The organism is Olleya aquimaris (assembly GCF_003259525.1).
Taxonomy (GTDB): domain Bacteria; phylum Bacteroidota; class Bacteroidia; order Flavobacteriales; family Flavobacteriaceae; genus Olleya; species Olleya aquimaris.
Genome location: NZ_QLLO01000004.1, coordinates 173,015 through 230,685 on the forward strand (window position 1 = coordinate 173,015; position 57,671 = coordinate 230,685).

A 57,671-nucleotide genomic window follows, 5' to 3' on the forward strand; every position below is an offset into this window, starting at 1 on the left:
GCCTCCAGGAATCGAACCAGGGACACAAGGATTTTCAGTCCTTTGCTCTACCAACTGAGCTAAGGCACCAGTCGCATAATTGCGGATGCAAATATATATTCATTTTTAGAACTAGCAAAACAAAAATTACAAAATTTATTGAGTATTTCTAGTATAATGGTTTTAAATCGTTTACTTGGCTCAATTTCAATATTATAAAATTATTAAGACTTATATTATATTGGTTTTGTAAATTTAGCGTTTTTAGAATCTGTATGAATTTAATAATTGATGTTGGAAATACCAGAACTAAACTTGCTGTTTTTAAGGAAAACAGTATTGTTGAAAGGGAAGTTGTCAATACATCTAGCATTTTAAAAAGCCTAAAAACACTAAAAAAATCATATACTAAAATTAATAATGCCATAGTATCTTCTGTTGGTCATGTGGACGATAAATCTATACAGTATTTAAAAAAGAAATTTAATTTTTTAGAGTTATCTCATGAAACACCAGTTCCGTTTACAAACTTATATGCTACACCAACTACCCTTGGATTAGATAGAATAGCTTTAGTTTGTGCTTCTGTACAACAATTTTCGGATAAAAATGTTTTAATAATAGATGCTGGCACCTGTGTAACTTATGATTTTATTAATTCTAAAAACGAATATTTAGGAGGCGCTATATCGCCAGGAATAAGAATGCGATACCAAGCGTTACATAATCAAACAGCAAAGTTACCATTGCTGGAAACCAAGATTCCAGAGCATTTTATAGGTAACTCTACAATGACCTCAATAAACAGTGGAGTTGTTAATGGAATTTTAAACGAAATAGACGGAGTAATCAATCAATATAAGACTGAATATCCAGATTTAACAATAATTTTAACAGGAGGAGATGCTAATTTTTTGTCTAAACAATTAAAAAGTAGCATATTTGCCAACTCAAATTTCCTACTAGAGGGTTTGAATTTTATATTACAATATAACATAGTCTAATGATAAAAAAACTTGTATTAGTTTTTATTGCATTATTTGCAATTCAAAGTTACGGTCAGGATGGTACCGCTTCACCTTATTCTTTTTACGGGATAGGAAGTTTAAAATTTAAAGGGTCTGTAGAAAACCGTAGTATGGGAGGTTTGGGTGTATACAAAGATAGTATCCACATCAATTTTTTAAACCCAGCAACTTTTACAGGTAACAATTTGACCACTTTTAATAACGAGTCTAGACCTGTAAAATTTACAGTTGGAGGAAGTTTTACAAGTACAAGTTTAAAAACTGAAAGTAGTGAAGATAAAGCACAAAGCACAACATTTAACTATTTAGCATTATCTATTCCCGTTGGTAAATTTGGATTTGGATTTGGTTTATTACCATACACTTCTGTAGGGTACGAGCTTGAAACTTTAGACAGTGAGGGTAGAGTAGATTTTAGATACTTTGGTGATGGAGGAGTCAACAAAGCCTTTTTTAGTCTAGGATATCAAATTAGTAATTCATTAAGCATTGGTGTAGAAATGGATTACGATTTCGGAAATATAAGAAATAACACTATTAATATTTTGTTTAACGATTCCGGAGAGCCTTTAGATTATTATTCTGTAGAGAATAGCAGATCAGATATTAGTGGACTTAATTTTAATCTAGGACTGCATTACCAAAAAATGATAAATTCTAAATTGGAATTCCAAGGATCTGTTACTTACACTCCTGAAGCTGAGTTAACCTCTAAAAATCAAAGAACTATTTTTACCGATAATGGTACAAATGAAAGCAATATAGAAGTAGATTTGGAAGCATCTAACCTAGCAGAAACCAAATTAACATTACCTACTAAATATAGTGTTGGAGCAGGATTAGGTGAGCCAAGAAAATGGTTTGCAGGTGTGGAGTATACATCACAAAATACAAGCGAGTTTTTTAACCCTTTTTATGGTAATGTTGGCGCTACATTTGAAGATGCTTCAAAATTATCTGTTGGTGGATTTTATATCCCTGAATACAATTCGTTCTCTAAATACTGGAAAAGAGCTACTTACAGGGCTGGATTACGATTTGAAAACACAGGATTAAATATAAATAATCAATCCATAAAAGAGTTTGGCATGTCTTTTGGAGTAGGTTTACCAGTTGGAAATGTATTCTCTAATGCCAACTTAGGATTAGAGTTAGGACAAAGAGGAACAACAAATGCCAATTTGGTAAAAGAGAATTTTATAAGTTTCCAAATTAGTCTATCGTTAAATGATAGATGGTTTCAAAAAAGAAAATATGACTAACAGCATAAAATTTAAGATTATGAAAACTAAAATTACTTTATTAATTGCCTTAATGTTTGGACTAAATGTTGGGTTTGCACAAAGCAATGAAGAGTGTATGACTAAATTGTCTTTAATGACAGAGTCTGCCAAAGCAAAAAATTATGAAGCTGCTTACCAGCCATTTATGGACTTAAGAAAAGACTGTCCTAAATACAACAAGGCAATTTATGTATATGGTGAAAAAATATTAAATCACTACATAGATAAATCTTCAGGAGCAGAAAAAGTGGCTTACATCAACGATTTAATTAAAATGTTTGATGAAAGAATGGCAAATTTTGCTAGCGAGTCTCCAGCAGGAGAATACCTTACAGAACAGTGTCAATTAAAATATGACAACAAAGCTGCATTAGGGTTATCTGATCAAGATTTATACAATTGTTTTGATGCTGCCTATAATACAGATAAAGAAAACTTTAAAAATGCTAAAAGTCTTTATGTATACTTTAAGCTAATGGTTAGCCTTTATGATTCTGGCAACAAAACAGCACAAAACTTATTTGATAAGTATGATGATGTTTCAGAAAAAATTGAAGCAGAAACTGCATACAACTCTAAAAAGTTAAACGAGTTAATTACAAAAGAAGATGCTGGAACAGCTTTAACTAAAAAAGAAGGTAAGTACAAAAAGTACTATGGTCAAATGATTGAAGCTTTTGAAAAAGTTCAGGATGGTGTAGATGCAGATTTAGGAGATAGAGCTAATTGTGAAAACTTAATCCCATTATACAAAAAGGATTACGAAGCAAATAAAAACAATGCAGTATGGTTACAACGTGCTATGAACAAGTTATACTCTAAAGGGTGTAAAGACGATCCAATGTTTGTAACAATTGTTAAGCAAAAAAATACTTTACAGCCTGATGCTAGTACAGCATATTATCTATATGTAATTACTGGAGAGCAAAAGTATTTAGACCAAACTATGGATTTAGAAACAGATCCGTTTAAAAAGGCTAAATTATATTACAGAGCTGCATTAGACTTTAAAAATAGTGGAAGCTATGGTAAAGCAAGACAATATTTCCAAGAAGCGTTAAGTTTAAATCCATCTAACAAAAAGCCTTACGAGCATATTGCAAGAATGTATGCTGCAAGTGCAAACAGTTGTGGAGATGATAACTTTAACAAACGTGCAGTGTTCTGGTTAGCTGCAATAGAAGCAGATAAATCTGGAAACAGTAGTCTTGCATCAAGTTACAGAGCAAAAGCACCTACTAAATCTGAAATTTTCACTAAAGGAAATGCTGGACAAAGCATTAGAATTGGATGTTGGATTGGTAGAAGTGTAACTGTACCAAACTTATAATGCCAAAACATAAATTACATATTATAAAAAACTCAGTCATAGCAATTGCTATGACTTTGTTTTTTTCGTGTAATGACCATTTAAAAGACGTTAATAAAATGAGTATGTCTGCTAACGATCCAGTAGGTATCTCAGATAGTATTAATGTTAAATACACAGACTCTGGACGGTTATCTGCAAACTTAATTAGTCCAAAAATGTATGATTTTAGTAACAGAAATTTTTCATATTCAGAGTTTCCTGAAGGTGTAATTTTACATCTATATGATGCAAACAATGCACAAACTACAGTTATATCAGACTATGCTATTGTTTACAATAACACAGATTTAATAGACCTTAGAGGTAATGTTATAGCAGCGACACCTACAAAAGATACATTGTATGCAGAGCAATTGTATTACGACCAGAAAAAAGAATGGTTGTTTACTAATCAACCTGCTACCTACAGGTCTAAAGGATATGTCACTAGTGGTTTAGGTTTTGACTCTGATAAAGATTTTAAAAAAGCTGAGGTTTTAGGTGTTACTGGTCAATTTGCTGTGCAAGAATAATTTTAAAATATCTCCAAGACTACTTTTTTAGTATCTTTACTTAACAACATTATATCTAAATGAAAATCTTTAAATTTTTTCAATACGCTTATTTAGTTTTTGCAGCCCTATTTTTATACGATGCCATTTTTAGTTGGGAAGAACGAGGGATTATGTCATTACTTTTAGGTTTGACCGCAATTTTTATGTTCTTTTTCAGAAAAAGATTCAATAAAAAATTTGATAACCAAGACCGTCAATAAATGGTGTCTTCAATTGTTATTATAGTTGCTTGTTTAATTTTATCTGCTTTCTTTTCAGGTATGGAGATAGCTTACGTGTCTTCTAACAAAATTCATATAGAAATTGAAAAAAAACAAGACGGATTTTTAGCAAATATTCTATCAAAAATCACAGCAAAACCATCCAAGTTTATAGCAACCATGCTAATTGGAAACAATATAGCATTAGTTATTTACGGGTTTTTTATGGGTGATTTGTTAATGGATTGGTTTCAGAGTATGCTTCCAAGCAATAATGCTTTAGTCACTTATTTGCTTACAGATTTCAGTTTACTTTCTCAGACTATTTTATCGACATTACTTATATTATTTACTGCAGAGTTTTTGCCTAAAGTTTTTTTCCAAATTTATTCAAATACCTTACTAAAAGTGTTAGCTTTTCCAGCCTACATGTTTTATGTGCTATTTAGTTGGGTGTCGGATTTTGTCATTTGGATAAGTGACGTGGTATTAAAAAAGTTTTTTAAAACCGAAGGAGACCAAGTACAACTGGCTTTTACTAAAGTAGAACTTGGGCATTACATTAGCGAGCAAATGGAAAGTGTAGAGGAGCATGAAGATATAGATTCCGAAATACAAATTTTTCAAAATGCGTTAGAATTTTCTGAAGTCAAAGCAAGAGAGGTAATGGTACCTCGTACAGAAATTATTGCAATAGAGTTGCAAGATTCAATTCAAAATTTAAGTGCTTTATTTACAGAAACAGGTTGCTCTAAAATTTTAGTGTACAAAGAAACTATAGATGATATTTTGGGTTATGTACACTCGTTTGAGTTGTTTAAAAAACCAAAAAATATTGGTTCTATGATTATGCCAATAGAGCTGGTTCCGGAAACAATGCTAATTAAAGACATTTTAAATGTGTTAATTAAAAAAAGAAAAAGTATTGCAGTAGTTGTTGATGAATACGGAGGGACTTCTGGAATTATGACTGTAGAAGATATTGTTGAAGAACTTTTTGGAGAAATTGAAGATGAACACGACACAATAGATTTAATTGAAGAACAAATTAATGAAACCACGTATGTGTTTTCTGCTAGAGCAGAAGTGGATTATTTAAACGAAACCTATAAACTAAATTTACCTGAAGGTGAAAACTACGAAACTTTAGGTGGATTAATAGTAGACCATACAGAAGAAATTCCGCAACAAAACGAAGTGGTTTCTACAGAAAATTTTGACTTTAAAATTATTGAAGTTTCCAATACTAAAATAGACTTGGTAGAGCTTAAGATAAAAGAGGAAGACTAGGCTATAACTGTAAATCTAGACCCTTTTTTCTACTATAATATTCTTTTCATCTATTTATTATAAAAAGTGCTTTTATTATTGAATAGAAAATGGTATTTTCGCCCACTATATTTCACAAAATTCATAACATAAAATGGCAATTTTAAATAAAATTAGACAAAAAACATTCGTATTAATCTTAGTTATTGCATTAGCATTATTTGCTTTTATTTTATCAAGTTTATTTGATAATAAAGATGCATTATTTTCTAAGTCTCCAGACGTTGTAGCCACAATAAATGGAGAAGACATTTCTAGAGAAGAGTTTTCAAACATGGTCGAGTTTCAACAACAACAAAGACCAGGTTCTTCTATTAGTCAAGTCATGAATAGTGTGTTTGAGGCTAAGGTTAGAGAAATTATAATGGATGGTCAGATTGAAAAATTAGGGATGACTGTAGAAGCAGACCAGATGAGAGACCTAATTAAAACTACCTATGCAAATGATCCTACGTTTTTAAATGAAGCAGGTCTTTTTGACGAGTCTAAATTAAAATTGTTTCTAGATAATTTAAAAAGCTCATCTCAAGAAGCTTACCAAAATTGGGTAGCTAGAGAGCAATCTTTAGCAGCTAATGCTTTACAAGCAAATTATTTTAACATGGTTAAAGCTGGTACTACTGCAACTTTAGCAGAAGGACAGTTAGAGCATAAATTAGAAAGCGAAAAAGTAGATATCAAATACGTACAAGTACCATACACATCAATTGCAGATAGCACGATTAAAGTATCGACTTCAGAAATTAAAGACTACATTACTAAAAATGCTAATGCGTATCAAGCAGATGCAAGTAGAACATTTCAATATGTATTTTTTAAAGAAGAAGCGTCTTTAGAAGACGAAACAAATATCCAAAACGATTTAAAAGCGTTGCTAAAGGATCAGGAAGTTTATAACGAGACTTCAAAAGAAACTGAAACAAGAGTTGGATTTTTAAACACTAAAGACCCAGAAACATTTGTAAATGGTAATTCTGACGACTTAAAATTTGTAGATAAGTACCAGTATAAATCTAGCTTTCCACAAGCAATTGGAGATAGCATTTTTAAATTAGATGCAGGTCAAGTTTATGGACCATATAAAGATGCTGGTTACTATAAAATAACTAAGGTTTTAGATTATAAGAAGTTAGCGGATTCCATCGAGTCTAGCCATATTGTTATTCCTTTTGTTGGAACAACTAGAGCAGCTGCAGATGTAACTAGAACCAAAGAAGAAGCTAAAGCAATGATAGACAGTATCTTTCCTTTAGTAAAAAATAATAAAACAAAATTTGCTGAAGTCGCTAACGAAATCAATTCTGACGGAACAAAAGGAAAAGACGGAAGTATAGGTTGGACAAGATTAACAACTTACAATCCTGCTAGTTTTGATCCAGATTTTGCAAACTTTTTATTTTTTAATGATAAAGGAAGCATCGATGTGGTGTTAACTAAATTTGGTTACCATATTATTAGAGTTGACGATAAGAAAAATGTAGATACTGCAGTAAAAGTAGCAACCGTTGCTAGAAAAATTGAACCATCTACTGCAACAGAAGATAAAGTTTTTGAAAACGCGTCTAACTTTGAACTAGCAATTGCTAACGGTAGCTTTGCAGAAGTGGCTAAAAAAGAAAATTACGAAGTACGTCCAATGACTGCTAAAGAGTTGGATGAAAATATTCCTGGTTTAGGAAATCAGCGTCAAATTGTACGTTGGGCTTTTGAAGACGAAACAGAAATAGGAGACTACAAACGTTTTGATAATGTACCAGGTGGTATTGTAATTGCACAATTAACAGCAAAACAAGAAAAAGGGTTAATGAGTGTGGAAGATGCATCTGTAACTGCATTACCAGCTGTAAGAAAAGAAAAGAAAGCAAAATTAATTATGGATCGTGTTAGTGCAACAACTCTTGAAGATTTTGCTGCAGCAGAAAACCAAACGGTTAAATCATCTTCTGCAATAAACATGAAAAATCCAACCATCGCTGGAGCTGGACAAGAGCCTTTAGTGGTAGGAACAGCTTTTGGGTTAAAAGAAGGAGCAACTTCTAAATTAATTAAAGGTAACTCTGGCGTATTTATGGTACAAGTGACTAAAAAGACACCAGCAGTAGAGTTAGATAACTACTTACCATTTGCTAATCAAGTAAGCTCTCAAAAATTAAGTGCAGTACAAGCAAGATTGTATAATGCGCTTAAAGTTGCAGCAGAGATTGAAGATTACAGAGCAAAAACAGTACAGTAAAACTCGATTTTAAATATAAAAAAAGCCTCTTGAGATAATCAAGAGGCTTTTTCTTTTTGAAAATAATTTATTTGTTTAAAACCATTGAGTCATACTTTAGTATCGTGTCAAATCCTTTGGATTTAAAATAATCTGTAGGATTGGTTTTAGAGGCAACTAAAATAAAATCACCTCCCCAAGCACCTAAACTTTTAACACTACCCTTAAACTCTTTAAAAAGCTCCTCTTTTACAGGTCTTTGATTAGTGATTTTGCCAATTATAGATTCGTGTTGATCTATCAATTCTTGAAATTGGTTTAAAGTGTCACAGGTCGCAAATGCATCAGTCAAAGCATTAATATCTTGGATAGTTTCAGCTAAATGATTTTTATTAGCTTTATAATGTGCAATCCCCTCGCGACTATTTTGCTTTTTATTTAAATGAACAAAATAGAGATGCTCTGAAAATGAAGGATTAAAAGATATAGTGTCAACTTGAGGTTGCTTGTTTTCTAGCTGGTATATTAAAGCTGAATGATGTTGCGCACAAGCAATATCATAACCACTTCCACCAAAAGTTAAATCCAATAATGAATAGGCATCTACCTCTGCCCATTGGGCTATATTATTAATTAATGTAGACGAGGTGCCCAATCCCCAATTTTTAGGAAATTCTAATGACGTACTGACTCTAAAACCAGTGTTGCCACTCAGGAAATTTGGATTTAATTGCTGTGCAGCATTTAAAATCTGAATAAGTCTATTAAAGACATCGTTATTAGAAGTAAAGGACGAAGTAATCTGCTTAATAGTAAACTCCTCCTCAAACCAAACCGTATTGTCTTTATTAAAACTGGTCCAAATAATTTTAGTTTGGTCAATGGGTTCCACCTTTAAATGTTGCCCAAAAACAGTAGGTACAGCTAATGCTTTTGCACCATCTAGTACTACATATTCTGCAGTTAATAATAATTTTCCTGGACTGTAAAAGGTTTGCATATTTAAAATAGATTGTTCTTGTTTCTTGGTGGCTGAGCGTAGTCGAAGCCACTTTTTATAGTGACTTTCGTTTTGGCACTCTGCTAATTTAGGAAGCAATTCTAAATGATTCTTTATTAATGCTATTTTTTTATTCCTGTTCCATCCCTGAATTTGTTTTTCTCTATAAAATGCATCATCAATTCTATTAAACTCTTCCACAAAAACTAAAGTTACTGGAAGTCGTTTACGTGTATGGTTAGCACCTTGTCCACTGTTATGTTGTGAAATTCTTTTTTCTAAATCAATAGTACTTCCAGTGTAAAAAGAACCATCAGAACATTCTAAAATATATACAAATCCTTTAGGCATTATCATTATTTGTAGCTTCGACTTCGCTCAGCTACCACGAATTATTGTCTCAATTTTTCAATAGCTTCAACAACAGCACTATGGGTTACCACATGAGTTTTAAAATGGTTGACTATCTGTTTTTTTTCAACGTTAGTAGCTTCAAACTGATTTAGAATATTCATCAAATGCATTTTCATGTGTCCTTCTTGTATTCCTGTTGTCGTCAAACTGCGTAAAGCTGCAAAATTCTGAGCCAAACCAGCAACAGCTACAATCTGCATTAAGTCTTTTGCGGTAGGTTTTCCTAATATATCTAATGCTAATTTTACAAGAGGATGTAAACTAGTCAATCCGCCAACAGTACCTAAAGCTAATGGTATTTCCATCCAAAAAGTAAAAATTCCGTTTTCTATCTTAGCATGTGTCAAACTGCTGTATTGCCCATCTTTTGAGGCGTACGCATGGATGCCAGCTTCTACTGCTCTAAAATCGTTACCAGTAGCAAGTACTACAGCATCAATACCATTCATAATACCTTTATTGTGTGTCACAGCTCTGTAAGGCTCGACTTCTGCAATATTAACAGCTTGCACAAATTTTTCAGCAAATTGTTCTGGGTTAATATCTTTTTCGGCTAAATCTTCTACAGGACAACTCACTTCTGCTCTAACTAGACACTCAGGCACGTAATTAGATAAAATGCTCATCACTATATCTATTGGTTGTGCTAAGTGTTTTTCAGCTTCAGCTATAAACGTTTTAGCAAACTGTTCTAAACAAGAATTAATAAAATTTGCTCCCATTGCATCTAGGGTTTCAAACGTAGCGTGCAATTGGTAGTAATGGTCTAATGCGGTAGTTTTATCTATTAATTTGATGTCTAAAATACCACCACCACGTTTTTCCATGTTAGTGGTAATGGGTTTTGCATCACTTATTAATTGTGGTTTAACAGAGTTGAAAAAATCTTGTAGCGCTTGTAATTGACCCTTGTAAGTAAAATGTACCTGACCAATTTTGGTGGTAGATAACACTTTAGTTTTAAATCCACCACGTGATTGCCAGAATTTAGCAGCTTTACTAGCTGCAGCAACCACAGAGCTTTCCTCAATGGTCATTGGTATGGTGTAAATTTTGTCATTAATCACAAAATTAGGCGCCACACCAAACGGTAAATAGTAATTGGTTACAGTGTTTTCTATAAACTCGTCATGTAATTGTTGTAGCTTTTCATCGCTATTCCAATATTGTTTAAGGATGTGCTCTGCGTCTTTATGTGTTGATAAATGGTTTTTTATCAGCCAATCAATCTTTTCGGTTTTAGATAATTTAGAAAATCCGGAAACTAATGCACTCATACAATTTATTTTGAATTGCAAAGATACTATTTACCCATTTAATTTTTACTTGCCATTAGATTATTGCTGATTTATCTGTTAATATTTAGGGTTTTTTGGGTATTTTTTAGTAAACTTGACATCCTATTATTAAATTATTATAATTAAATGAAGATTTTAAGAATTCTATCCCTTTTCTGCTTTATAGCAACAACGGTTTTAACCGCTCAAAATAAGCAAATTACACTAGAAGACATATGGAGTGGCACCTTTAGAACTGAAGGTTTAGACGCTTTACACTCGATGAAAAACGGACAACAATATTCCGTGTTAAATTTTGATCGTGCCAATGGTGCAACTACAATCGATATTTATGATTATAAGACTTTGGAAAAGGTAAATACCTTAGTGAGTTCTTCTTCATTAAACGATATTAAATACTTTACAGATTATACCTTTAGTGATGACGAGAGCCAAATACTATTAGCTACTGAAGAAGAATCTATTTTTAGACGCTCATCGTTAGGAAAATACTACGTATACAATACCAAAACAAAGCAAACTACCTTGGTTGCTGAAGAAAAAATTCAAGAACCGACTTTTTCTCCAGACGGAAATAAAATAGCCTATGGATTAAATAATAACTTATATGTTAAGGATTTAATTACAGGTAATACCAAGCAATTTACCTTTGATGGCGAAAAAAATAAAATTATAAACGGAATTACAGACTGGGTTTACGAAGAAGAATTTGCTTTTGTACGTGCTTTTGATTGGAATGCCGATAGTAATAAAATTGCCTTTATTAGGTTTGATGAAACTGACGTACCTGAGTTTTCTATGGATGTATACGGAAAAGAGTTGTACCAAACTCAAACTGTTTTTAAGTACCCTAAAGCAGGAGAAAAAAATGCAGAGGTGTCATTGCATATATACGATTTAAACAAAGACAAGCTGCAAGAGGTTAAGGTTGAAAAAACGTATTCAGACTTTTATATTCCAAGAATAAAATGGTCAAAAGCAGGTAACATGCTTAGTGCTATTTACATGAATCGTCACCAAAACGAATTAGATTTATGGATGATAGATGCTGAGGAAAACAAGTCCTACTTAACTATAGAAGAAAAAGACAAAGCTTATATTGATATTACAGATAACTTAACGTTTTTAAAAGATAAAACCTTTATTTGGACTAGTGAAAAAGATGGCTATAATCATGTGTATCACTACGATAAAAAAGGAAAACTTATTAACCAGGTTACAAAAGGAAATTGGGAAGTAACAGATTATTATGGTTATGACGATAAAACAGATCGAATTTTTTATCAGTCGGTAGAAAATGGAAGTATTAACAGAGATGTGTATTCTATTAAATTAAACGGAACAGATAAACGCAGATTATCTCAAAAAGAAGGGACTAATAACGCGGATTTTAGTGCAGACTTTTCTTTGTATATCAATACATTTTCTAATGCAACAACGCCTTATCTATACACTTTAAATGATGCTAAAACTGGACAAGTTTTAAAAGAAATAAAAGATAATAGCGATTTAAAGGAAACCTTATCAAACTATCAATTATCTAAAAAGGAGTTTTCGACCATCAAGGTTAATGGAAATGACTTAAATATGTGGATCATAAAACCAGCTAATTTTGATGCCACTAAACAATATCCATTGTTTATGTATCAATATTCGGGTCCAGGTTCTCAACAAGTGGCAAACAGATGGAACAGTGCTAACGATTATTGGTACCAAATGCTAGCACAACAAGAGTATATTGTAGCATGTGTTGATGGTCGTGGTACTGGATTAAAAGGTGCTGACTTTAAAAAAGTAACCCAAAACGAGTTAGGTAAATATGAAGTCGAAGACCAAATCGACGCTGCAAAATTATTAGGTGCAAGACCATATATTGATTCTAGCCGAATTGGAATTTGGGGATGGTCCTATGGTGGTTTTATGTCAAGTAATGCTTTATTTAAGGGTAATGATGTGTTTAAAATGGCAATTGCAGTTGCACCAGTAACTAGCTGGAGGTTTTACGATTCTATTTACACAGAACGTTACATGACCACACCACAAGAAAACCCAAGTGGATATGATGAAAATTCACCAATAAATCACGTGGATAAATTAAAAGGAGACTTTTTATTAATCCATGGAACAGGAGATGATAACGTACACGTACAAAATACCATGCGTATGGTAGAAGCTTTAGTACAGGCTAATAAACAGTTTGAATGGATGATTTATCCAGACAAAAACCATGGTATTTATGGTGGTAATACACGATTACATTTATATACAAAAATGACAAACTTTATAAATCGTACTTTAGGCGATAAACTTTAAAATAAACTAACTAATATTTTACAATTATGGAATTTAAATTTGGAGGTTCAGAAACCAATCAAAAAACCGTATTAGGTCATCCGTCAGGATTATTTGTACTCTTTTTTACTGAAATGTGGGAACGATTTTCTTACTATGGGATGCGTGCACTTTTAGTGCTATTTTTAGTATCGTCAGTTTTAGATGAAGGTTGGGGCTGGGAACGAGCTGATGCTTTAGTTTTATATGCATGGTACACTGGTTTAGTTTATTTAACACCAATTATTGGAGGGTATTTAGCAGATAAATTTTTAGGGTATAGAAAGGCAGTAGTAATTGGTGCTTTTATTATGACTTTAGGACATGCCTCTATGGCTTTAGAAGGTATGGCTTCTGCATTCTTCTTTTTTGGATTAACATGTTTAATCATAGGAAATGGTTTATTTAAACCAAATATTTCATCTATGGTTGGGCAACTATACAAAAACCAAGGAAAAGAAAAAGATGCAGGATATACCATTTTTTATATGGGAATTAACGCAGGAGCCTTTTTAGGTATTTTACTTTGCGGATATATTGGAGAGTCTCCAGATTGGGGTTGGCATTATGGATTTGGATTAGCAGGAATATTCATGTTTTTAGGAATGTTACAATTTTATTTTGCTCAAGGTATTTTTGGAAACATAGGAAACACACCTAAAGCACAATTAAAAATTGATGATGCAATAGAAAACTCTTTAGAGTCTGTTGAAGATGATATTGAAGATGTGGTTGATGAAGCTAAAAAATCTAAAGTAACTAGAGACCGATTAACTGTAATTGGGATTTTTGCATTATTTACTGTTTTCTTTTGGTGGGCTTTTGAACAAGCTGGGGGATCGATGACCATCTTTGCAAAAGACTATACAGATAGAGCTTTAGCAGGTGATGCAGCCATGACATTTAAAATTGTTAATACCATTATAACCTTAGTGCCAATGGTGGTTATAACTTGGGTATTAGCATTGTTGTTTAAACAGACTTTTGGTAAATATGCACTATCAAACGTCTGGTTAGCACTTAGTTTTGTAATTATTTGGATAATAGTAATATACATGTTAAATAAACAATTTAATGATCCTACAGCAGAAGTGCCAGCCTCTTGGTTCTCTGTACTAAACTCATTATTTATTATACTATTTGCACCAGTATTCTCTAAAATATGGGAAAGCAAATACAATCCATCAGGACCAGTAAAATTTGCATTAGGATTATTATTAGTTGGGTTAGGATTTGGAGTGTTAGCTTACGGATCTGCAGCTATTCCAGATGGTGCAAAAACTGCTTCTGTAAGTTTAATGTTTTTAGTGTTTGCTTATTTATTGCACACTTTAGGAGAGTTATGCGTGTCTCCAGTAGGATTATCTTATGTTAGTAAATTAGCACCTGCAAAACTAGTAGGTATGATGTTTGGTATATGGTTTGTATCTAACTTTTTAGCAAATCTTTTAGGAGGTTTAACAGGAAGTTATATGGATCCAATCATGGAAGAACACGGACTTTCAACTTTCTTTTTAATCTTTACAATTATTCCAATAGTAGCAGCAGTAATTATGCTTGTGCTTAATGGAACTATTAAAAAGAAAATGCACGGAGTTAAATAAAAAAATCTTAAATAGATCTAAAACGCCTCAATTTATGAGGCGTTTTTATTTTTTTGTAACTTTGGAATGCTATTTGCAACTGCACAATAAAACACATAAATAATGAAACATATACTTTTAGTCTTAACTATGCTATTTACATATAGTGGTATAGCACAAGATCAAATTAATTGGATAACGCTTGAAGAAGCAGTCGAGCTTCAAAAAACAGAACCTAGAAAAATAATAATGGATGCCTACACCACTTGGTGTGGACCTTGTAAGTTATTAGATGCACGTACATTTACAAACAAAGATTTAATAGCCTACATTAATAAAAATTACTATGCAGTAAAGTTTAATGCTCAGGGTAATGACACAGTGACTTTTAAAGGTAAAACCTATACTAATCCAAAGTATAATCCTGCAAAAGCCAAAACTAGAAACTCGTCACACGAGCTAGCTATTGCTTTAGGGATTAGATCGTATCCTACTTTATTATTTTTTGACGAAGACGCCAATTTAATTACTCCTGTTATAGGTTATAAAACACCACAACAACTAGAGTTATATTTAAAAATGTTTACGTCTAACAAGCATAAAGACATGAAAACACAAGCAGACTTTGATAAGTATTACAAAGAGTTTAAAGCCACGTTTAAGGACAACGCTTAGTCTACTTAATAATGTATAATAAAAGCTCCTGTTTTACCAGTTTGGTAATATGGGAGTTTTTGTTTTATGCAAGTGTTATTCCAACGATTAATATAAGATTTGTAATTATTACCATCTGCAATAATGGCTTTAGGTTGCAAGCTATCTATTAATCTGTTTAGATTTAATTTTGGTGATTGAGTCAATAAAACATAGTCTATTGTAACATTTTTTACATTAAAAACGCCTAAACTATCCACTACCAAAAGATGCTTATCGTTTATTTTATAGATTGGATTTAATGGTGTTGATGGTAATGTGTTTAACGAATTTTTGACACTATAACTTCTTATAATTGTATTGCTTTCTGCATTTTCTAAATCCGAATAAACCGCCAATTGGTCATTGTGTTTTAGACCTAATAAAGTAGATCTGTTTTTATGAAATACTATAAAAGAATCTCCTTTAGTTTTATAATAATTTAATATAAAAGTAGCTTGAAAAACTATTAAGGCAATTAAAGAAAATTGCATCCATTTATAATTTTTTTGATAGTAAAGTTTATAGATAGAAAATATCAAAACATAAGACACAACAACTTGTAAAATAGTAAAAGGTATGTCTAAAATTAAAAAGTCCTCTTGATTAGATATCCAGCCAAAAAACTGATTCATCCAATTAATAACTAGACCAAATGCATCAGACAAAATGGTTTGTGGAGTACCAAATAACGACAAGGTAATTACTAGTAAACCCAAACCTAAAATTACTCCTAAAAAAGGAATGACTACTAAATTTGATAGCCAAAATAAACTAGGAAATTGATGAAAGTAATATAAACTTATTGGAATAATACCAAATTGTGCAGAAACTGTTACTGTTAGAGTTTTCCATAATAAATTAACTAATTTGTGTTTTGGTGACCACAATCGTTCTAAAATTGGTTGAAAACTTACAATAGCAATTACTGCAGCATAACTTAACTGAAATCCAACATCAAATAAAAAATTAGGTTTAATTAATAGTAATATAAAAACCGAAATAGCTAAAGTGTTATAGATATTAGTAGAACGCTTTAAATTCATACCAATAGCTACAATACTAAACATAGTAGTCGCTCTAATGATAGAAGCCGAGCCTCCTGCAATTAAAGCATAGATCCATAATAAAATCAAAAGAATACCTGTTTTAATAATGTGACCGTTTTTAAAACGCTCTACTGGTTTAAACACAACATTTAGAATCAACAAGATAATACCAACATGTAATCCAGAAACAGCTAATATATGGATGGCTCCTGCATTAGTGTAATTGTCATAAACTTCCTTAGTAATATTCTGTCTTTGACCCAATATTAGAGCGTTAATAATAGATAGTTGGTCATTAGTATAATTATAACCGCTTAATCTTTCATTTATATAATTTCTAAATTTAGCTGCATACCCAAATAAAGTTTGTGAGTCGTTTTTTAATGGTAAAATTTGTTTTGAATTAACATACAATTGGTGGTGTACTTGCTGTTTTTCTAAATAATTTTTATAGCTAAATTGATCTGGATTTAAAGGTGCTTTAATGTCAACTAAATCAGAATTAGTGATGTAAATAGCATCAATTGGAAGATTGGATTGTAAACTATCTTTTTCAACATTTATCAAAGCTTTACCTGTAACTTTAGTTGAATTTACTTTTAAAACATCTACATAATATCGTTCACTAAAAGCGTTAGGCTTTAGTAATTCTCTAACTTTAAACGTAATTGTGTTATCAGACGAGTTTTCAGTTAAATAATGTGAGAAATGATTTAAATTCTGAATGTCTTCATTACAATTAGTAATAAACACACCAAATGCTATAAAGGTCAAATAAGTAGATATGCCAAAGAGATAAATATGGCTTTTTTTCTTTTTTACAATGAAATAAAGCCCAACAGAAATTAAAGTAAAACCAATAGAAAAAAGGAAACTATTAAGTATGCTTATACTAAATAGCTTGGATAGCATGATACCAATAATCAAGCATAATGTAAATTTTATTATTGAAAATTTAAGAAGCTTCACTTCTCTAATATATAAAATTTCTTACAAAACCCGACGTGCTTGTACAAATGCAAAATACCAGTAGCGCTCAGACAATAAAGACGTCATCACACCTTTACTAGTACTAGCGTGTACAAACTCGATACGTTCTGGTCTTACCGAAGTGACCAATCCAACATGGTTAACACTTCTGCTATTTTTTCGGGTGGCAAAAAATAGTAAATCGCCTTTTTGGACTTCTTTTAAATCTACCCAATCGCCATGTTTAGAAAGCGCACTAGTGGTTCTGGGCATTTTAATGTTTTCTTGGATAAATGCAGTGTGTATTAAACCAGAGCAGTCCATCCCTTTAGAGGTGGTTCCGCCATATTTATACTTAACACCTTCATAGGCTAACGCATTTTTAACCACATTATCTGTGGTGCTGTTAGAGGTAGTACTAGTACTTGTATTTGGTTTGGTAGATACTTTAGTAGTTTTAGTTTTTTTTGTGGTAACTACGCGTTTGCTTTTTGAAGCACCACAAGAAAACACAATTATTAGTAGTAGGAATAGGGCAATTTTTTTCATGTATTAGTCATTGTCTTTTATAGCATCAAAAATTAACTGTGCAGTATTTTGGCTGGCACCTTTTCCGCCTAATTTTTTTTCTAACTCGTAATAATTTATAAAAAATTTAGTACGCTCGTAGTCGTCTAAAATAATATCTAATTCTTTTTTAAGTCGCTTCTTATTAAAGTCGTTTTGAATCAATTCGGTCACCGCTTCTTTATCCAAAATTAAGTTAACTAAGCTAATGTAGTCTAGGTTTACTACACGTTTTCCAATTTGGTAAGACACCCAACTCCCTTTATAACAAACCACTTGTGGTACTTTAAATAAAGCGGTTTCAAGCGTTGCAGTACCTGAAGTAACTAAAGCTGCAGTCGATAAGCTTAATAAGTCGTAGGTTTTATTACTTATAAAATGCACGTTAGATTGTTTAATGAATGTTTGGTAAAAACTAAAGTCTTGGCTTGGTGCACCAGCAATCACGAACTGGTAGTTTGGGTAGTCATCCACTACACTTAACATAACCGATAGCATTTTAGTAATTTCTTGCTTTCTGCTTCCTGGTAATAAGGCTATTATTGGTTTTTCGCTTAAGCCATGCGTGGCTCTAAACTCAAACTCATCTACTTGCGTACGACTAGAAATAGCATCAATTAAAGGGTGTCCAACAAAGTGTACAGGATAGTTGTGTTTGTCTTCGTAAAACGCTTTTTCAAACGGAAGTATCACATACATCGCATCAACATCTCGCTTTATGGCTTTAATGCGTCCTTCTTTCCAAGCCCAAATCTGAGGAGAAATGTAATAATGCGTCTTAAACTGTTTGTGTTTTGCCCATTTAGCAATGCGTAAATTAAATCCTGGATAGTCTATAAAAATAATCACATCTGGATTATAATTGGCAATATCAGACTTACAAAAAGATAGATTTTTGGCAATAGTTCTTAAATTCATAATAACTTCAGAAAAACCCATAAAAGCTAATGCTTTATAGTGTTTTACTAAAGTCCCTCCAACACTCTGCATTAAATCTCCGCCCCAAAATCTAAACTCTGCATTAACATCTTGTTTTTGCAGTGCCTTCATGAGGTTAGAGCCATGTAAGTCTCCAGAAGCTTCGCCAGAAATAATATAATATTTCAATCTAAAATCTATTTATTATAAAAATTAATCCAATTATTAGTGTGGCTATTAACACACCTTTGGCTTTGTCGTCTTGTTTTTTATTTAAAAACAAAAAGAACAAGCCTAAATTTAATAATGCACCTAAGCTAACCAATTTGCCAACAAATTTAAACTGCAAGGCTTGTTTAATGGTTTCTTCAATTCCAAATTTAGAAAACAAAACAATGTACAAAATCACACCAATACAGGTAGAAATTATACCAAGTATAAACCCTAAAATTATGTCTTTTTTATTGTTCAAAGTGCCAAGTATTTAATTGTTGTATATAGTGGTGAGCTGTTAAATCAAATTGCACAGGTACTACAGATATATGTCCTTCTGCTAGTGCGTGTTCATCGGTATCAGTGCCTTTATCGTAATTTACAAATTCACCAGTTAACCAAAAATAGTCTCTGCCTTGAGGTGTTTTACGTTTATCAAATTTTTCTTTCCAATTAGCGCGTGCTTGTCTACAAATTTTTATGCCTTTAATATCTTTTTCTTTGAGATTAGGAATATTAACATTTAAAACAACACCCTCTGCCATACCATGCTTTAACGCGTTTTCGGCAATTTGTCTCACATACTTTTTTGAAGCTTTAAAATTAGCATCCCAACTGTAATCTAACAACGAAAATCCAATTGCAGGAATACCTTCTATTCCAGCTTCGACAGCAGCACTCATCGTACCAGAGTAAATCACATTAATAGAGCTGTTAGACCCATGGTTAATACCAGATACACATAAATCTGGACGTCTGTCTAACACCTCGTTAATAGCAATTTTTACACAGTCTGCAGGTGTGCCAGAACAACTATATTGTTGTGTTTTATCTCCTTTTTTAGAAACTTTATCCAAATGTAGCACGCTATTTATGGTTATGGCGTGACCCATTCCGCTTTGCGGACTATCAGGAGCCACAACAACAACATCACCCAAGGTTTCCATAACTTCTATTAAAGTTAAAATTCCTGGTGCTGTTATCCCATCATCATTGGTCACTAAAATTAGTGGTCTTTTACTCATAAAAAGAAGATTTTTTAACGTAGCTAAAATACATAAAATCTTACGTAACCACTCAATTTAATTAGTTTAACAAAAAATTAGCGGGTTTAGATTTTATTGGCATGGTTTTTTCTTTACTTTAGTGGAAATTTCCCAAATAAACAAAAAGAGACAGATGAAAAGGAATTATAATATTATTTTACTAGTGCTAGTTTTAGCATTTGGATCTTGTAGTTTTACTACTAAAGTCGAAGATAATCCAGATAAAGACAAGTTGTTAATTCAAATTATAACCTTGGCTTTAGACCAGTTACACTTTGAACCAAAACAATTAAATGATGCGTTTTCAGCTGAAATTTACTCTGATTACTTAGAATTAGTAGACCCATTAAAACGTTATTTTTTACAGTCAGATATTGACGAATTTAAAAAATATGAAACGGAAATTGATGATCAATTAAGAGCTTATGATATTTCGTTTTTTAATGTAGTACATGAGCGATTAATTCAACGTCAACAAGAAGCAAAACAATATTATAAGGACATTTTAGCTAAACCTTTCAACTTCAATGAAGATGAAGTGTATAATGCAGATTACGAGTCGTTACCTTATGCTAAAAATAAAAAAGCATTAAAAGAACGTTGGAGACAACAGTTAAAATTTAACACGCTTACAGGTTATGATGCGCTAGTAGATCAGCAAAATGAAGAACCTAAAGAAACAAGTGATGAAGCATCACCATACGAGACCGTAGAAAAAAAATCTTTAAAAGAATTAGAAGAGGAAGCTAGAAACGAAACCCTAAAAACGCTTGATAATTACTTTACAGATTATATAGAAGACATGGATCGTGAAGATTGGTTTTCTATGTATGTTAATACTATTGTAGAAGAGTTTGATCCACACACCTCTTACATGGCTCCAACAGATAAGGATAGATTTGACCAACAAATGTCAGGTAAGTTAGAAGGAATTGGAGCGCGTTTACAAAAGAAAATGGACTACATTAAAATAGTCGAGTTGATTTCTGGAGGACCAGCTTGGAGAGATGGGCAAATAGAAGTGGGAGACGTTATTATGAAAGTACGTCAGGATAAAGAAAAAGAAGCAGTTAGCGTTGTTGGTATGCGTATTGACGATGCTATCAAATTAATAAAAGGACCTAAAGGCACTAAAGTGGTTTTAACCATGAAAAAAGTGGATGGAACCATTGAAGACTATACCATTACTAGAGATATTGTAGAGCTTGAAGAAACTTATGCAAAATCTTCAATTGTAAAAAAAGAAGGTAAAAACTACGGAATAATAAACTTACCTAAATTTTATGTCGATTTCGAAGATTATAAAAACCGAAACGCTGCAACAGATATCAAATTAGAAATTGAACGTCTTAAAGAGCAAGGTATTGAAGGGTTAGTTTTAGACTTACGTAATAATGGAGGTGGTTCTTTAAGAACTGTGGTAGACATTGCTGGATTATTTATTAAAGATGGTCCAATAGTACAAGTACGCTCTACCGACGAGCCAAAAGAAATACTAAGAGATACCGATAAGTCTATTGTTTGGGATGGACCTTTAGTGATTATGGTAAACGAATTGTCTGCATCTGCATCAGAAATTTTAGCAGCAGCCATGCAAGACTACAAGCGTGCTATTATTATTGGAAGTAACCAAACCTATGGTAAGGGAACTGTGCAAAATGTATTAGACCTAAACCGTATGGTGCGTAATAGCTCTCACGGAGACTTAGGTGCTTTAAAATTAACACGTCAAAAGTTTTACCGTATTAATGGTGGATCTACACAATTAGAAGGTGTAAAAAGTGATGTGGTAGTACCAGATCGTTATAGCTTTATAGAAATAGGAGAACGTGATCAAGAAAACCCGTTAGCTTGGGATAAAATTGCACCAGTAGATTATGAAGAATGGGATAGATATTTTGACTACGATCGTACCATTGCTAAAAGTAAAGAGCGAATGGCTAACAATGAGCAGTTAAAATTAATCGAGAACAATGCACGATGGGCAAAAACAAAAATGGATGAAAACACTTACTCGCTTAACTACGAGAAGTACAAGTCTAAGTTAAAGTTAAATGAAGAAGAAGCTAAGCAATTTGATGCTATTTCAGATTATAAAACAGACTTAACGTTTCAGTCGTTACCATACGAGCAACAATTGTTTGAACAAGATACTATATTACGTGATAAGCGTACAAGATGGCACGAAAACTTAAGTAAAGATGTTTATGTTGAAGAAGCATTAAATGTGCTAAACGACTTAAAAATGACTTACGAAATTAAGAAAGTAGCCACTTTAAAAGATTAAAACAATCAATGAGTCAACAAACACACTCATTATCTCAATTAGCGCTTCAAAAGTTTAAAAAAAACTTTTGGGGCGTTTTTAGTTTAGTCTTTATTGGATTAATCGGGTTGGTTTCTGTGTTTGCCTATGTGTTTGCACCAGATGCTTCTCAACATGCAAACCAGATGCATGTGACAATACACTCTAAATCACCCGGATTTAGTGTGGATATGTTAACTATTCCCTCTCAAATAAAAAATGACCAATCTTTTTTAGATAAAGTATTTTTTGGAAATAAAAATACAGATACCGAAATCCCAATTTCTAACTACAGTATAAACGGAAATCAATTAACATACACAGAATATGCGTCAGACGGTTTAGAAGGTGTTACCAAAACAATTAATGCAAATTTTATTAATCAAAATTCAGCAAAACAGTATATAAAAAAAGTAACCTTCTATTTAGGGACCGATAAATATGGTCGCGATTTACTTAGCAGATTATTAGTAGGTGCTCGTATTTCGTTTTTTATAGGTTTTGTAGCTGTATTTATATCTTTAGTAATTGGCATAATAATGGGTAGCCTAGCAGGATATTATGGTGGAAAAGTAGATGCATTAATTATGTGGATTATTAATGTTACCTGGTCTATCCCGACGTTATTACTTGTTATTGCAATCACATTAGCACTAGGTAAGGGGTTTTGGCAAGTATTTATTGCAGTTGGATTAACCATGTGGGTAGAGGTGGCAAGAGTAGTAAGAGGACAAATAATAAGTGCAAAACAAATGCAGTATGTCACTGCAGCACGTGCATTAGGATTTAGTGATTTTAGAATTATTTCAAAACATATTTTACCAAACATACTGGCACCTGTTATTGTTATAAGTGCGGCTAATTTTGCAGCAGCTATATTAATAGAATCTGGACTAAGTTTTTTAGGTATTGGCGCACAACCACCTATGGCTAGTTGGGGAGCTATGATAAAAGACCATTATAATTATATAATTTTAGGCAAACCTTATTTAGCTGTTTTACCAGGACTTTGCATTATGCTTTTAGTTATGGCGTTTATGTTAATAGGTAATGCATTACGTGATGCACTTGATGTTAAGCATTAAAAACTCTTCAGCACTAAATTAACATTTACAATCACTTAATTAAATAAATAGTAATTCTTGTCAACTTGTTAAAATAAGTACGACTAACCTATATAATCCGTATTTTTGAGTATTAGGATAACTATGATTAAAGATTTAAACGATAACACAAACCTTCCATTTTCGCTACAAGTTAGTTTTAATAAACTAATTGAGCGATATGAAGTCTTGGCAAAAAGTAAAGATCAATTTATTGCTGCCAGAGCTAAACATATATTAGAAGTTCAAGAACCTTTTGCAGAATTAAGAGAAGGGTTTAGTGAGGTGTCTATATTAAATAAACATAAAGACGTTATTCAAATTCTTTTACAAGATGCTTTTAGCGAGGTGTTAAGTTTAAACGAAATTAAAACTGCTAGTGTACCTTATCATAACTTTATTTTCAATGCTTCTCAACGTTTTGAAAATATTTTAAAAACAGCAGGACCTGACTTTGAATTAGTTATTAAAAACATGCCTGAAAACGATTGGTATATTTTAGGCTGTACCATAATTATGAATTTCTGTTATGGATATAATGCAAATTTTAAACGTCCATTATATTATGAAATTCCTGATGCAAATGGTATAATTAGAATATATAAAATCTTGTACAATGCAGACTTTATGGAAATTATTCCAACTGCTAAAGCACCTAAATTAACTGAAGAAGATTTTCATGAACTTTTAGATAATTTTGATAATATAGACTTATGGAAAGAAAAATTTCCTCCAAACAGTTATGTTTCAAAAGGATTTGTAATTTCTAATATTTTTGATGTCACAGACGATCAAGCCATTTCTGATATTAAAACCACGTTAATTGGAAGCAATAAACGAAAGGACAAAAGGTTTATGGCAGAATTTCAGAATGTATTTCGTTCTTTATTAAATGTCAATGACTTACAAGTAGGTTTTTCCATATATAATGAAGAAGAAAATAGTTTAATGCAAGTTCATGATTCTGGTATTAGTAGTTTTTTATTACAAGCTAAAGAAGAGTTTAATTGCGAAAATTTATTCTGTCATTTTAGTTGTGATAAAATTTTAAAAGACAAAACTAATTTTGCCATTTCGGACGTAGATAAAAATTTAAAACAATCTAAAGGAGAGGTACCACAAGTTAAAATTTTAAAAGCACAAGGATTTAAAAGTGCAATTTTTGCTCCTATTGCAGAACATGGAAAATTGTTGGCTGTTCTAGAATTAGTGTCCAAAACTCCAAGAGCTTTAAACAGTATAAACTCTAAGAAATTAGAAGATGTTATGCCTTTTATACTGTCTGCTGTTAAGCGCTCTAAAAGAGAAGAAGAAAATTTAATTCAAGCCATTATACAACGCGAGTGTACCTCTATACATCCAAGTGTAAAATGGAAATTTGAGAAAGCTGCTAGACGATTTATTACAGAAGAACACCAAGGGAATGAAAATCCAACTTTTAGCAAAATTAGTTTTGATAATGTATATCCTTTGTTTGGTCAAATAGATGTTAAAGGATCATCAGATGCCAGAAACAATGCTACACAAAAAGACTTATCGCTTCAACTTAAAATGGTAGAGCGTATAGTTAATACTGCTTTTGAAACTGAAAAGCTACCTATATTTGAACAATTATTGTTTCAGATAGAAACCTATACTAATATTTTAAACACAGATTTTAAAGTAGATAGCGAACAAAAAATAACTCAATTTTTTCTAAATGAAATTGAACCTCTTTTTAAATATCAATTAAAATCAAAAACGTACTTATCTGAAGCTATTGAAGATTATTATAATAAAGTAGATGACAACCTAAATGTTATTTATTATTACCGTAAAAATTACGATGACACCATTAGTTTGATTAATAAAAACATGTCATCCTTACTAGATAGAAAACAAATAGAAGCTCAAAATATGTATCCACATTTTTTTGAACGCTACAAAACAGACGGAGTTGAGCATAATTTATATATAGGCGAGTCTATTACCAAAGAAAACTCATTCAATAAAATCTATTTATATAATTTAAGATTATGGCAATTGCAAGTCATGTGTGATATGGAAAATGCGTATTATAATCATCAAAACGAGTATCCATTAGCACTGGATGTTGCTTCTATGATTTTAGTATTTAACCAACCATTATCCATTAGATTTAGAACAGACGAAAAACACTTTGATGTTGATGGAACTTACAATGCCAGATATGAAGTAGTTAAAAAGCGTGTAGATAAAGCAAACATTAAAGGTACAGAAGAGCGTGTTACAGATAAAGGTAAATTAACCATAGTTTACTCGCAAAAAGAAGACGAGATAGAGTATCTAAAGTACGTCAACTTTTTACAAGCTAAACACAAATTGGGTGATGAGGTTGAAATTTTAGAATTAGAAGATTTACAAGGTGTTACTGGTTTAAAAGCAATACGTGTCAATATTTTGTATCACAAAGAATCTAATGACAAAGAGTTTTACACCTATGATGATTTAATGAACGAAATTAAATCTTAAACGATATAAGTCGCTTTTAAATCTTCTGTTTTAGGAGTAATAATTTGTACTTCAGTAGTTTCTAATACATCCTGTATGTTTGCGCCAGGATTGTTTTTTACTGCAACACCAAAAGCAATTAACGAAGCAATTATACCTATCATAAACACTGTATAAGTAACACGTAGTAATCGGTATTTACGTTCTAAAACCTTACCTAAAAAGTATAAATCTTTAGTTAAAGAGCTATAAACATAATCTTTATCTTTTAGCATTTCGTTTATGGCCCATTCAAACTCATTTAGTTCCATTTTATGAAAATTACCAAAAAACGTTAAGTTAACTTTTTTGTTTTCAACATCTTCTTTGGTAAACTGACCACTGGTTACATTTGGTCGTGTCGCAATTATGGACATAATCATAGATATAACACTAAATAAAGTAAAAATAATAGTTGGCCAAGTTAAGTAAGGATTGGTGTCTAACTTAGAGATTAAGTTAGCTAAAACCACAGATATTATAATAGCATTTACAGATAGCAATATGTTAGCTTTAGTATCTGCAATATCACTAAGTTTTATGTGGTTACGTAAAGCGGTTCTATAAAAAGACTGTATAGCACGCTCTGGGCTATCATTTTTAAACTGTGCCTTATACTTAGCTTTAAGTTTTTCTGTTTTAAGTTTAGTTTTTTGTTTCTTTTTGGTTTTAATTAATTTGGCTAGATTTTTTTCTTTTCTTTTCTGCCAATTCTGTAATGCGTAATCTGTGTAGTAAGAGTGTTTTTTAGACAATACTCTTATGTTTTCATCTAACCATTCTCTTGGCGAATAATTTGCAACACCTGCTAGTTCTAATTCTTTTCTTAAAAACTCACTAGCTTCCGGAAAGTATTTTTTTCCAAAGTGAGAGGAGTCTGCATCACGTAATATTTTTTCAAGTTCGTTTTGTGGTTGGGTATCAAACTTAGTAGCCATAATACAGTCTTCAACTTGCTTTATGGTTTTTTCTGCTACACCTTCATCAGATAAAAATTTACGCGCTATTTCTGCGCTAACTTCTTCGTGTCCAGCTCGTGTTTTGACATATCCTACATCATGAAGCAGTGCAGCTAATTGTAAAACTTCTGCATCCTTAACATCAATTTTAGAATTATCTATAATTTCTTTTGTACTTTTAAATACACGTAAAGTATGTGTATGATTATGGTAGACAATAGTGTTAGGTAGCTCATTTTTAAAGAGTTCGAAAACAAATGCTTCAGTTTTTTCTATGATTTTAGACATATATACGTGTTTTAACTAATCCAAATTACTATAAAAATAAAACTAAAATTCTGTTAATGACTAAAAATAACATAATTCTAACGTTTGTTTTCGCTTTTTTACTTACTAATTGTGCGTCTTTTGAAGCTCAATACAAAGACGAAAACCCTGTAATTAATCCAATTCCTGACAAGCCAATCCATAAAACATTTTATTTAATAGGAGATGCAGGAAAATCACCAAAAGATGGTTATTCTAAAGGATTGTTAGCCTTTAAAGATTTAATTAAAAATACAGATACTAAAAATGATTATGCTGTTTTTTTAGGAGACAATATTTACCCTTCAGGATTACCGGATAAAGATCATGAATCTTATGAGGATGCTAAATCTAAATTACAATCACAAGTAGATGCTGTCAAAGATTTTAAGGGTGAGGTTTTGTTTGTACCTGGTAATCATGATTGGTATTCAGATGGATTAGATGGTCTAAAAAATCAAGAAAAATTTATAGAGGATGCATTAGGTAAAAACACCTTTCAACCAGAAGATGGATGCCCATTAGAAGTCATTGAGGTTAGTGATAAAATAGAACTTATAGTTATAGATACACAGTGGTATTTAGAAAATTGGAATAAACATCCAACCATTAATGATGAGTGCGAAATCAAAACCAGAGAACGTTTTTTATTAGAACTAGAAGGCGAGTTTAAAAAAGCCCAAAATAAAACCGTGATTGTGGCTATGCATCATCCAATGTATACCAATGGTACGCATGGTGGTTTTTTTACTTCAGATAAACACTTATATCCTACGCAAAAAAAAATACCCTTACCAATAATTGCCTCATTTTTAACCCAAGTAAGAACTCAAGGTGGAGTGTCCATTCAAGACCGATATAACGAGCGTTATAACAAAATGATGAACCGTATTGAAACCTTAGCTTTGGAGTATGATAATATAATATTTGCTTCTGGGCACGAACATTCTTTACAATACATAGAAAATGACGGGATTAAACAAATAGTTTCTGGTTCTGGCGCTAAAAAATCTGGTGCTACTTTAAGCAATAATGGATTATTCGCCTATGGTAATCAAGGGTTTGCAACTTTTACCGTTTTTAAAGATGGTAGTGGATATGTTAGTTTTTATGCGGAAGAAAATAACAAAGCAAAATTGTTGTATACCAAGCAAATCTTTGAAGAAGATGAGCCAGAATATGATATATCTCAACTTCCTGAAACCTTTCCGTCTACAATGAAAGCATCTATTTATACAAAAGATGAAACTGATAAATCTGATGTCTATGAAGCTTTATTTGGAGATAAATACAGAGAGTTATATAGTAAAAAAGTAGAAGTCCCAGTAGCTACTTTAGATACACTTTATGGTGGATTAGAAATCGTGCGAGAGGGTGGAGGGCATCAAACCAGATCCTTACGTCTACAAACAAAAGATGGTCGTCAATTAAACATGAGGGCTTTACGTAAAAGTGCTACTCAATATTTGCAAACAGTTATTTTTAAAGAAACGTATTTAGAAGATGATTTTGATAAGACCAAAGTCGAAGAATTAATTTTAGATTTTTACACAGCAGCACACCCTTATGCGTTTATAGTTGTTCCAGATTTATCACATGCAGCAGAAATCTATCATACAAATCCCAAACTATTTTTTATTCCTAAACACAAACACTTAAAAGATTATAATCGTGATTTTGGAGGTGAATTGTATTTAATTGAAGAACGTCCAGAAGATAACTATACGGACGAAAGAAATTTTGGTTATGCAGATGATATAGAAAGTACTCATGATATCATAAAAAAAGTTAGAAAGGACGAAAAATATAAAATAGACGAAAACGCTTTTGTCAGAGCACGATTGTTTGATATGCTTCTTGGCGATTGGGATAGACATCAAGATCAATGGAGATGGGCACAATTTGACCAAGAAAATGGAGATAAATTATATAAACCTATACCAAGAGATCGTGATCAAGTATTTTCTAACTTTGATGGTGCTTTATTAGATATTATGCGTGTAATTTCAGGGTCTACCAAGCAATTACAAGTATATGATGGCGAGTTAAAAGACATCAAATGGATGAATAGTGCTGGTATTAAACTAGATAAAGTGCTTATCCAACAATCTGGTAAAGACGTCTGGTTAAAACAAGCACAGTTTTTACAAGATAATGTTACTGATGAAGTCATAGATCTTGCATTTAGTAAAGTCCCAGAGGAAGTTAAAGATGAGACATTAGAACAGATTAAAATATACTTAAAACAAAGACGTGGTAATTTAAAAGATATTGCAGAACGTTATTATAACTATTTAAATGAGTTAGTTGTCCTTACTGGAACAGATAAAGACGATTATATCGAAGTTAAGCGTATTGGTGATAACGATACACAAGTTATTATTTCTAGAATTAAAGATGGTAAAAAAGCAGACGTTATTGTAGACAGAACCTTTAACAAAGACGTTACTAAAGAGCTTTGGATTTACGCATTAGATGACGACGATGTAATTGAAGTAACTGGTAAAGCAAACAATTTAATTTTTACCAGAATTATTGGAGGACAAAATAATGATGAATACATTATAAAAAATGGAAGACGTGTTCGTGTTTACGACCATAAGTCTAAACCTAATACCATCACAGAAAATAATGGCGCAAAAATAAATTTTACAGATATTTACAATAACAATCTGTTCGATTTTCAGAAAAACATTGTTAGAACAGGAGTGATTACACCAAGTTTAGGATTTAATCCAGACGATGGATTAAAGGTTGGCATTGGGTTAATAAAAACAACTAAAGGGTTTTCTCGTAATCCTTTCTCTCAAGAACATCGTTTTAATGGAGGTTACTTTTTTGCAACAGATGGATTTAGCTTAAAATATGATGGCGAGTTTGCAAACCTATTTGGAGAATGGAACTTACATCTTTCTGGACAATTAACAAGCGAGAATTTTACCAATAACTTTTTTGGTTATGGTAACGAAACTGTTAATAACGACGATGCATTAGACTTAGATTACAACCGAATTAAAACAAGTATTTATGCTGCAAGTGTAGGTGTGCTTAAAAAAGGAAATTTTGGTTCTGATTTTGGTATAAAATTAATGCTAGATGCTATTGAAATAGGTGAAACTCCAGATAGATTTATTGAAACCTTAGAGCCATCTACAACTAATGCGGACTTTTATAGCAGACGTTTATTTACAGGTGTTGAAGGTAACTTTAACTATAAAAGTTTCGATAATATTTCTATACCAACAAGAGGGATGACCTTTGGTTTAGATATTGGTGCTAAAACCGAACCTGAAAACACTAAATATACGTATGGTTACATCAATTCTGAGTTAGGTTTTTACAACGCACTAATCACCAACAGAAAGTTGGTTTTAAAAACAGATGTACGTACCCAATTGCGTTTTGGTAACGATTTAATTTTTTACCAAGCAGCAAATATTGGAGGAGGTAATGGATTAAGAGGTTACAGGTTACAGCGTTTTACTGGACAAAATAGCTTAACAGGAAGCGCAGACGTACGTTATAGTTTTGATAAATTTAAAACTAAAGCGTTACCATTACAATTAGGAATTTTTGTTGGAACAGACGTTGGTCGAGTGTGGTCACGAAACGAAGACTCTAAAATCTGGCATAACGATTATGGTGGTGGTTTCTGGGTGACAGCTGCTAACAGCTTATCAGGTACATTTAACTTTTTTAATAGTGAAGAAGGGTTGCGATTCTCTTTTGGCTTTGGACTAAATTTTTAATAAAAAAAGGATGCAAAAATATGTACTATGGCTAGTCGATTATATTAAAAAATTAGAAAGTAAAATTGCATTTTATCCTACTGTTTTTAGTGTCATAGGTATTGTGTTTGCCTTTATCATGTATTATGCAGAAAACAATGGGATTTCTGGATATATCCTAAAATATTTTCCTGCATTAGTCATAAACAATACAGACACAGCCCTTAATATTTTAACCACTTTTATTGCTGGATTAATATCCATAATGGTATTTAGCTTCTCGATGGTAATGATTTTGCTAAGTCAAGCTTCTAGTAACTTTTCGCCAAGATTGCTACCTGGTTTAATTTCTAACAGACGTCATCAAAAAATATTAGGCATATACATTGCTAGTTTATTGTACTGTATATTCACTTTAATTAGTATAGAGCCTACAGGAGATAGTTACCAGTTACCTGGTTTTTCGGTCTTATTTGCTATTATTTTTATGATTACATGCTTGGGTGCTTTTATTTATTTTATTCATTCCATGTCTCAAGAAATTCAAGTACATAACATAATGGAACGGATTTATGCAGATGCTAAATATAGATTAGAAAAACTGTTAAATACAGAAAAAGAAAATATAGATAATTTGTCGTTTCCAGATTCTGATAATTGGGAGCTAATAACTTCTAATAGGTCAGGGTTTTTACAAACTATTAATTTTGATATCATTTCTAAAATAGCACAAGAATGCGATAATAGATTTGAAGTGGTAGCTATTAAAGGAAATTTTATTCACCTAGATCAAGTTTTATATAAAGTTGAAAAACCGTTGGATAAAGAACAACAAGAGCTTATTGAGGATGCCTTTTTATTTTCTAGAGACGAAATTATTTCTGATAACTACATATTAGCCTTTAAACAATTAACAGAAGTTGCTGTTAAAGCGATGTCTCCTGGAATTAACGATCCTGGAACAGCAATCATTGCTATAGACTACCTAACAGAGTTATTTAGTCTTAGATCCTCTAAAAGTGACGAAAGCTATGTAACTAAAGACAATAAGGCTTTAATAAAAATCCACACAGTCTCTTTTGAAAACTTGATGTATTATTGTAATTCGGCTTTACGTACATATGTAAAGCATGATGTAATTATGGTGCTAAAAATATTAGATATGTTTTACTATTTAATTAATAATGTAACTTATTCTGCTTACCAAAAAATAATTTCAACACAAATTGAGGTCTTATTAAATGATGCCAAATCAAGTATTAATAACCAGAATGACTTAGAAGTTATTAAAACTAAAGCAGATGCTATTTTAAATAATTAATTAAGTTTAAAGGTGTAAATGTTATTATCTTCTTTACCAGAATCTTCATCTGTAATTATAACTGTAGAGTTGTTTTTAAAACAAATACCTTCTTTTTGAGAATCGTGTTCTAGATCAATAGATGTAACATCTCCTTCAAAAAAACGGTCTGATTTAAAATTAGTTAATGTCCAAACTTTATCATGGTTTAAAAGGACTATTGTTTTACCATTAGGACTTATATCTGCTGAGGTAACACGTGTATCTTTTCCTTTTAATTCATATTCTGTTAAAAAAGTAGCTGTATGTGTACCAATTTGGTTTGGGACCTTAATAACCATTGTTTTATCGTCTTCTTTACTGAAAATGTAAAACGTATTGTTCCATAAAAAGAAGGCTTCAAAATCTTCAGATTTTACATCTTTTGGCAGTATAAAGGTGATGGTTTTTGCATTAGTTTTGTTATGTAAATTAGCAATATCTTCAATTTTATAGATATAAAATATTTTTCGTTTTCTAGAGTTGTTTCCAAAATCACCAATATATAGGTTGCCTTCTTTATCGCTAGTTAAATCTTCCCAGTCATCATTTTTTACATTGTCAATATCAATATCTTTTACAATGTTTCCCTTTATATCCATTCCGTAAACATTGTTTTTGTTTCCAGCATCTTCAATAGTCCAAATCAAATTAGACCCTTTAACCATTTGTGCAGCAGATGCTTCATCTAAATCACTATCTATAGATCCAACTACGTTTAATTTTCCTGTATTACAGGATAAAAAAAGTATAGCAGAAACAAGTATAGGTTTTAAAGGAAATGTCATAAATTGTGTTTTTTTAGATTTAATTTAATGTAGGCATAACTTAAGCCAAACTAAAATGTAGAATCTTAAAATATTTATAAAATTACTAATTTATATGCTTAAAATTGGGCACAGAGGGGCAAAAGGTCATATTGCCGAAAACACATTAGAATCAATAAATCAAGCTATACAGTTTGGTGTAGATGGAATAGAGATTGACGTGCATATATGCAAAAGTGGTCAATTAGTCGTGTTTCATGATTTTACCTTAGACCGTATGACAAACGGAACAGGAGAAATTGGTAAATACACTTTAAAGCAATTAAAACAGTTACGAGTAGAAGATAACTACCAAATACCTACATTAACAGAGGTTTTAGACCTCATTGATAATACTATTTTGGTAAATATAGAATTAAAAGGTGAAGCAACAGGTTTACCAGTTTGCCAAGTTATAGATTATTATGTAGCTAATAAAAACTGGTCTTTGGGTAATATATTAGTTAGTAGTTTTCAAGAAAAAGAGCTGTTAGATGTTTTTAATCATAACCCTAACATTCCGTTAGCAGTTTTAACAAAAGCTAGTGTGACTAAAGCAATTCATTTTGCACATAGAATTAAAACTAAAATCATACATCCTAATTTTGCTTTACTTAGTAAAGACAATGTCAAAGAGGCTCAAAAATTAGGATTTAAAGTCAATACTTGGACAGTCAATACCAAACAAGCCATAAAACGAATGAAAAGTTATCAAGTAGATGCTATAATAAGTGATTTTCCTGACCGATTATGAAACAGTATGATGTAATAATAATAGGTGGAGGTGCAGCAGGTTTTTTTGCTGCAATTAATATAGCAGAGCAATATAACAACCTAAAAGTAGCCATTTTAGAACGAGGAAAAGAGGTGCTTACTAAAGTTAAAGTATCTGGTGGAGGACGTTGTAATGTAACTCATGCCGAATTTATTCCGCAAGAATTAACCCAATATTATCCAAGAGGAGAAAAAGAATTACTAGGACCTTTTCATACTTTTATGACAGGTGATACTATGGAGTGGTTTGAAAACAGAGGTATACCACTAAAAATTGAAGAAGATGGTCGCATATTTCCAGTAACTAATAGCTCTAAAACCATAATAGATTGTTTTTTAAATGAAGCAAAAAAACATCAAGTTGAGGTGTTAACTAATCAATCGGTTACTCGTTTTCAAAGTGTAAAAGATAAATGGGAGGTCAATACAAAAACAGACCAATTTTCTTCAGAAAAATTAATTGTTGCTACAGGAAGTAACCCTAAGATTTGGTCGTTTTTAGAAGTATTAGGACATACTATTGTAAAACCTGTTCCGTCATTATTTACCTTTAATATTACCGACGACAGAATAAAAGATATTCCTGGTGTGGTTGCACATAATGTTACTGTAAAAGTAGTAGATTCTCATTTAGAATCTTCGGGACCATTATTGATTACTCATTGGGGAATGAGTGCACCTTCCATACTAAAACTTTCAGCTTTTGGAGCTTTAGAATTGGCTAAAAAAAATTACAAATTTAATATTGAGATTAATTTTGTTAATCAAGATTATGACACTGTACTATTAGTATTAAAAGACTGCAAGCAAGAGTTTTCTAAAAAAACGGTGGTTAATTATGCACAGTTTGACCTACCTAAACGTTTGTGGAGAACATTAGTGTTAGCTGCCTCTATAACAGAAGACACTAAATGGGCAGAGGTCAATAAATTACAATTAGACAATCTATCCAAACAATTAACAAAAGCTGTGTTTAAAGTAGACGGTAAAAGTACTTTTAAAGAAGAATTTGTGACCGCTGGTGGTGTAGATTTAAAAGAGATAAACTTCAAAAACTACCAAAGTAAATTGCATGACAATTTATATTTAGTTGGCGAAATCATTAATGTAGATGCAGTAACAGGTGGTTTTAACTTCCAAAATGCTTGGACAGGAGCTTATATAGTTGCTAATAATTTATACCAATAATATGCAAACGTTTGTAGCTTTTTTAAGAGGAATTAATGTTGGTGGACATAACAAAATCCCAATGCAAGACTTACGTCAGTTATTAGATGGCCTATCGTTTAAGGATGTAAAAACTTACATTCAAACTGGGAATATTGTATTTAAAGCTAAAGAAACAGATAGACCTGTTTTAGAAACTAAAATTAAAGCAGCAATTAAAAATCAATTTAATCTTGAAATTCCTGTACTAATTAAAACACCAAAAGAGATACAAACCATATTAACACGTTGTCCGTTTACGGAAGCAGAAAAAGAAAACAGTTATTTTGCATTGCTATTTAATAAAGCTACCAAACAACAAGCACAGTCTTTAGATTCTTACAGTTTTCCAAACGAAAAATTTAAGCTAATTAATGATTGTATTTACTTGTATTCCAGCACAGGATATGGCAGAGCAAAAGCTAATAATAATTTTTTTGAAAAAAAATTATTGATGGAAGCAACAACCAGAAACTATAAAACCCTTAAAAAATTAATAGACCTTTCGGACCTTTAATTGTTCTTTTTAATAGAGTCCCATGACATTTCTAATGCAAATTTAAGCTGCTCTTTATTCATATCAAGCTCATCTTTTATTTTTAAACGCATTGCAGAAACAACATCCCCTAAAACCATCTGTAAAATAAGTCTTACAGGAACATCTTTAATGTGGTTTTCTTCAATACCTTTTAAAAAGAAATCTCTAATATTTGCAATGTGCTTTGCAGAAAGTCTTACTAAGTTTTTTGTAATTATAGGAGGCACAGCAACAATTTCCATAAAAGTAAATGCTAAAGGGTTTCCAACAAAATAGTTGTATAGGTTTAACCACATAGCCTCATACTGAGATTTATAATCTTTGTCTGGTAGGTTAGCCATCAAAACGACTCCGTAATCTTGAACAATCATCAAATAAATCTCTTCAATAATTTGATTTTTGTTTTCAAAATAATGATAAATAGTACCTACTGCTACATTTGCTTCTTTAGCAACTTGAGACATAGGTGTCGCATGCAGACCTTGTTTTACCACTAGCTCTAGCATAGTGATAATAATACGTTGTTTTTTGTCCATGAAAATAGACTTATTTTTAGGAAAAGCGGCAAAGTGAGATTTAAGGGAACTCTTTTTACCAATCAGTTAATTTTAGTTTTGAATGCATTCAAAAAACGGAAATACTTGGAAATCAACAAATTGAATATTCATTCGGTTTTCAAAATTAAACAAATAGTTTAAATATTAAAACTATCTTTGCACAAATTTTATTTTAAATGAATTTATCTGGTTTTTTATTCAATAATTACAAAAAAACAAACAACAATGGTGTAGTGACTTGGTCATCACCTAGTAATATAGCTTTGGTTAAATATTGGGGAAAAAAAGAACATCAAATCCCAGAAAATCCTTCTATTAGTTTCACTTTAGATGCTTGCAAAACTATTACAGAAGTAACTTTTGAAACAAAAACAAATAATGAAACGTTTTCATTTGAAGTGTTTTTAGATGAAAAAGCTAAGCCAGATTTTCATCCAAAAATTGAAACTTTTTTTAAACGCATTGAAGCCTATCTCCCTTTTTTAAAAGATTTTCATTTTACTATAAAAACCAGAAACACCTTTCCGCATAGCTCAGGAATCGCTTCTTCTGCATCTGGGATGAGTGCTTTAGCGTTATGTTTAATGAGCATAGAAAAGGAGTTAAGCGACGCTAATTTAACAGAAGAGTATTTTATTCAAAAAGCCTCTTTTTTAGCAAGATTAGGATCAGGAAGTGCTTGCAGAAGTCTAGAAGGCGACTTGGTAGTTTGGGGTCATCATCCAGCTATTAAGGGAAGTAGCGACTATTTTGGTGTAAAATATCCTTATCAAGTTCATGAGGTGTTTAAAAATTATCATGATACAATTTTGTTAGTCGATAAAGGTGAAAAGCAAGTTAGTAGTACAGTTGGTCATAATTTAATGCATGGACATCCTTTTGCTAAACAACGTTTTAAGCAAGCAGTAGATAACATTACTAATATCAAAGAGATATTAAAAACTGGTAATTTAGAAGCTTTTATTGCTTTAGTAGAAAGTGAAGCATTAACCCTTCATGCAATGATGATGACAAGCATGCCTTATTTTATTTTAATGAAACCTAATACACTAGAAATAATTAATAAAATTTGGGCTTTTAGAAAAGAAACAGGATTGCCTATTTGCTTTACTTTAGACGCTGGAGCTAATGTACATGTGTTGTATCCACAGAAAGATTCAGAAATAATTTATGAATTCATTAAGACCCAGTTAGTTGGATATTGTCAAAACGGTCATTATATTTGTGACAGAATTGGTTTTGGTGCAAAACAATTGTAACTTTATAAAACCAATGGATTAATAGCATATGAAAGGTCCTTTATTTTATTCAAAAATTTTGTTGTTTGGTGAGTACGGAATCATCAAAGATTCAAAAGGGTTGTCAATACCTTATAATTTTTATAATGGTGCTTTAAAAATGGATAAAAATCCATCTGAAGAGGCACAACAATCCAACAAAAATTTACAACGTTTTACAGAGTATTTATCAAAAATAGATAAGCAACTTGTTGTCTTTGATATAGAAGCTTTACAAAACGATGTCTCGACAGGTATGTATTTTGACTCTTCAATACCTCAAGGTTACGGTGTTGGTAGTAGTGGTGCTTTAGTAGCAGCTATTTATGATAAATATGCTCAAAATAAAATTACCGTTTTAGAAAATCTTACAAGAGAAAAACTACTTACGTTAAAAGCTATATTTGCTCAAATGGAATCGTTTTTCCATGGTAAATCCTCTGGATTAGATCCGTTAAATAGTTATTTAAGCTTACCAATATTAATAAATTCTCAAGAAAATATTGAGGCAACAGGTATTCCAACGCAAAGTAGTAATGGGCAAGGAGCAGTCTTTTTATTAGACTCTGGTGTAATTGGTGAAACTGCACCAATGGTGAGTATTTTTATGGAAAACATGAAGCAAGAAGGGTTTAGAAACATGCTTAAAAACCAGTTTATTAAACATACAGATGCTTGTGTTGATGACTTTTTAAAAGGCGATATCAAGTCGTTATTTAAAAACACTAAACAATTATCTAAAGTAGTGCTAAACCATTTTAAACCTATGATTCCAGCTCAATTCCATGAGCTTTGGAAAAAAGGAATTGAAACTAACGATTACTACCTTAAACTTTGTGGTTCTGGTGGTGGAGGTTACATTTTAGGGTTTACACCAGATATTAAAAAAGCAGAAAACGCATTAAAAGACTATAAGCTAGAAGTTGTATATAATTTCTAACATTCTTTTATTTTTTAGACTAAGCTTAGTCTAAGTGTTTTTTTAAAATATTGTTTATGCTTAAACGAAAACAGAAACATATTCTTCTTAAATTTTTTAGTATGTTTTCTGTGGTTAGAGGCTATAATATTTTAGTTATTGTAATAGCACAATACTTAACTTCAATATACATTTTTGCACCAGATAAACCTTTAAAAAAGGTACTGTTTGATGTTAACTTATTAATGCTAGTTTTAGCATCTGCAGCAGTAATTGCTGGAGGTTATATAATAAATAATTTTTACGATTCCGAAAAAGATTTAATCAATAGACCTAACAAAACCATGTTAGACAAATTGGTTAGTCAAAACACCAAGCTATCATTTTATTTTGTGCTTAATTTTTCAGCAGTTGTTATGGCTAGCTACGTGTCTTTTAAGCCTGTATTATTCTTTTCGTTTTACATCTTTGCTATTTGGTTCTATTCGCATAAATTAAAAAAACTTCCTATTGTAGGTAATGTGGTTTCAGCAATATTAACCCTGACGCCTTTCTTTGTCATTTTTGTGTATTATTCCAATTTTAAAGCTGTTATTTTTGTACATGCTATATTTCTATTTTTAATAGTCGCTATCAGAGAATTAACCAAAGATTTAGAAAACATAAAAGGAGATTTAACCTTAAACTACAGAACTATTCCTATTGTTTATGGCGAGTCATTTTCAAAAAAAATCACTACATTTTTGGTTATTGCAACTCTGTTTCCGGTGTATTTTTTAGTCACAAAATTTGATATAGGTTACATGTACATATATTTTTACGTTTGTGAAGCACTATTAATTATTTATCTTATTTTACTTTGGAAATCAAATACAAAAACCCACTACTTGTGGTTACACAATATTCTTAAATTAATAATACTAGCTGGTGTATTTAGTATTTTATTGATTGATGTAGATTTGGTTTTAAACCGAATATTATAATTTAGATTACTACATTAAATAGCAAGAGATGAAAAATTCGTTGTAAATTTGCAAAAAATTATATTATGAGCAGACATCAAGGTGCCAATGGTAAAGGAAAATCCTCTGGAAGAGGACGTGATAACTCTAAAAGCAAAACGTATGCTAGAGGTAACGCACCTATTAAGAAAAAAACAGCACCAAAATCTAATAGTCAATCAGATCTAATCCGTTTAAATAAATACGTTGCCAATTCTGGAATGTGCTCTCGTAGAGAGGCAGACCAGCACATTGCAATGGGACTAGTTACTGTAAACGGTAAAGTTGTAACAGAAATGGGTTATAAAGTCAAGTTAGAAGACGAAGTCCGTTACGATGGAGCTAGAATTAACCCAGAAAAAAAGGCATACGTCTTATTAAACAAACCTAAAGGTTTTGCTACTACAACAAGTGAGCAAAAAGGAAGAACCGTTATGGATTTGGTGGCAAATGCAACAAGCGCAAGAATTAAACCAATTGGACGTCTAGGACGAAACTCGACAGGATTATTGCTTTTTACTAACGACGAGAAAGTGGTAGCGCGTTTTACTAGTTCTAACAAAGGTGTAGAGCGTTTGTTTCATTTAGAGTTAGATAAGAATTTAAAATTTGAAGATTTAAAAAAAATTAGAGAAGGTTTTAAAGTCGAAGGAAAGCAGGTTAACGTTGAAGAAATAGACTATGTTAACAATACTAAAAATGAAGTTGGTGTAAAAATTAAAAATACAGGAAACACTATTTTACATACTATTTTTGAGCATTTAAAATACGAGTTAGTTAGAATAGATTGCGTACAAATTGCACATTTAACCAAAAAAGATATCCCAAGAGGAAACTGGAAAATTTTAACTGAACAAGAAGTGAATACATTAAAAATGATGTAGGATATTTTCTTATTGATAAAATGAAATTCAAATATTTAATTATGGTTTTTGCAGTTGTGTTTAGTTGTCAAACTAAGCACAAGCAATCGCCACAAATTAAATCTCAAGCTAAAGTTATAGATATTAACACTACCACAGATAGTTTAGTGTTATTTGGAGAACACGTCATATCTACACCATTATACGAACGTGATTTAGCAATCTCTCCTCAAGGTAATGAGCTTATTTACACATTAGGCGATTATAAACAAAACAAAAGATGCTTAGTGTCGCTAAACTTTGAAAATGGAGAATGGACTGATGCCCAAATTTTAAATATCTCTGGACAATATCAAGATATAGAACCCTTTTATAGCAATAACGGTAACCGATTATATTTTGCATCTAATAGACCAATTTATAACGATAATACTAGAACTGATTATAATATCTGGTATAGTGACCGTATTGAAAGTGCTTGGTCAGAACCAATTGCACTAGACTCTGTAATTAACACCAAAAACGACGAATTTTTTCCATCTTTAACTACCTCTGGTAATTTATATTTTACAGCAACAAGAGCAGACGGAATAGGTCGAGAAGATATTTTTGTTTCAGAATATTTAAATGGTCAATATCTAGCACCAAAACCATTACCTGAAGCAATAAATACACCATTATTTGAATTTAATGCCTACATCAGTCCAGATGAAAATTTAATTATTTTTAGTTCCTTTGGAAGAGCTGATGGTCTAGGTGGAGGAGATTTATATATTAGCCAAAAAGACAAAACTGGTCAATGGACAGCTTCTAAAAACTTAGGGAAATTAGTGAATTCTACTGCATTAGATTTTTGTCCGTTTATAGACTGGAAGTCTCGCAGTTTCTATTTTACAAGTGAAAGACTATCCCTCAACAATAATAAATTAGAACAGATTGAGTCTTTAAAACAAATAGCAAATCATCCTTTAAATGGATTTGGAAATATTTATAAAATTAGTTTAGATAGCATTCTCTAAACGACAGTAATTCTAAAAATAAAACCCAAAACTACCAGTAACACCAAATTTTCTGGCATCAGGATTGGTAATAGGGTTAAGGTAATTACCTCTAAAATTAAAGTCTATCCTAAAGACTTTAAAAATATTACCTACACCAACACTATACTCGTAATACGCTTCTTTACTTGGTGCTCTGTACATCAAACCTGAAGCGTTAATGTCTTTATTCTCTTGAGAGATATCACCAATAACTCCTCTAGCGCCTACAATAGCTCTTAAATTATATTTTTTAAGAAACGGAATTCGTGAAAACAAGCGTCCATTAAAATTATGCTCTATGTGTAAGGTGGCATATTCGTCTGTCACAAACTCGTAAAAATCTAAGTTAGAAAACGTGTTGTAAATAGAAAAATAACTTTGGTTACCTGGTACGACACTTAATAATCCTAAAGGGACTTCTCCAAACGTTTTACCAGCTTCAATAGTGGTGTATAAACGTCCAAAACCTCCTACAGACCAAGGTTGTGTGTACGAAAATTGCAATTTTGTATAGTCAAAATCGCTATTTAAAACACTTTTATCACCAACAGTTACCTGTGCAAACAGTCTAGCATAATCATCATTTTTAGTGCGACGCTCTACACCAAAACCAGTCATTTCACGATTTGGGAAATAAGATATAGAAACTGCAGTTTCATATTGCTTCACTTCAGACTTTGTGGTGGTTTGTGTCGCATCTGTATAATAGTCTAGACTAAATGTGTTTGAAGCAGATTCTAAAGTTCTGTAACTTCCGCTTAAGCGCGTAATAAAATTACGAAAAGGCTCAGCTTCAATAGACAAAATACTTAAGTTAATGTTGGTTAGTTTGTCATTTATTCCTGTACCAACAACTGCGCTACTAGCTAAGCTTCGACCTAATACATCTGTACTTGTGGTTAGACTTGCTCCTATTTGCTCAACATCTCTACGGTTTCCTCCAGAGATGATTAATCGACTTCGTTTATCCAACAACCACTTACCAGATAATCCGTATTTAAACTTATTATCTCTAAAACCATAAGCTGTAAATCCTTCTAGTCGCCACAAATCATTTTGACCAAAGTATGTACGTCCTCCAGCTCTTAATCGTAAGCCTTCTACTGCGTTAAAACCAAAGGTGGAGAAGATGGGTCCATAATCAAAATTAATGCTAGGAAACTCGACATAACCTGATGCTAAAATGGTTCCTAAATTATACAAACGCTGAAACTTAGGCGTGTTTTTTAAAGAATCCAACATGACGTAAACCCCTTTTTCATCTTTACTAAGTTGCTCCATGCGGTTTTTTTCCCAGAAACTATCATCTTGGTTGTACAGATCTTGGTCAAAACTGTAAACTTTTTCTTTATAAAACTTAGGGTCTTTTTTTAGGTCAAATTTGTAATTATCGTACAAGGTGGTACGTTTTCCATAAATTCCTTTAGATTGTTCTTTTTTATTAAACGCAAAATCACTCATAAAGTAATCGCGTTTTATTAAAAATACCGAGTCGTTAAGCACTTCAAATTCTTGCTCGATATAAATTTCTTTAACCCAGTTAATATTGGCGCTTTTAGAGGCTTGCATATTAATCTCTTTAATAGCAAATGTGGTGTCTGCTACCCAAAAATCACCTTTAAAAGTCAACTCATTTTTACGTCGTGGATAGTAAATAATGTTATAACACCATTTGTTATCTATAAAGCTACTGTCTGCTAATACGTAATTATAGGTTTGGATTCCTGTTCTAGAAATTGGACTAGTAAAACTTTTGTCAAAAAACTTTAAATAATTATCATACACATCATAATCTGAGTACAAGTCATCTACAAAGTCAATAATTATTTGGTTATTACTAAATCCAGAGTTTTTGTTACCTTTTAAAATCTCTCTTTTTGCATTAATAACATTGTCTCCATACACTTCGCTAGAAGACTCGTTAATAAACATAGGTAAATATGTTTTACCAGTAACATTTGAAGTATCTACTTGCTCAAAGACAAATTCCATACCTTTAAATAGTTTGCTTTCCATTAAAGAACTATCAATGGTATTTAGGTCAAACTCTACTTTTTCGTATTTATCGTATTGGTATTGCTTGTATTTTTTTAAACCATTTGTACGTTTATTAGCCCATATTTTTCTTAAAATATCAATAGCTGGATTATTTTTTTTGGGTTGTTTTCCAGAAACGATAACGACTTCATCTAAAGTAGAAACTTCTTCTTTTAAAATAATTTTAAGGTTATAGTTTACTTTTTTATCAAGTTGAATTTCTTCCGTTTGATAGCTAATAAACGAGACCAGTAACGTGTCCCAAATTTGGTCATCTTCCATGTAAAAACGACCTTCTTCATTAGTTATTACTCCTATAGAAGATCCTTTAAACACAACATTAGCAAAAGAAATAGGTTGATCAAACTCGTCAAACACTACACCACTAACTTTAGTTTGAGCGTAGGTGATTAGATTTCCGAAGAAAAAAAGTAAAATAATAAGTTTGCTATTCATATTTGGGTATTAAACAAAAAGCTTCATCAACAATCATGCTAATGAAGCTTTTTGTATTTCTAAAATACTATTTTTTTATTTATACATTACTTTTTTAACAGCCTTAATAACATCTTTATGGTCTGGTAACCACTCGGCTAATAATACTGGAGAGTAAGGTGCAGGTGTATCTGCAGTGTTTATTTTTACTACTGGAGCATCTAAATAATCAAATGCTTCACTTTGTACTAAGTAAGTAATTTCTGTTGCAACGTTTCCAAAAGGCCAAGCTTCTTCTAAAACTACTAATCTGTTAGTTTTTTTAACAGATTCTAAAATAGCTTTTCTATCCATTGGACGTACAGTACGTAAGTCAATAATCTCACATGAGATACCTTCTTCAGCTAATTGGTCTGCAGCGATATAAGCTTCTTTAATAATCTTACCAAAAGAAACAATGGTCACATCAGTACCTTCTCTTTTAATGTCTGCAACGCCTAACGGAATGGTGTATTCACCCTCAGGTACTTCTCCTTTATCACCATACATTTGCTCACTTTCCATAAAAATAACAGGATCGTTATCGCGTATAGCAGATTTTAATAATCCCTTAGCGTCATAAGGGTTAGAAGGTACTACTACTTTTAAACCAGGTGTGTTTGCAAACCAGTTTTCAAAAGCTTGACTGTGTGTTGCTGCCAATTGTCCTGCACTAGCAGTAGGACCTCTAAAAACTATAGGACAATTAAATTGTCCACCAGACATTTGTCTAATTTTTGCAGCGTTGTTTATAATTTGATCAATACCAACTAAAGAGAAGTTAAACGTCATGTACTCTACAATAGGTCTGTTTCCAGTCATTGTAGATCCAATAGCAATACCTGCAAAACCAAGCTCGGCAATTGGTGTGTCTATAACACGTTTAGCACCAAACTCATCTAACATTCCTTTTGAAGCTTTATAAGCTCCATTATATTCTGCTACTTCTTCACCCATTAAGTATACGCTTTCGTCTCTGCGCATTTCTTCACTCATAGCTTCGCAAATAGCTTCTCTAAATTGAATTGTTTTCATCTAAAATTAATTTGAAAGCAAAAATAACAATAAATGAAAAACTTTTAACTAAAGAATTATTTAAAATTTATTATGCATGCATAGTATATTTTAGAAATAAAATAATTATCTTCGTAACCGCAATATTTAAGCGCATTTTTGTAGCTTAAATTTATTTTAAATTTAAATAAAAGTTAGCTTAACTATAACGATATAGTTGATTTTTGCTAACACAATTGAACTAAAAAAAATATAATAAATATGAAAATTTTAGTGTGTATTAGTCATGTACCAGATACGACATCAAAAATTAATTTTACTGATGGCGATACTAAATTTGACACTAACGGAGTGCAATTTGTAATTAATCCTAATGACGAATTTGGTTTAACACGTGCCATGTGGTTTAAAGAAAAACAAGGTGCTTCTGTAACTGTAGTTAATGTTGGTGGAGCAGAAACCGAACCTACATTACGTAAAGCCTTAGCAATTGGAGCAGACAATGCAGTAAGAGTTAACACTGAAGCTAAAGACGGTTTTCAAGTCGCTAAAGAATTAGCCAATGTTGTTAAAGATGGTGGTTACGATTTAGTAATAGCTGGTCGTGAATCTATTGATTATAATGGAGGAATGGTACCAGGTATGCTTGCAGAATTAGTGGGAGCAAACTTTGTAACTAACTGTATCAACCTAGAAATTGACGGAACAAATGCAAAAGCGGTTAGAGAAATTGATGGCGGAAAAGAAACCGTTTCAACATCTTTACCATTAGTTATTGGTGGACAAAAAGGACTGGTAGAAGAAAGTGATTTACGTATCCCTAACATGAGAGGGATTATGATGGCACGTCAAAAACCGTTAAATGTTGTTGAACCTGTTGGAGCAGCTGTAGAAACCGCTTCGGTTAAATTTGAAAAACCAGCACCAAAAGGAGCGGTAACACTAGTGTCTCCAGATAATTTAGACGAATTAGTAAGTTTACTTCATAACGAAGCTAAAGTAATATAAATCACAATTTTTTAATTCCAAATTCCAACATAAAACTTTTTGGAATTTAGATTTTGGAATTTTAATTTTTAAAATAAAAATTATGTCAGTTTTAGTATATACAGAATCAGAAAACGGAAGCTTTAAAAAAACAGCTTTTGAAGTTGCATCATATGCCAAAGCAGTTGCAGACCAAATGGGAACAACAGTTACAGCAGTTGCAATAAACGCTAATGATACCTCAGAATTAGGAAAATATGGAGTCGATAAAGTATTAAACATCTCTAACGATGCATTTAAAAACTTTAACGCAAAAACTTATGCAGCTGCAATTGCACAAGCAGCAAAAAAAGAGGAAGCTAAAGTGGTTGTGGTTAGCCAAACAGCAGATAGTAAATATTTAGCACCTATTTTAGCAGTAAGCCTAGAAGCAGGTTACGCATCTAATGTTATGGAAGCGCCAACATCTACGTCGCCTTTTACGGTTAAACGTACTGCGTTTACTAACAAAGCCTTTAATGTAACTACTATAGATACAGAAGTTAAGGTTGTAGGAGTGTCTAACAACTCTTTTGGATTAGTAGAAACAAGTGGTAGTGCTTCTTCAGAAGACTTTTCGCCTAGCTTACCAGAATCTGGTGTGTCTGTAGAGTCTGTAGATAAAGCAACAGATAAAGTAACAATTGCAGATGCAGAAATAGTAGTATCTGCTGGACGTGGAATGAAAGGTCCAGAAAATTGGGGAATGATAGAAGAGTTAGCAGACGTTTTAGGCGCTGCAACAGCATGTTCTAAACCAGTATCAGACTTAGGATGGAGACCACATAGCGAACACGTTGGACAAACAGGAAAACCAGTAGCTTCTAATTTATATATTGCTATCGGTATTTCTGGAGCCATCCAACATTTAGCAGGTATTAATGCATCAAAAGTTAAAGTGGTAATAAATACAGATCCAGAAGCACCTTTCTTTAAAGCAGCAGATTATGGTGTTGTTGGTGATGCTTTTGAAGTTGTACCGCAATTAATCGAAAAAATAAAAGCGTTTAAAGCAGCAAACGCATAATTTTTTATAAATTTAAGTTCTATTAACACAGGACTGTTTAAATTATGTACAAAAACTACTAATTGTAGTTTGGTAAAGTCCTAATTTAAGCAGTTCTTTGTTTTTTAAATACTATGAGTTTAGTTCGATTAAATATTAAAGGTATTTCTTATAGCCAAACACAAAATGGTGCCTATGCACTTATTTTAAACGAAGTGGAAGGTGACCGTAAACTACCTATTGTTATTGGTGCTTTTGAAGCGCAATCTATTGCTATTGCTTTAGAAAAAGAGATAAGACCACCAAGACCGTTAACCCACGATTTATTCAAGAATTTTGCAGACCGTTTTGACATAGTTGTCAAACAGGTAATTATTCATAAGCTGGTAGATGGTGTGTTTTATTCGTCTTTAATTTGCGAGCGTGATAAGATTGAAGAAATTATTGATGCCAGAACTAGTGATGCTATTGCTTTAGCATTACGCTTTCAAGCACCAATCTTTACTTACAAAAACATACTAGATAAAGCTGGAATATATCTTAAAGTAGATCCTACCAAAGAGAATGACCCAGATAATATTTTGGTTGAAGATATTATAAATGAAGAATTAGAAATAGAACCCTTAAGCGAAGATTATAAATCCAAAACAATAGAAGAATTACATAGTCTATTGGACGAAGCTGTTAATAATGAAGACTACGAAACAGCAGCTAAAATTAGAGATGAAATTTCTAAACGATAATTCCCCTTAACAAATGAAAAAAATTACCCTTGCTATTGTAGCTATTTTATTGAGTTCAACTTTAGGTTTTGCTCAAAATATTGAAAAAGAATGGCAATTAGAAGCAAGTCAAACTCAGTTAGATTCAACTAGTTTAGATATTTCCCAAAATGATATTTTAACGATAAATAAAGGTGCTTTTTCACATAATAATTATTCCGGAGATTATCTTTTTCAAAATAATGTTTTGGTGTTTTATTATGATAATCCTTCGGATGTTACCAAAAGATTTAAAGTACAAACATTAACAGATTCTACTCTTGTTTTTAAAGAAAAAGAATCTGTTTTTTCATTTAAAATTAAAGAACAAACAGCAGAGCAATTAGCAGTTTCTGAAGCCAATAAAATAATTCCAAGTGAAGGGTTTACTATAGGAAGTCTTTGGAGAGGGGTTTTAGGAATGTTAGCTCTAATTTTTATTTCCTTTTTATTTAGTAGCAATCGTAAAGCAATCGATTGGAAAATTGTTGGAATTGGATTAGCCTTTCAATTACTAATTGCAATTGGAGTTTTAAAGGTAGAATTTATTAAAACCGCTTTTGAGTTTGTAGGAAGCTTGTTTATAAGTGTCCTAGATTTTACCAGAGCAGGTAGTAAATTTTTATTTGAAGGTTTAGTTGTAGATATGGATACTTTTGGATTCATTTTTGCCTTTCAAGTATTACCAACCATTATTTTCTTTTCTGCTTTAACCTCATTATTATTTTACTTAGGAATTATTCAAAAAGTAGTAAAGGGAATGGCTTGGCTTTTATCTAAAGCTCTCAAAATTTCTGGAGCAGAAAGTTTAAGTGTTGCAGGAAATATCTTTTTAGGACAAACCGAAGCACCTTTATTAATAAAGGCCTATTTAGAAAAAATGAATAAGTCAGAAATGCTTCTTGTCATGATTGGTGGTATGGCAACCGTAGCTGGTGCAGTACTTGCAGCCTATATTGGCTTTTTAGGTGGAGAAGATGAAGCCTTACGTTTGTTTTATGCCAAGCACTTATTAGCAGCTTCAGTTATGGCAGCTCCTGGTGCTATAGTCATCTCAAAAATATTATATCCTCAAACCGAAAATGTTAATACAGATGTTGCTGTATCGCAAGATAAAATTGGGTCTAACATATTAGATGCTATAGCTAATGGTACAACAGAAGGTTTAAGATTAGCGGTTAATGTTGGAGCCATGCTTTTAGTATTTGTTGCTTTTATTGCTATGCTTAACGGAATATTAGGTTGGGTAGGTGATGTCACTAATTTAAACGAATGGATTGCAGCAAATACCAGTTATGCCTCTTTATCTTTAGAGTTAATTTTGGGTTATATTTTTGCACCATTAATGTGGTTAATTGGTGTGGCAAGTCAAGATATGGCATTGATGGGTCAATTGCTAGGTATTAAATTAGCAGCTAGCGAATTTGTAGGTTATATCCAATTAGCAGATCTTAAAAATGTAGCTAACGCGACACATTTAACCTATGAAAAATCAATTATAATGGCAACCTATATGTTGTGTGGTTTTGCCAACTTTGCGTCAATTGGTATTCAGATTGGTGGTATTGGATCATTAGCGCCTGGACAGCGTAAAACTTTATCAAAGTTTGGAATGAAAGCCTTAATTGGTGGTACTATTGCGTCATTAATTTCTGCAACAATTGCAGGTATGATAATAGGATAACAAATTCCTGCGAAAGTAGGAATCTCATCATAAAAAGAAACAGAATACACTTCTTAAAGACTCATAACAAACAATAGTTATGAGTCTTTTTTATTTGAAATTATTCAGTTAATAACTTTTAATATTTATTTAGTTAAAAATCAGCTCTCAAACTGCTTTTTATTTAAATTCGTTTTTGGCATTAAAATTCAAGTTTAATTTAAACAGATTCCCACTTTCGTGGGAAATATTATGAAACAATACCACGATTTAGTTAAGCACGTTTTAGAACAAGGCAATACCAAACAAGACCGAACAGGAACAGGAACCAAAAGCGTTTTTGGTTACCAAATGCGTTTTGATTTAAGTGAAGGTTTCCCAATGGTTACCACTAAAAAATTACACTTAAAATCTATAATTTATGAGTTGCTTTGGTTTTTAAAAGGGGATACTAATACCAATTATTTAACCGAAAACGGTGTGCGTATTTGGAATGAGTGGGCAGATGAAAACGGTGATTTAGGACCTGTTTATGGACACCAATGGAGAAACTGGAATAGCGACGAGATAGACCAAATTAAAGATGTTATACATAGCTTAAAAAATAATCCAGATAGTAGACGTATGTTGGTTTCTGCGTGGAATCCTTCGGTTTTACCAGATACTTCAAAAAGCTTTGCAGAAAATGTCGCTAACGGTAAAGCTGCGTTACCACCATGCCATGCGTTTTTTCAGTTTTATGTTGCAGATGGTAAATTGTCGTGTCAGTTATACCAACGTAGTGCAGATATCTTTTTAGGAGTACCGTTTAACATTGCGTCTTATGCGTTATTTACTATGATGATGGCTCAAGTGTGTGGGTATCAAGCAGGAGATTTTATTCACACCTTTGGAGATGCGCATATCTACAGCAACCATATTGAGCAATTAGAGTTGCAATTATCTAGAGATATTAGACCATTACCAACCATGAAGCTAAATCCTGAAGTAAAAGATATTTTCGATTTTAAATTCGAAGATTTTACTTTAGAAAACTACAATCCGCATCCACATATTAAAGGTGTGGTAGCAGTTTAATCTTGTTAAATGAAATATTTTTTTCTGTCTTTAATACTACTTTTAACTACGTTTTGCGTCGCTCAAAGTAGTTTAAAATACAACAGACCTCACGTTGTTTTTCCAGGTTGTCAGGATGCTGAGGATGTCTCTAGTTGTTATGACACTAAAGTGCTTCAGTATATTGATACGTCTTTAACTGCTGAGGTAAGCAGTAAATTAATTCAGTTCTCTAAAAAAGATACATTAAAAATTTTTACACGTATTTATTTTGACGAAACCGGAACGGTTTTACAAAAGCTTTCCAATATATCTGCATCTGTAGATAGTCTAAAAAACGAGTTGAATTATTTAGTTACTAAATTTCCTAAAGTAGCACCAGTTTTGGACAAAACCAATAAGGGTGTTGCAGACTATAAATCTTCAGTTTTTGGGTTTACAATAGATAGAGCACTTAATACTTTAAGTCCTATAGAAAATTATCAACCTGAAGAAGTTCCGTTTAGTATTATTGAAAAAGTACCTATTTACTTAGGTTGTAAAAAAGACTTATTAGGTGATGATGCAAGAAAATGTATGAACGATAAACTAAGAATACATATCGGTAAGCATTTTAGAAGTGAATTAGCCAATTCGTTAGATTTGGATGCTGGTATCCATAGAATTTTTGTGTTTTTTAAAATAGATAAAGAAGGAGAAATCACATCTATTAAAGCCAGAGCACCACATCCCGCTTTAGAGCAAGAGGCAATTAGAATTATGTCTTTAGTGCCAAAGCTTAGCGCTCCTGGAATACAACGTGGTAAGCCTGTAATTGTCCCATTTTATATTCCAATATCATTTATGATTGAGGATTCACATAAATTATCTAAAAAAGAATTGAGACAACAAAAACGAAAGCTAAGAAACTAATATGAAAAATCTTTTATTCCTAATACTACTATTATTTACTCAACTAACTGTTGCACAAGAAATTGAAATCATTGAAGTTGAAGAAGAAGAAGTAGAAAACCCAGAAGTGCCATTTTCTGTTATAGAAAAAGCACCTGTTTATGAAGGTTGTCAAGATTTAAATAGCATTGAAGAACAAAAAAAATGTTTTGTAGAATCTGTTAGAAAACACGTAGCAAGAAAGTTTAATACAGACTTAGCCAACAATTTAGGATTAGATAATGGTCAAGTTAGGATATTTGCAATTTTTAAAATTGATAGTTTAGGTAATGTTTTTAATATAAGGACCAGAGCGCCACACCCTAAATTAGAAGAAGAAACTTTAAGAGTGTTAAATCTTATACCAAAAATGCATGCGCCAGGAACGCAACGAGGAAAACCTGTGATTGTAAGCTATGGCTTACCTATAGTATTTACTGTAGTTGGTAATTTAGCTCCAGAAGAACAACAATCTTACCCGCTTACACAAGACGAAATAAAAGATTTAAAAAAGAAAAAAAAGCAAAGAGATAAAGAATTAAAAAAAGCACTTAAAGAAAAAGAAAAAGAAGAAAAAAACAAAGACTAAAGCAACAATAAAATTATTTAATAAAAAAGGAGCATAACATACAGTTATGCTCCTTTTGTCTTTTAAATTAAGATGTAAATTACAAATTAATTACACTGTTGTCTGTTGCAGCATAGTCATTCCAAGCATAAGCATCTGCTTGGGTGTCGTTTTGCCATTTGCCATCAACTACATATTTAAACTCGTAAGCTTTTCCAGCTTCAAGATCTACAGTACCTTTAAAAGTACCATTCTTTAACTTTTTTAAAGGTTCTGCTTTTGTATTCCAGTTATTCCAATTTCCAGCTACAGTTACTTTTTTTGCATCTTCTGCAGGAACAGTAAAAGTGACTTTACAAACTGGCTTACTTTTTAAAAATTGTTTCTTAATTGCCATAATATTAGTATTTTAATACTTCAAAATTAGATAAGATTTTTTCACTCTTCAAAATAAAAAATAACTAATTTTAAACTTTTATGAGATTAATAAAATTAGGGGGTAAAAACAGATTTATTATTAATTTTACCGAATAAAATCACTAGAATTAATAAAGTAAATAATCACCATAACTTACTGAAAATCAAACTAAATCGTTTTCGTTTAAAATAATTAAAATCAAATTCTTGTAAAAACACTAACTTTACATTATAAAGTCAACTTATGTTTGGAATAAAGAAAAAAGAAACACCTCAAATAGATAAAGAGCAATTAGAATTAATTAAAAATGCCCAACGTAGAATTAAGCAAAAAAAACGGTTGTATGCGCATTTTGTTATCTTTCTAATTGGAGCAGTATTTATTATAGCAGCAAATACCGTTTTAGGTATTGGTAAAGACACCACGTTTTTTGGAATTAATTGGTTTGTCTTCGCCATTTTAGGGTGGTTGTTTTTCTTTTTATACCATGCTTTTACTGTGTTTGTTACTACAAAATTTATGGGTAAAGAATGGGAAGAAAAACAATTAGCTAAGTTGGTCAATAAGCAACAAGTGCGCATAGAGAAGCTTAAAAATGAATTAGAAAAAGAAGATCTGCATATTGCTGAAAGTGAAGTCTTTCAAAAAAAAACAAGTAAAATAGTAAACAATCTTACTATTATAGTTGCTGCAGGTGAGAATAATGAAATAGGTAAAAATAACGAACTGATTTGGCATTTAAGTGACGATTTAAAGCGTTTTAAAGCCTTAACTTCTGGTCATCACATCATTATGGGTCGTAAAACTTTTGAAAGTTTTCCTAAACCATTACCTAATCGTACACATATTGTTATCTCTAGACAAGCCAATTATAAAGCACCAGAAGGTGTTATTGTGGTAAATAGTTTAGAAGACGCCATTTCTATTGCTAAAAAAGACTCGCAACCGTTTATTATTGGTGGAGGAGAAATCTATAAGTTAGCGATGCCTTATGCATCAAAAATAGAATTAACACGTGTACATGCCAATTTTGATGCAGATACTTTTTTCCCTGCTATTGACACAAATATATGGAAAGAAACCTCTAATGTATTTCATAAAAAAGATGACAATCATGAGTATGAATTTTCATTTTTAACCTTCGAGAGAAAATAAATTAGGCTTTTAACTTTTCATTATCTATTAAATGGTTGTCAGAATAAACTTCTGTCTCAATTGATTTGCCCAAACCTAAATTATCTCGTACTTTTGCAGCCCAAAAAATAGAACAAATAATTAATTTCCGCTTGACGGAAATAAAATATAAGAGTATGAGTCCAGCAGGAAAATTAACATTTGATGTATTAATAGAAATACCAAAAGGAAGTAGAAACAAGTACGAATATGATTTTGAATTAAATAAAATCAGATTTGACCGTATGTTGTTTTCGTCTATGATGTATCCAGGAGATTATGGGTTTATTCCAGAAACTTTAGCATTAGATGGTGACCCGTTAGATGTATTGGTAATGGGAACAGAGCCAACTTTTCCGATGTGTGTGATGGAAGTAAAACCTATTGGTGTATTCCATATGGCAGACGAGAAAGGTCCAGATGAAAAATTAATCTGTGTACCAGTTACAGACCCAATTTGGAATACGTATAATGATATTCAAGATTTAAATCCGCACAGAATTAAAGAGATCACTCACTTTTTTCAAGTATATAAAGATTTAGAAAAGAAAAAAGTTGATGTTGGTGGTTGGGGAAATGCAGAAGAAGCTTATGACATTTTAAATAAATGCATCGATCGTTATGAAAATAGCAAACATAAACAAGCAGGTGACTTCAAAATTTAATAATTCGTAATAAAACAGTTAAAAAACCCTTATATATAATTTATAAGGGTTTTTTATTCTGCGCTATTTTGTTACTTTAGCAGACATTAAAAACTAATCAAAAACACTTATATGGAATCAATGATGATTTATATGCCAATTGCTATGGCAATTTTAGGCTTAATTTACATGGTTATTAAACAATCTTGGGTAATGAAGCAAGATGCTGGAGATGGAAAAATGAAAGAAATTTCAGATCACATCTATGAAGGCGCATTAGCTTTTTTAAATGCTGAGTATAGACTACTATCAATCTTTGTGGTTATAGTAAGTGCATTACTTGCTGTAGTTGCTTACTTTGTGCCAACTACAAGTTACTTAATTGTAATTGCTTTTATATGTGGTGCAATTTTTTCTGCTTTTGCAGGAAATATTGGAATGAAAATAGCAACAAAAACAAATGTAAGAACGACACAAGCTGCGCGTACTAGTTTGCCAAAAGCACTTAAAATCTCTTTTGGAGGTGGTACTGTAATGGGACTTGGTGTTGCAGGTTTAGCTGTGTTAGGTCTAACCGCTTTCTTTATTATATTTTACAAGTTTGTATTTATGCCAGATGGATGGACTAATACAGATGATATGACTTTAGTTTTAGAAACCCTTGCTGGTTTCTCTTTAGGTGCAGAATCTATTGCATTATTTGCACGTGTTGGTGGAGGGATCTATACCAAAGCAGCAGATGTTGGTGCCGATTTAGTAGGTAAAGTAGAAGCTGGAATACCAGAAGACGATCCACGTAATCCTGCAACAATTGCAGATAACGTTGGAGACAATGTAGGTGATGTTGCAGGTATGGGAGCCGATTTATTTGGATCTTATGTAGCAACAGTTTTAGCTGCTATGGTATTAGGTAACTATGTTATTAAAGATATGGGTGGAAACATCGCTGATGCTTTTGGTGGTATTGGACCAATCTTATTGCCTATGGCTATTGCAGGTGCAGGAATTGTTATTTCTGTTATTGGAACCATGTTAGTAAAAATTAAAAATAACGATGCTAAAGAAGCACAAGTAATGGGCGCTTTAAACTTAGGTAACTGGGTTTCTATTGGTTTGGTTGCTGCTGCTTGTTTTGGTTTAGTAACTTGGATGCTACCAGAAACTATGCAAATGGATTTCTTTGGTGAAGGCACACAAAACATATCGTCTATGCGTGTGTTTTATGCTACTTTAGTTGGATTATTTGTTGGAGCTGTGATTTCTTCGGTTACCGAATATTATACAGGGTTAGGAAAATCTCCAATCTTAAAAATAGTACAACAATCTAGTACAGGAGCAGGAACTAATATAATTGCTGGATTAGCAACAGGAATGATATCTACGTTTCCGTCTGTAATATTATTTGCAGGAGCCATTTGGGGATCTTATGCTTTAGCAGGATTTTATGGTGTAGCTTTAGCTGCATCTGCAATGATGGCAACTACTGCTATGCAATTAGCAATTGATGCTTTTGGACCAATCTCTGATAATGCTGGTGGAATTGCAGAAATGAGTGAGCAAGAACCTATTGTAAGAGAACGTACAGATATATTAGACTCGGTTGGTAATACAACTGCAGCTACAGGTAAAGGATTTGCTATTGCATCTGCTGCATTAACCTCATTAGCCTTATTTGCTGCTTATGTAACGTTTACCGGAATTGACGGAATTAACATTTTTAAAGCACCAGTTTTAGCCATGTTATTTGTGGGTGGAATGGTACCTGTAGTATTCTCTGCTTTAGCAATGAATGCAGTAGGTAAAGCTGCTATGGAAATGGTACATGAAGTACGTAGACAGTTTAGAGACATTCCTGGAATTATGGAAGGTACTGGTAAGCCAGAATACGATAAATGTGTGGCAATATCTACAGAAGCTTCTTTAAAAGAAATGATGTTACCTGGTTTATTAACTATTGGTTTTCCATTAGCTATTGCGTTTGTTCCAATGATATTTGGTATGAATCATCAAGCTATTGCAGAAATGTTAGGTGGTTATATGGCTGGAGTAACAGTTTCTGGTGTGTTATGGGCAATCTTCCAAAACAATGCTGGTGGAGCTTGGGATAACGCTAAGAAGTCTTTTGAAGCTGGTGTAGAGATTAATGGACAAATGACCTATAAAGGTTCTGAAGCACATAAAGCTGCTGTAACAGGAGACACTGTTGGTGATCCGTTTAAAGATACATCTGGACCATCTATGAATATTCTAATTAAATTAACTTGTTTAATTGGATTAGTAATTGCACCAATTTTAGGAGGTCATACAGATACTGGATTAGCTATTTCAGAAGAAGAAAATGTTTGGATAGATGATAAAGGTGTTGCACATAATGTAACAGCAGACACTAAAGAAATATCTAAAATGGTGAAAGTAGAAATGAATAAAAATGACGACGGAACTGTTAAAGCAACTGTAACAACTACAACTACCGAAAAAGGAGAAGAAGTTGTTAAAGAAGAGGTTTTTGAAGGGACTGAAGATGAAGTAAGATCTAAAATTGATGCTTTAAAAGAGGTAGATATTAAAGTGGATGGAACCAAAAAAATTATTAAAAACGTTGAAAAAGTAATAGAAAAAGAAGTTACTAATTAACTGTTTTATAAAAACTAAATAAATTCAACCTGCTAATTTGATTAGCAGGTTTTTTTTATATTATATTTGGGTAATGAGTTGGTTTAAGAAAGATCCTTTACAAATAATTTCGTTTTTAAGTTATGGTACCTCAAGTCATTTTTACCATCGTGGTCGTGCGTTGGAAGATGAAACTATAGACTTAGATCAAAAAAGCTTATTTAATCTTATTTTAAATACTTGGAAGCGTTTTGAAACAGACGAAATCAAGCACACTAAACTCAAAATTACCTTACCCAATAATCGGGTTTTCTATTCGCAAACCGATAAGGATGGCTATTATAAAGTAGAAGAAACTCTAACAGATTTAGACCAGTTAATTAATGATGAAGGATGGTTGATTTTTGAAGTGTCTTACGATGAAGCTACTTTAAAAAGAACCATACAAAATCAAAACAGATTTCCAGCAGAATTACTGATACCTAGAGAAGATTCTGATTTTGGTGTTATTAGTGATATTGACGATACCATTTTGCATACTGGTGTGGTGTCCATTTTAAAATGGCGAGTCATATACAATACTATTTTTAAACATGCTCTAAATAGAATTCCGTTAGAAGGTGCAGCAGAATTTTATCATTTATTGCACAAAGGACCTGCTGGTACTAAGGCTAATCCTATTTTTTATGTCAGTCATAGTCCATGGAATTTATACCGTTATTTAGAGTTTTTTTTAAGAACCAATAACTTCCCTAAAGGACCTATTTTACTACGTAGTTTTAGAAATATGTTTAAAAAGAAAACTGCAGACACTAAGCCACAAAAGCAATTAGAGATAGAAAATATTTTAAAGACTTATCCAAATTTACCTTTTATATTAATTGGCGATAGTGGAGAGCATGATCCTGATATTTATCTAGAAATTGTAAATACTTTTCCAAACCGTATTAACGCAGTTTATTTAAGAAGTGTTGATGATAAAAAGAAAATAAATCGTGTCAATGCCTTGCTGGATGCTTAT

General features: G+C 32.0%; 47 protein-coding genes and 1 tRNA gene (2 of these 48 running past the window's edge). 34 read left to right on the forward strand and 14 right to left on the reverse strand.

Going from position 1 to position 57,671, the window contains the following annotated elements; all coding sequences use genetic code 11:
- Positions 1 to 69, reverse strand: a tRNA-Phe gene (locus tag LY08_RS07225); it reaches 7 nt to the left of the window's first position.
- Between the two features lie 185 nt (positions 70 to 254).
- Between LY08_RS07225 and LY08_RS07230 the strand changes: the two genes are divergently transcribed.
- The 7 genes from LY08_RS07230 to LY08_RS07260 all read left to right on the forward strand — a co-directional run bounded on the left by LY08_RS07230 (position 255) and on the right by LY08_RS07260 (position 7,978).
- Positions 255 to 983 (forward strand): type III pantothenate kinase, encoded by a 729-nt coding sequence (locus LY08_RS07230; protein WP_111659778.1) that lies wholly within the window; start codon positions 255 to 257, stop codon positions 981 to 983.
- Positions 983 to 2,269, forward strand: a complete 1,287-nt coding sequence (locus LY08_RS07235; RefSeq protein ID WP_111659779.1) for a hypothetical protein — start codon at positions 983 to 985, stop codon at positions 2,267 to 2,269. The genes LY08_RS07230 and LY08_RS07235 overlap by 1 nt, the downstream gene beginning before the upstream one ends.
- A gap of 19 nt (positions 2,270 to 2,288) precedes the next feature.
- The gene (locus tag LY08_RS07240; protein ID WP_111659907.1) at positions 2,289 to 3,620 is read left to right on the forward strand and encodes a hypothetical protein; all 1,332 of its coding nucleotides are present in this window, start codon (positions 2,289 to 2,291) and stop codon (positions 3,618 to 3,620) included.
- On the forward strand, positions 3,620 to 4,174 hold the full coding sequence (gene lptC, locus LY08_RS07245; protein ID WP_111659780.1) for an LPS export ABC transporter periplasmic protein LptC: 555 nt from the start codon (positions 3,620 to 3,622) through the stop codon (positions 4,172 to 4,174). Before LY08_RS07240 ends, lptC begins: the two co-directional genes overlap by 1 nt.
- A 59-nt stretch (positions 4,175 to 4,233) precedes the next feature.
- Positions 4,234 to 4,416 carry a hypothetical protein gene (locus LY08_RS07250; RefSeq protein ID WP_111659781.1) on the forward strand — a complete coding sequence of 61 codons (183 nt, stop codon included), beginning with the start codon at positions 4,234 to 4,236 and terminating at the stop codon, positions 4,414 to 4,416.
- Positions 4,417 to 5,706: a hemolysin family protein gene (locus LY08_RS07255; RefSeq protein WP_111659782.1), complete on the forward strand. Its 1,290-nt coding sequence runs from the start codon at positions 4,417 to 4,419 to the stop codon at positions 5,704 to 5,706.
- Positions 5,707 to 5,839: 133 nt separating this feature from the next.
- Positions 5,840 to 7,978 carry a SurA N-terminal domain-containing protein gene (locus LY08_RS07260; protein WP_111659783.1) on the forward strand — a complete coding sequence of 713 codons (2,139 nt, stop codon included), beginning with the start codon at positions 5,840 to 5,842 and terminating at the stop codon, positions 7,976 to 7,978.
- Positions 7,979 to 8,045: 67 nt separating this feature from the next.
- Here the strand turns inward: LY08_RS07260 and LY08_RS07265 are convergent, their stop codons facing one another.
- Positions 8,046 to 9,308, reverse strand: coding sequence for a GYDIA family GHMP kinase (locus LY08_RS07265; RefSeq protein WP_158526728.1), 1,263 nt, complete (start codon positions 9,306 to 9,308; stop codon positions 8,046 to 8,048).
- A 41-nt stretch (positions 9,309 to 9,349) separates the two neighbouring features.
- Positions 9,350 to 10,648 (reverse strand): hydroxymethylglutaryl-CoA reductase, degradative, encoded by a 1,299-nt coding sequence (locus LY08_RS07270; protein ID WP_111659785.1) that lies wholly within the window; start codon positions 10,646 to 10,648, stop codon positions 9,350 to 9,352.
- Between the two features lie 147 nt (positions 10,649 to 10,795).
- On the opposite strand from LY08_RS07270, the gene LY08_RS07275 reads away from it, so the two are divergent.
- From LY08_RS07275 to LY08_RS07285, 3 genes are all read left to right on the forward strand, one after another.
- The gene (locus LY08_RS07275) at positions 10,796 to 12,982 is read left to right on the forward strand and encodes a S9 family peptidase (protein WP_111659786.1); all 2,187 of its coding nucleotides are present in this window, start codon (positions 10,796 to 10,798) and stop codon (positions 12,980 to 12,982) included.
- Positions 12,983 to 13,008: 26 nt separating this feature from the next.
- Entirely contained in the window at positions 13,009 to 14,604 is a 1,596-nt protein-coding gene (locus tag LY08_RS07280) for a peptide MFS transporter (protein WP_111659787.1), read from the forward strand.
- Between the two features lie 102 nt (positions 14,605 to 14,706).
- Positions 14,707 to 15,258: a thioredoxin family protein gene (locus LY08_RS07285; RefSeq protein WP_111659788.1), complete on the forward strand. Its 552-nt coding sequence runs from the start codon at positions 14,707 to 14,709 to the stop codon at positions 15,256 to 15,258.
- Between the two features lie 5 nt (positions 15,259 to 15,263).
- Here the strand turns inward: LY08_RS07285 and LY08_RS07290 are convergent, their stop codons facing one another.
- From LY08_RS07290 to surE, 5 genes are all read right to left on the reverse strand, one after another.
- The gene (locus tag LY08_RS07290) at positions 15,264 to 17,237 is read right to left on the reverse strand and encodes a ComEC/Rec2 family competence protein (protein ID WP_245907568.1); all 1,974 of its coding nucleotides are present in this window, start codon (positions 17,235 to 17,237) and stop codon (positions 15,264 to 15,266) included.
- 78 nt (positions 17,238 to 17,315) lie between these two features.
- Complete coding sequence (locus LY08_RS07295; RefSeq protein ID WP_111659790.1) at positions 17,316 to 17,843, reverse strand: C40 family peptidase; 528 nt, start codon at positions 17,841 to 17,843, stop codon at positions 17,316 to 17,318.
- A gap of 3 nt (positions 17,844 to 17,846) precedes the next feature.
- Positions 17,847 to 18,968, reverse strand: a complete 1,122-nt coding sequence (gene lpxB, locus LY08_RS07300) for a lipid-A-disaccharide synthase (protein WP_111659791.1) — start codon at positions 18,966 to 18,968, stop codon at positions 17,847 to 17,849.
- 1 nt (position 18,969) lies between these two features.
- Positions 18,970 to 19,251 (reverse strand): hypothetical protein, encoded by a 282-nt coding sequence (locus LY08_RS07305; protein ID WP_111659792.1) that lies wholly within the window; start codon positions 19,249 to 19,251, stop codon positions 18,970 to 18,972.
- Positions 19,241 to 20,017 (reverse strand): 5'/3'-nucleotidase SurE, encoded by a 777-nt coding sequence (gene surE / locus LY08_RS07310; protein WP_111659793.1) that lies wholly within the window; start codon positions 20,015 to 20,017, stop codon positions 19,241 to 19,243. The genes LY08_RS07305 and surE overlap by 11 nt, the downstream gene beginning before the upstream one ends.
- Positions 20,018 to 20,171: 154 nt before the next feature.
- On the opposite strand from surE, the gene LY08_RS07315 reads away from it, so the two are divergent.
- From LY08_RS07315 to LY08_RS07325, 3 genes are all read left to right on the forward strand, one after another.
- On the forward strand, positions 20,172 to 22,325 hold the full coding sequence (locus tag LY08_RS07315) for a carboxy terminal-processing peptidase (RefSeq protein ID WP_111659794.1): 2,154 nt from the start codon (positions 20,172 to 20,174) through the stop codon (positions 22,323 to 22,325).
- Positions 22,326 to 22,333: 8 nt separating this feature from the next.
- Positions 22,334 to 23,428 carry an ABC transporter permease gene (locus LY08_RS07320; RefSeq protein ID WP_111659795.1) on the forward strand — a complete coding sequence of 365 codons (1,095 nt, stop codon included), beginning with the start codon at positions 22,334 to 22,336 and terminating at the stop codon, positions 23,426 to 23,428.
- A gap of 123 nt (positions 23,429 to 23,551) precedes the next feature.
- Positions 23,552 to 25,936, forward strand: a complete 2,385-nt coding sequence (locus LY08_RS07325) for a GAF domain-containing protein (RefSeq protein WP_111659796.1) — start codon at positions 23,552 to 23,554, stop codon at positions 25,934 to 25,936.
- On the opposite strand, the gene LY08_RS07330 is transcribed toward LY08_RS07325, so the two are convergent.
- Positions 25,933 to 27,201, reverse strand: a complete 1,269-nt coding sequence (locus tag LY08_RS07330) for a Pycsar system effector family protein (RefSeq protein ID WP_111659797.1) — start codon at positions 27,199 to 27,201, stop codon at positions 25,933 to 25,935. The two genes, LY08_RS07325 and LY08_RS07330, sit on opposite strands and share 4 nt — an antisense overlap.
- 56 nt (positions 27,202 to 27,257) lie before the next feature.
- On the opposite strand from LY08_RS07330, the gene LY08_RS07335 reads away from it, so the two are divergent.
- Together LY08_RS07335 and LY08_RS07340 are read left to right on the forward strand one after the other, a co-directional pair.
- Positions 27,258 to 30,968 carry a metallophosphoesterase gene (locus LY08_RS07335; protein WP_111659798.1) on the forward strand — a complete coding sequence of 1,237 codons (3,711 nt, stop codon included), beginning with the start codon at positions 27,258 to 27,260 and terminating at the stop codon, positions 30,966 to 30,968.
- A gap of 10 nt (positions 30,969 to 30,978) precedes the next feature.
- Positions 30,979 to 32,268, forward strand: coding sequence for a DUF2254 domain-containing protein (locus LY08_RS07340; protein WP_111659799.1), 1,290 nt, complete (start codon positions 30,979 to 30,981; stop codon positions 32,266 to 32,268).
- Here the strand turns inward: LY08_RS07340 and LY08_RS07345 are convergent.
- Positions 32,265 to 33,074 (reverse strand): hypothetical protein, encoded by an 810-nt coding sequence (locus tag LY08_RS07345; protein WP_111659800.1) that lies wholly within the window; start codon positions 33,072 to 33,074, stop codon positions 32,265 to 32,267. The two genes, LY08_RS07340 and LY08_RS07345, sit on opposite strands and share 4 nt — an antisense overlap.
- Before the next feature lie 94 nt (positions 33,075 to 33,168).
- Between LY08_RS07345 and LY08_RS07350 the strand changes: the two genes are divergently transcribed.
- Genes LY08_RS07350 through LY08_RS07360 form a run of 3 tightly spaced genes read left to right on the forward strand, consistent with a single transcriptional unit; the run spans position 33,169 to position 35,589 of the window.
- Positions 33,169 to 33,846, forward strand: a complete 678-nt coding sequence (locus tag LY08_RS07350; RefSeq protein WP_111659801.1) for a glycerophosphodiester phosphodiesterase — start codon at positions 33,169 to 33,171, stop codon at positions 33,844 to 33,846.
- Positions 33,843 to 35,054, forward strand: coding sequence for a BaiN/RdsA family NAD(P)/FAD-dependent oxidoreductase (locus LY08_RS07355; protein ID WP_111659802.1), 1,212 nt, complete (start codon positions 33,843 to 33,845; stop codon positions 35,052 to 35,054). Before LY08_RS07350 ends, LY08_RS07355 begins: the two co-directional genes overlap by 4 nt.
- A gap of 1 nt (position 35,055) precedes the next feature.
- Positions 35,056 to 35,589 (forward strand): DUF1697 domain-containing protein, encoded by a 534-nt coding sequence (locus LY08_RS07360; protein WP_111659803.1) that lies wholly within the window; start codon positions 35,056 to 35,058, stop codon positions 35,587 to 35,589.
- Here the strand turns inward: LY08_RS07360 and LY08_RS07365 are convergent.
- Positions 35,586 to 36,146, reverse strand: coding sequence for a TetR/AcrR family transcriptional regulator (locus tag LY08_RS07365; RefSeq protein ID WP_111659804.1), 561 nt, complete (start codon positions 36,144 to 36,146; stop codon positions 35,586 to 35,588). The genes LY08_RS07360 and LY08_RS07365 overlap by 4 nt on opposite strands.
- Positions 36,147 to 36,343: 197 nt before the next feature.
- Between LY08_RS07365 and LY08_RS07370 the strand changes: the two genes are divergently transcribed.
- The 5 genes from LY08_RS07370 to LY08_RS07390 all read left to right on the forward strand — a co-directional run bounded on the left by LY08_RS07370 (position 36,344) and on the right by LY08_RS07390 (position 41,246).
- Positions 36,344 to 37,426 (forward strand): diphosphomevalonate/mevalonate 3,5-bisphosphate decarboxylase family protein, encoded by a 1,083-nt coding sequence (locus LY08_RS07370; protein ID WP_111659805.1) that lies wholly within the window; start codon positions 36,344 to 36,346, stop codon positions 37,424 to 37,426.
- Positions 37,427 to 37,454: 28 nt separating this feature from the next.
- Positions 37,455 to 38,384 carry a mevalonate kinase family protein gene (locus LY08_RS07375; protein WP_111659806.1) on the forward strand — a complete coding sequence of 310 codons (930 nt, stop codon included), beginning with the start codon at positions 37,455 to 37,457 and terminating at the stop codon, positions 38,382 to 38,384.
- Positions 38,385 to 38,440: 56 nt separating this feature from the next.
- Complete coding sequence (locus tag LY08_RS07380) at positions 38,441 to 39,346, forward strand: geranylgeranylglycerol-phosphate geranylgeranyltransferase (RefSeq protein ID WP_111659807.1); 906 nt, start codon at positions 38,441 to 38,443, stop codon at positions 39,344 to 39,346.
- Between the two features lie 65 nt (positions 39,347 to 39,411).
- Positions 39,412 to 40,248 (forward strand): pseudouridine synthase, encoded by an 837-nt coding sequence (locus LY08_RS07385; RefSeq protein ID WP_111659808.1) that lies wholly within the window; start codon positions 39,412 to 39,414, stop codon positions 40,246 to 40,248.
- Between the two features lie 20 nt (positions 40,249 to 40,268).
- Positions 40,269 to 41,246: a TolB family protein gene (locus tag LY08_RS07390; protein ID WP_245907569.1), complete on the forward strand. Its 978-nt coding sequence runs from the start codon at positions 40,269 to 40,271 to the stop codon at positions 41,244 to 41,246.
- Between the two features lie 12 nt (positions 41,247 to 41,258).
- Here LY08_RS07390 and LY08_RS07395 read toward each other — a convergent pair whose 3' ends face one another.
- Complete coding sequence (locus LY08_RS07395; RefSeq protein WP_111659810.1) at positions 41,259 to 43,760, reverse strand: DUF5686 and carboxypeptidase-like regulatory domain-containing protein; 2,502 nt, start codon at positions 43,758 to 43,760, stop codon at positions 41,259 to 41,261.
- 75 nt (positions 43,761 to 43,835) lie between these two features.
- Positions 43,836 to 44,813, reverse strand: a complete 978-nt coding sequence (locus tag LY08_RS07400; protein ID WP_111659811.1) for a pyruvate dehydrogenase complex E1 component subunit beta — start codon at positions 44,811 to 44,813, stop codon at positions 43,836 to 43,838.
- Positions 44,814 to 45,053: 240 nt separating this feature from the next.
- Here LY08_RS07400 and LY08_RS07405 point away from each other — a divergent pair, with 240 nt between their 5' ends.
- The 7 genes from LY08_RS07405 to LY08_RS07435 all read left to right on the forward strand — a co-directional run bounded on the left by LY08_RS07405 (position 45,054) and on the right by LY08_RS07435 (position 51,823).
- Entirely contained in the window at positions 45,054 to 45,800 is a 747-nt protein-coding gene (locus tag LY08_RS07405; protein ID WP_111659812.1) for an electron transfer flavoprotein subunit beta/FixA family protein, read from the forward strand.
- Between the two features lie 82 nt (positions 45,801 to 45,882).
- Positions 45,883 to 46,845 (forward strand): electron transfer flavoprotein subunit alpha/FixB family protein, encoded by a 963-nt coding sequence (locus LY08_RS07410; RefSeq protein ID WP_111659813.1) that lies wholly within the window; start codon positions 45,883 to 45,885, stop codon positions 46,843 to 46,845.
- A 113-nt stretch (positions 46,846 to 46,958) separates the two neighbouring features.
- Positions 46,959 to 47,567, forward strand: a complete 609-nt coding sequence (locus LY08_RS07415; protein ID WP_111659814.1) for a bifunctional nuclease family protein — start codon at positions 46,959 to 46,961, stop codon at positions 47,565 to 47,567.
- Between the two features lie 13 nt (positions 47,568 to 47,580).
- Positions 47,581 to 49,269: a nucleoside transporter C-terminal domain-containing protein gene (locus LY08_RS07420; protein WP_111659815.1), complete on the forward strand. Its 1,689-nt coding sequence runs from the start codon at positions 47,581 to 47,583 to the stop codon at positions 49,267 to 49,269.
- 231 nt (positions 49,270 to 49,500) lie between these two features.
- On the forward strand, positions 49,501 to 50,325 hold the full coding sequence (locus tag LY08_RS07425; RefSeq protein ID WP_111659816.1) for a thymidylate synthase: 825 nt from the start codon (positions 49,501 to 49,503) through the stop codon (positions 50,323 to 50,325).
- Between the two features lie 9 nt (positions 50,326 to 50,334).
- Complete coding sequence (locus LY08_RS07430) at positions 50,335 to 51,216, forward strand: energy transducer TonB (RefSeq protein ID WP_111659817.1); 882 nt, start codon at positions 50,335 to 50,337, stop codon at positions 51,214 to 51,216.
- 1 nt (position 51,217) lies between these two features.
- A complete protein-coding gene (locus LY08_RS07435; protein ID WP_111659818.1) occupies positions 51,218 to 51,823 on the forward strand; it encodes an energy transducer TonB in 606 nt (201 codons plus the stop codon).
- Between the two features lie 79 nt (positions 51,824 to 51,902).
- Here LY08_RS07435 and LY08_RS07440 read toward each other — a convergent pair whose 3' ends face one another.
- Entirely contained in the window at positions 51,903 to 52,199 is a 297-nt protein-coding gene (locus LY08_RS07440; protein ID WP_111659819.1) for an isoamylase early set domain-containing protein, read from the reverse strand.
- A 264-nt stretch (positions 52,200 to 52,463) separates the two neighbouring features.
- Here LY08_RS07440 and LY08_RS07445 point away from each other — a divergent pair, with 264 nt between their 5' ends.
- The 4 genes from LY08_RS07445 to LY08_RS07460 all read left to right on the forward strand — a co-directional run.
- Positions 52,464 to 53,375, forward strand: a complete 912-nt coding sequence (locus LY08_RS07445) for a dihydrofolate reductase (RefSeq protein WP_111659820.1) — start codon at positions 52,464 to 52,466, stop codon at positions 53,373 to 53,375.
- 155 nt (positions 53,376 to 53,530) lie between these two features.
- Positions 53,531 to 54,058, forward strand: coding sequence for an inorganic diphosphatase (locus tag LY08_RS07450; RefSeq protein WP_111659821.1), 528 nt, complete (start codon positions 53,531 to 53,533; stop codon positions 54,056 to 54,058).
- Between the two features lie 111 nt (positions 54,059 to 54,169).
- A complete protein-coding gene (locus LY08_RS07455; RefSeq protein WP_111659822.1) occupies positions 54,170 to 56,671 on the forward strand; it encodes a sodium-translocating pyrophosphatase in 2,502 nt (833 codons plus the stop codon).
- 73 nt (positions 56,672 to 56,744) lie between these two features.
- Positions 56,745 to 57,671: the 5' portion of an App1 family protein gene (locus tag LY08_RS07460; RefSeq protein WP_111659823.1), read on the forward strand. 78 nt of this gene lie beyond the right edge of the window; the window shows 927 of its 1,005 coding nt (coding positions 1-927); its start codon is at positions 56,745 to 56,747; its stop codon lies beyond the right edge, outside the window.

What these genes read in the sequence shown, in the direction of transcription:
- LY08_RS07240 (WP_111659907.1), top strand. Translation starts at nt 2,289, where the DNA reads ATGAAAACTAAAATTACTTTATTAATTGCCTTAATGTTTGGACTAAAT.
- LY08_RS07340 (WP_111659799.1), top strand. Translation starts at nt 30,979, where the DNA reads ATGCAAAAATATGTACTATGGCTAGTCGATTATATTAAAAAATTAGAA.
- LY08_RS07440 (WP_111659819.1), bottom strand. Translation starts at nt 52,199, where the DNA reads ATGGCAATTAAGAAACAATTTTTAAAAAGTAAGCCAGTTTGTAAAGTC.
- LY08_RS07420 (WP_111659815.1), top strand. Translation starts at nt 47,581, where the DNA reads ATGAAAAAAATTACCCTTGCTATTGTAGCTATTTTATTGAGTTCAACT.
- LY08_RS07410 (WP_111659813.1), top strand. Translation starts at nt 45,883, where the DNA reads ATGTCAGTTTTAGTATATACAGAATCAGAAAACGGAAGCTTTAAAAAA.
- LY08_RS07400 (WP_111659811.1), bottom strand. Translation starts at nt 44,813, where the DNA reads ATGAAAACAATTCAATTTAGAGAAGCTATTTGCGAAGCTATGAGTGAA.
- LY08_RS07280 (WP_111659787.1), top strand. Translation starts at nt 13,009, where the DNA reads ATGGAATTTAAATTTGGAGGTTCAGAAACCAATCAAAAAACCGTATTA.
- LY08_RS07325 (WP_111659796.1), top strand. Translation starts at nt 23,552, where the DNA reads ATGATTAAAGATTTAAACGATAACACAAACCTTCCATTTTCGCTACAA.
- LY08_RS07250 (WP_111659781.1), top strand. Translation starts at nt 4,234, where the DNA reads ATGAAAATCTTTAAATTTTTTCAATACGCTTATTTAGTTTTTGCAGCC.
- LY08_RS07365 (WP_111659804.1), bottom strand. Translation starts at nt 36,146, where the DNA reads ATGGACAAAAAACAACGTATTATTATCACTATGCTAGAGCTAGTGGTA.
- LY08_RS07415 (WP_111659814.1), top strand. Translation starts at nt 46,959, where the DNA reads ATGAGTTTAGTTCGATTAAATATTAAAGGTATTTCTTATAGCCAAACA.
- LY08_RS07375 (WP_111659806.1), top strand. Translation starts at nt 37,455, where the DNA reads ATGAAAGGTCCTTTATTTTATTCAAAAATTTTGTTGTTTGGTGAGTAC.
- LY08_RS07395 (WP_111659810.1), bottom strand. Translation starts at nt 43,760, where the DNA reads ATGAATAGCAAACTTATTATTTTACTTTTTTTCTTCGGAAATCTAATC.
- LY08_RS07330 (WP_111659797.1), bottom strand. Translation starts at nt 27,201, where the DNA reads ATGTCTAAAATCATAGAAAAAACTGAAGCATTTGTTTTCGAACTCTTT.
- LY08_RS07370 (WP_111659805.1), top strand. Translation starts at nt 36,344, where the DNA reads ATGAATTTATCTGGTTTTTTATTCAATAATTACAAAAAAACAAACAAC.
- LY08_RS07315 (WP_111659794.1), top strand. Translation starts at nt 20,172, where the DNA reads ATGAAAAGGAATTATAATATTATTTTACTAGTGCTAGTTTTAGCATTT.
- LY08_RS07260 (WP_111659783.1), top strand. Translation starts at nt 5,840, where the DNA reads ATGGCAATTTTAAATAAAATTAGACAAAAAACATTCGTATTAATCTTA.
- LY08_RS07405 (WP_111659812.1), top strand. Translation starts at nt 45,054, where the DNA reads ATGAAAATTTTAGTGTGTATTAGTCATGTACCAGATACGACATCAAAA.
- lptC (WP_111659780.1), top strand. Translation starts at nt 3,620, where the DNA reads ATGCCAAAACATAAATTACATATTATAAAAAACTCAGTCATAGCAATT.
- LY08_RS07335 (WP_111659798.1), top strand. Translation starts at nt 27,258, where the DNA reads ATGACTAAAAATAACATAATTCTAACGTTTGTTTTCGCTTTTTTACTT.
- LY08_RS07380 (WP_111659807.1), top strand. Translation starts at nt 38,441, where the DNA reads ATGCTTAAACGAAAACAGAAACATATTCTTCTTAAATTTTTTAGTATG.
- LY08_RS07320 (WP_111659795.1), top strand. Translation starts at nt 22,334, where the DNA reads ATGAGTCAACAAACACACTCATTATCTCAATTAGCGCTTCAAAAGTTT.
- LY08_RS07435 (WP_111659818.1), top strand. Translation starts at nt 51,218, where the DNA reads ATGAAAAATCTTTTATTCCTAATACTACTATTATTTACTCAACTAACT.
- LY08_RS07270 (WP_111659785.1), bottom strand. Translation starts at nt 10,648, where the DNA reads ATGAGTGCATTAGTTTCCGGATTTTCTAAATTATCTAAAACCGAAAAG.
- LY08_RS07350 (WP_111659801.1), top strand. Translation starts at nt 33,169, where the DNA reads ATGCTTAAAATTGGGCACAGAGGGGCAAAAGGTCATATTGCCGAAAAC.
- LY08_RS07385 (WP_111659808.1), top strand. Translation starts at nt 39,412, where the DNA reads ATGAGCAGACATCAAGGTGCCAATGGTAAAGGAAAATCCTCTGGAAGA.
- LY08_RS07230 (WP_111659778.1), top strand. Translation starts at nt 255, where the DNA reads ATGAATTTAATAATTGATGTTGGAAATACCAGAACTAAACTTGCTGTT.
- LY08_RS07265 (WP_158526728.1), bottom strand. Translation starts at nt 9,308, where the DNA reads ATGCCTAAAGGATTTGTATATATTTTAGAATGTTCTGATGGTTCTTTT.
- LY08_RS07290 (WP_245907568.1), bottom strand. Translation starts at nt 17,237, where the DNA reads ATGCTATCCAAGCTATTTAGTATAAGCATACTTAATAGTTTCCTTTTT.
- LY08_RS07425 (WP_111659816.1), top strand. Translation starts at nt 49,501, where the DNA reads ATGAAACAATACCACGATTTAGTTAAGCACGTTTTAGAACAAGGCAAT.
- surE (WP_111659793.1), bottom strand. Translation starts at nt 20,017, where the DNA reads ATGAGTAAAAGACCACTAATTTTAGTGACCAATGATGATGGGATAACA.
- LY08_RS07255 (WP_111659782.1), top strand. Translation starts at nt 4,417, where the DNA reads ATGGTGTCTTCAATTGTTATTATAGTTGCTTGTTTAATTTTATCTGCT.
- LY08_RS07360 (WP_111659803.1), top strand. Translation starts at nt 35,056, where the DNA reads ATGCAAACGTTTGTAGCTTTTTTAAGAGGAATTAATGTTGGTGGACAT.
- LY08_RS07295 (WP_111659790.1), bottom strand. Translation starts at nt 17,843, where the DNA reads ATGAAAAAAATTGCCCTATTCCTACTACTAATAATTGTGTTTTCTTGT.
- LY08_RS07275 (WP_111659786.1), top strand. Translation starts at nt 10,796, where the DNA reads ATGAAGATTTTAAGAATTCTATCCCTTTTCTGCTTTATAGCAACAACG.
- LY08_RS07285 (WP_111659788.1), top strand. Translation starts at nt 14,707, where the DNA reads ATGAAACATATACTTTTAGTCTTAACTATGCTATTTACATATAGTGGT.
- LY08_RS07235 (WP_111659779.1), top strand. Translation starts at nt 983, where the DNA reads ATGATAAAAAAACTTGTATTAGTTTTTATTGCATTATTTGCAATTCAA.
- LY08_RS07390 (WP_245907569.1), top strand. Translation starts at nt 40,269, where the DNA reads ATGAAATTCAAATATTTAATTATGGTTTTTGCAGTTGTGTTTAGTTGT.
- LY08_RS07355 (WP_111659802.1), top strand. Translation starts at nt 33,843, where the DNA reads ATGAAACAGTATGATGTAATAATAATAGGTGGAGGTGCAGCAGGTTTT.
- LY08_RS07430 (WP_111659817.1), top strand. Translation starts at nt 50,335, where the DNA reads ATGAAATATTTTTTTCTGTCTTTAATACTACTTTTAACTACGTTTTGC.
- LY08_RS07455 (WP_111659822.1), top strand. Translation starts at nt 54,170, where the DNA reads ATGGAATCAATGATGATTTATATGCCAATTGCTATGGCAATTTTAGGC.
- LY08_RS07345 (WP_111659800.1), bottom strand. Translation starts at nt 33,074, where the DNA reads ATGACATTTCCTTTAAAACCTATACTTGTTTCTGCTATACTTTTTTTA.
- LY08_RS07450 (WP_111659821.1), top strand. Translation starts at nt 53,531, where the DNA reads ATGAGTCCAGCAGGAAAATTAACATTTGATGTATTAATAGAAATACCA.
- LY08_RS07445 (WP_111659820.1), top strand. Translation starts at nt 52,464, where the DNA reads ATGTTTGGAATAAAGAAAAAAGAAACACCTCAAATAGATAAAGAGCAA.